46 protein-coding genes and 1 pseudogene (1 of these 47 running past the window's edge) are annotated in these 57,671 nt (G+C 63.7%); 21 read left to right on the top strand and 26 right to left on the bottom strand.

Annotated elements, in window-relative coordinates; genetic code table 11:
- Together C9F12_RS19170 and C9F12_RS19165 are read right to left on the bottom strand one after the other, a co-directional pair.
- Window positions 1–220: the 5' end (the start) of a GMC family oxidoreductase N-terminal domain-containing protein gene (locus tag C9F12_RS19170; protein ID WP_204249013.1), read on the bottom strand. 1,472 nt of this gene lie to the left of the window's left edge; only the first 220 of its 1,692 coding nucleotides appear in the window; it begins with the start codon at window positions 218–220; its stop codon lies off the left edge, out of view.
- Window positions 217–918 (bottom strand): FCD domain-containing protein, encoded by a 702-nt coding sequence (locus C9F12_RS19165; RefSeq protein WP_045995135.1) that lies wholly within the window; start codon window positions 916–918, stop codon window positions 217–219. The genes C9F12_RS19170 and C9F12_RS19165 overlap by 4 nt, the downstream gene beginning before the upstream one ends.
- Before the next feature lie 291 nt (window positions 919–1,209).
- Here C9F12_RS19165 and C9F12_RS19160 point away from each other — a divergent pair, with 291 nt between their 5' ends.
- The 9 genes from C9F12_RS19160 to C9F12_RS19120 all read left to right on the top strand — a co-directional run bounded on the left by C9F12_RS19160 (window position 1,210) and on the right by C9F12_RS19120 (window position 11,362).
- Entirely contained in the window at window positions 1,210–2,679 is a 1,470-nt protein-coding gene (locus C9F12_RS19160; RefSeq protein ID WP_205254734.1) for an aldehyde dehydrogenase family protein, read from the top strand.
- A gap of 78 nt (window positions 2,680–2,757) precedes the next feature.
- Window positions 2,758–3,771 (top strand): ABC transporter substrate-binding protein, encoded by a 1,014-nt coding sequence (locus C9F12_RS19155; RefSeq protein WP_108131710.1) that lies wholly within the window; start codon window positions 2,758–2,760, stop codon window positions 3,769–3,771.
- 52 nt (window positions 3,772–3,823) lie between these two features.
- Window positions 3,824–5,410, top strand: a complete 1,587-nt coding sequence (locus C9F12_RS19150; RefSeq protein ID WP_205254733.1) for a sugar ABC transporter ATP-binding protein — start codon at window positions 3,824–3,826, stop codon at window positions 5,408–5,410.
- On the top strand, window positions 5,407–6,420 hold the full coding sequence (locus C9F12_RS19145; protein WP_205254732.1) for an ABC transporter permease: 1,014 nt from the start codon (window positions 5,407–5,409) through the stop codon (window positions 6,418–6,420). The genes C9F12_RS19150 and C9F12_RS19145 overlap by 4 nt, the downstream gene beginning before the upstream one ends.
- A 1-nt stretch (window position 6,421) precedes the next feature.
- Window positions 6,422–7,402, top strand: a complete 981-nt coding sequence (locus C9F12_RS19140) for an ABC transporter permease (RefSeq protein WP_108449890.1) — start codon at window positions 6,422–6,424, stop codon at window positions 7,400–7,402.
- A 7-nt stretch (window positions 7,403–7,409) separates the two neighbouring features.
- Complete coding sequence (locus C9F12_RS19135) at window positions 7,410–8,552, top strand: mandelate racemase/muconate lactonizing enzyme family protein (protein ID WP_108449889.1); 1,143 nt, start codon at window positions 7,410–7,412, stop codon at window positions 8,550–8,552.
- 42 nt (window positions 8,553–8,594) lie between these two features.
- Window positions 8,595–9,614, top strand: coding sequence for an alcohol dehydrogenase catalytic domain-containing protein (locus tag C9F12_RS19130; RefSeq protein ID WP_108131708.1), 1,020 nt, complete (start codon window positions 8,595–8,597; stop codon window positions 9,612–9,614).
- Entirely contained in the window at window positions 9,611–10,387 is a 777-nt protein-coding gene (locus C9F12_RS19125) for an SDR family NAD(P)-dependent oxidoreductase (protein ID WP_108449888.1), read from the top strand. The genes C9F12_RS19130 and C9F12_RS19125 overlap by 4 nt, the downstream gene beginning before the upstream one ends.
- Window positions 10,388–10,399: 12 nt before the next feature.
- On the top strand, window positions 10,400–11,362 hold the full coding sequence (locus tag C9F12_RS19120; RefSeq protein WP_108449887.1) for a C-terminal binding protein: 963 nt from the start codon (window positions 10,400–10,402) through the stop codon (window positions 11,360–11,362).
- Between the two features lie 248 nt (window positions 11,363–11,610).
- On the opposite strand, the gene C9F12_RS19115 is transcribed toward C9F12_RS19120, so the two are convergent.
- From C9F12_RS19115 to C9F12_RS19060, 11 genes are all read right to left on the bottom strand, one after another.
- Window positions 11,611–12,240, bottom strand: coding sequence for an XRE family transcriptional regulator (locus C9F12_RS19115; RefSeq protein WP_162816533.1), 630 nt, complete (start codon window positions 12,238–12,240; stop codon window positions 11,611–11,613).
- A gap of 82 nt (window positions 12,241–12,322) precedes the next feature.
- Window positions 12,323–12,754 (bottom strand): nuclear transport factor 2 family protein, encoded by a 432-nt coding sequence (locus C9F12_RS19110; RefSeq protein ID WP_108131704.1) that lies wholly within the window; start codon window positions 12,752–12,754, stop codon window positions 12,323–12,325.
- A 138-nt stretch (window positions 12,755–12,892) separates the two neighbouring features.
- Window positions 12,893–14,269: an FAD-dependent oxidoreductase gene (locus tag C9F12_RS19105; protein WP_108131703.1), complete on the bottom strand. Its 1,377-nt coding sequence runs from the start codon at window positions 14,267–14,269 to the stop codon at window positions 12,893–12,895.
- Between the two features lie 48 nt (window positions 14,270–14,317).
- A complete protein-coding gene (locus C9F12_RS19100; RefSeq protein WP_052704185.1) occupies window positions 14,318–15,991 on the bottom strand; it encodes a BCCT family transporter in 1,674 nt (557 codons plus the stop codon).
- Between the two features lie 414 nt (window positions 15,992–16,405).
- Window positions 16,406–18,598 carry an OsmC domain/YcaO domain-containing protein gene (locus tag C9F12_RS19095; RefSeq protein WP_108449885.1) on the bottom strand — a complete coding sequence of 731 codons (2,193 nt, stop codon included), beginning with the start codon at window positions 18,596–18,598 and terminating at the stop codon, window positions 16,406–16,408.
- 160 nt (window positions 18,599–18,758) lie between these two features.
- The gene (locus C9F12_RS19090; protein ID WP_108449884.1) at window positions 18,759–20,477 is read right to left on the bottom strand and encodes a hypothetical protein; all 1,719 of its coding nucleotides are present in this window, start codon (window positions 20,475–20,477) and stop codon (window positions 18,759–18,761) included.
- A gap of 188 nt (window positions 20,478–20,665) precedes the next feature.
- Window positions 20,666–21,373, bottom strand: a complete 708-nt coding sequence (locus tag C9F12_RS19085) for an oligogalacturonate-specific porin KdgM family protein (protein ID WP_162816532.1) — start codon at window positions 21,371–21,373, stop codon at window positions 20,666–20,668.
- A gap of 316 nt (window positions 21,374–21,689) precedes the next feature.
- Window positions 21,690–23,462 carry a transporter gene (locus C9F12_RS19075; protein ID WP_108449881.1) on the bottom strand — a complete coding sequence of 591 codons (1,773 nt, stop codon included), beginning with the start codon at window positions 23,460–23,462 and terminating at the stop codon, window positions 21,690–21,692.
- A 198-nt stretch (window positions 23,463–23,660) separates the two neighbouring features.
- The gene (locus C9F12_RS19070; protein ID WP_162816531.1) at window positions 23,661–25,754 is read right to left on the bottom strand and encodes a heparinase II/III family protein; all 2,094 of its coding nucleotides are present in this window, start codon (window positions 25,752–25,754) and stop codon (window positions 23,661–23,663) included.
- 65 nt (window positions 25,755–25,819) lie between these two features.
- Complete coding sequence (locus tag C9F12_RS19065; RefSeq protein WP_108449879.1) at window positions 25,820–27,997, bottom strand: heparinase II/III family protein; 2,178 nt, start codon at window positions 27,995–27,997, stop codon at window positions 25,820–25,822.
- Window positions 27,998–28,109: 112 nt separating this feature from the next.
- Window positions 28,110–28,883 carry an SDR family oxidoreductase gene (locus C9F12_RS19060; protein WP_108449878.1) on the bottom strand — a complete coding sequence of 258 codons (774 nt, stop codon included), beginning with the start codon at window positions 28,881–28,883 and terminating at the stop codon, window positions 28,110–28,112.
- A gap of 357 nt (window positions 28,884–29,240) precedes the next feature.
- On the opposite strand from C9F12_RS19060, the gene kdgR reads away from it, so the two are divergent.
- Window positions 29,241–30,026: a DNA-binding transcriptional regulator KdgR gene (gene kdgR / locus C9F12_RS19055; RefSeq protein ID WP_108449877.1), complete on the top strand. Its 786-nt coding sequence runs from the start codon at window positions 29,241–29,243 to the stop codon at window positions 30,024–30,026.
- Between the two features lie 124 nt (window positions 30,027–30,150).
- On the opposite strand, the gene C9F12_RS22975 is transcribed toward kdgR, so the two are convergent.
- Both C9F12_RS22975 and C9F12_RS19050 read right to left on the bottom strand, forming a co-directional pair.
- On the bottom strand, window positions 30,151–30,279 hold the full coding sequence (locus C9F12_RS22975; protein WP_213228344.1) for a putative transporter small subunit: 129 nt from the start codon (window positions 30,277–30,279) through the stop codon (window positions 30,151–30,153).
- A 54-nt stretch (window positions 30,280–30,333) separates the two neighbouring features.
- Complete coding sequence (locus C9F12_RS19050) at window positions 30,334–32,034, bottom strand: sodium:solute symporter family protein (RefSeq protein WP_108449876.1); 1,701 nt, start codon at window positions 32,032–32,034, stop codon at window positions 30,334–30,336.
- Between the two features lie 1,123 nt (window positions 32,035–33,157).
- Here C9F12_RS19050 and C9F12_RS19045 point away from each other — a divergent pair.
- The 8 genes from C9F12_RS19045 to C9F12_RS19010 all read left to right on the top strand — a co-directional run bounded on the left by C9F12_RS19045 (window position 33,158) and on the right by C9F12_RS19010 (window position 43,250).
- Window positions 33,158–34,504 carry an MFS transporter gene (locus tag C9F12_RS19045; protein WP_240184299.1) on the top strand — a complete coding sequence of 449 codons (1,347 nt, stop codon included), beginning with the start codon at window positions 33,158–33,160 and terminating at the stop codon, window positions 34,502–34,504.
- A 422-nt stretch (window positions 34,505–34,926) separates the two neighbouring features.
- Window positions 34,927–37,149, top strand: coding sequence for a TonB-dependent siderophore receptor (locus C9F12_RS19040; protein WP_108449875.1), 2,223 nt, complete (start codon window positions 34,927–34,929; stop codon window positions 37,147–37,149).
- A gap of 124 nt (window positions 37,150–37,273) precedes the next feature.
- Window positions 37,274–38,269 (top strand): iron-siderophore ABC transporter substrate-binding protein, encoded by a 996-nt coding sequence (locus C9F12_RS19035; RefSeq protein WP_045990933.1) that lies wholly within the window; start codon window positions 37,274–37,276, stop codon window positions 38,267–38,269.
- 73 nt (window positions 38,270–38,342) lie between these two features.
- Entirely contained in the window at window positions 38,343–39,365 is a 1,023-nt protein-coding gene (locus C9F12_RS19030) for an iron ABC transporter permease (RefSeq protein ID WP_108449874.1), read from the top strand.
- Window positions 39,366–39,439: 74 nt separating this feature from the next.
- Entirely contained in the window at window positions 39,440–40,495 is a 1,056-nt protein-coding gene (locus C9F12_RS19025) for an iron ABC transporter permease (RefSeq protein ID WP_162816530.1), read from the top strand.
- Window positions 40,495–41,364, top strand: a complete 870-nt coding sequence (locus tag C9F12_RS19020; RefSeq protein WP_108449872.1) for an ABC transporter ATP-binding protein — start codon at window positions 40,495–40,497, stop codon at window positions 41,362–41,364. Before C9F12_RS19025 ends, C9F12_RS19020 begins: the two co-directional genes overlap by 1 nt.
- Before the next feature lie 253 nt (window positions 41,365–41,617).
- A complete protein-coding gene (locus tag C9F12_RS19015; RefSeq protein WP_108449871.1) occupies window positions 41,618–42,418 on the top strand; it encodes an SDR family oxidoreductase in 801 nt (266 codons plus the stop codon).
- 142 nt (window positions 42,419–42,560) lie between these two features.
- On the top strand, window positions 42,561–43,250 hold the full coding sequence (locus tag C9F12_RS19010; protein WP_108449870.1) for a DsbA family oxidoreductase: 690 nt from the start codon (window positions 42,561–42,563) through the stop codon (window positions 43,248–43,250).
- Window positions 43,251–43,346: 96 nt separating this feature from the next.
- Here the strand turns inward: C9F12_RS19010 and C9F12_RS19005 are convergent, their stop codons facing one another.
- Together C9F12_RS19005 and C9F12_RS19000 are read right to left on the bottom strand one after the other, a co-directional pair.
- Complete coding sequence (locus C9F12_RS19005) at window positions 43,347–44,285, bottom strand: acetamidase/formamidase family protein (RefSeq protein ID WP_045990938.1); 939 nt, start codon at window positions 44,283–44,285, stop codon at window positions 43,347–43,349.
- 118 nt (window positions 44,286–44,403) lie between these two features.
- Window positions 44,404–45,750 carry an APC family permease gene (locus C9F12_RS19000; protein ID WP_108449869.1) on the bottom strand — a complete coding sequence of 449 codons (1,347 nt, stop codon included), beginning with the start codon at window positions 45,748–45,750 and terminating at the stop codon, window positions 44,404–44,406.
- A 290-nt stretch (window positions 45,751–46,040) separates the two neighbouring features.
- Here C9F12_RS19000 and C9F12_RS18995 point away from each other — a divergent pair, with 290 nt between their 5' ends.
- Window positions 46,041–46,775 carry an FCD domain-containing protein gene (locus C9F12_RS18995; protein ID WP_108449868.1) on the top strand — a complete coding sequence of 245 codons (735 nt, stop codon included), beginning with the start codon at window positions 46,041–46,043 and terminating at the stop codon, window positions 46,773–46,775.
- 219 nt (window positions 46,776–46,994) lie between these two features.
- Here C9F12_RS18995 and C9F12_RS18990 read toward each other — a convergent pair whose 3' ends face one another.
- From C9F12_RS18990 to C9F12_RS18975, 5 genes are all read right to left on the bottom strand, one after another.
- The gene (locus tag C9F12_RS18990; RefSeq protein WP_045990948.1) at window positions 46,995–47,363 is read right to left on the bottom strand and encodes a tautomerase family protein; all 369 of its coding nucleotides are present in this window, start codon (window positions 47,361–47,363) and stop codon (window positions 46,995–46,997) included.
- 81 nt (window positions 47,364–47,444) lie between these two features.
- Window positions 47,445–48,206: an enoyl-CoA hydratase-related protein gene (locus C9F12_RS18985; protein ID WP_108449920.1), complete on the bottom strand. Its 762-nt coding sequence runs from the start codon at window positions 48,204–48,206 to the stop codon at window positions 47,445–47,447.
- 252 nt (window positions 48,207–48,458) lie between these two features.
- Entirely contained in the window at window positions 48,459–49,880 is a 1,422-nt protein-coding gene (locus tag C9F12_RS18980; RefSeq protein WP_240184298.1) for a CoA transferase, read from the bottom strand.
- Window positions 49,880–50,026, bottom strand: coding sequence for a hypothetical protein (locus C9F12_RS22660; protein WP_162816529.1), 147 nt, complete (start codon window positions 50,024–50,026; stop codon window positions 49,880–49,882). Before C9F12_RS22660 ends, C9F12_RS18980 begins: the two co-directional genes overlap by 1 nt.
- Before the next feature lie 515 nt (window positions 50,027–50,541).
- Window positions 50,542–52,236: a hypothetical protein gene (locus tag C9F12_RS18975; RefSeq protein WP_108449867.1), complete on the bottom strand. Its 1,695-nt coding sequence runs from the start codon at window positions 52,234–52,236 to the stop codon at window positions 50,542–50,544.
- Between the two features lie 381 nt (window positions 52,237–52,617).
- Here C9F12_RS18975 and C9F12_RS18970 point away from each other — a divergent pair, with 381 nt between their 5' ends.
- The gene (locus C9F12_RS18970) at window positions 52,618–53,538 is read left to right on the top strand and encodes a LysR substrate-binding domain-containing protein (RefSeq protein ID WP_108449866.1); all 921 of its coding nucleotides are present in this window, start codon (window positions 52,618–52,620) and stop codon (window positions 53,536–53,538) included.
- Between the two features lie 260 nt (window positions 53,539–53,798).
- On the top strand, window positions 53,799–54,233 hold the full coding sequence (locus tag C9F12_RS18965) for a hypothetical protein (protein ID WP_240184297.1): 435 nt from the start codon (window positions 53,799–53,801) through the stop codon (window positions 54,231–54,233).
- A gap of 275 nt (window positions 54,234–54,508) precedes the next feature.
- Here the strand turns inward: C9F12_RS18965 and C9F12_RS18960 are convergent, their stop codons facing one another.
- From C9F12_RS18960 to C9F12_RS18945, 4 genes and pseudogenes are all read right to left on the bottom strand, one after another.
- The gene (locus C9F12_RS18960; protein ID WP_108449865.1) at window positions 54,509–55,714 is read right to left on the bottom strand and encodes an NAD(P)-binding domain-containing protein; all 1,206 of its coding nucleotides are present in this window, start codon (window positions 55,712–55,714) and stop codon (window positions 54,509–54,511) included.
- 88 nt (window positions 55,715–55,802) lie between these two features.
- Window positions 55,803–56,348: a MarR family transcriptional regulator gene (locus C9F12_RS18955; protein ID WP_108449864.1), complete on the bottom strand. Its 546-nt coding sequence runs from the start codon at window positions 56,346–56,348 to the stop codon at window positions 55,803–55,805.
- 145 nt (window positions 56,349–56,493) lie between these two features.
- Entirely contained in the window at window positions 56,494–56,670 is a 177-nt protein-coding gene (locus C9F12_RS18950) for a hypothetical protein (protein ID WP_162816528.1), read from the bottom strand.
- A gap of 179 nt (window positions 56,671–56,849) precedes the next feature.
- Window positions 56,850–57,542 (bottom strand): annotated as a pseudogene (locus C9F12_RS18945) (4Fe-4S dicluster domain-containing protein); the annotation flags it as partial.
- Window positions 57,543–57,671 lie beyond the last annotated feature (129 nt).

Here is a 57,671-nt window from a genome sequence, read left to right as displayed (position 1 = left end):
GTCCCCCCAGATGAGCCTGCGGCTCGGTCTGGTGATAGCGCATGAACTTCGAGCCATTGATCATCTTGAAGATGCCCGGGGGCATGTCGAGCAGCGGGTGGTGGTGGGACGAGCCCGCCTCCAGCAGCAGCACCCTGGCACCCTGCTCGCGCACCAGGCGGGCGGCTACCACGCACCCGGCGGCCCCGCCCCCGACAACAATATGATCGACGTCGCTCACTCGTTCTCTCCTGCAAAGAAAGTGCTGCGCACGAACTCCCATGAGGCCTCGAGGTGATCGACCAGGGCGCGCTCCGCCGCGTCGGGATCACGCATCAGGATGGCCTCGTAGATCGCCTGGTGGGCCAGGAAGTTGTCGTGATTGCGCTGCTCGCTGCGTGGCATCCGGCTCCACTGGGGCGCCAGCCACTCGACAAAGCCGGCGTGAATGGCCGGATAGGCCGGGTTGCCCGAGATGGTGTAAAGCACCCGGTGAAAGGCCACATCGGTGGCGTAGAAGCGCTCGGAATCGCAGATCGCCGCCTGGTTGTCGTCCAGTGCATCCTTCAGCCGCTTGAGGTCGTCCTTGCCCGCCCCGGTGGCGGCGTCCCGCACCAGCACCCGCTCGAACAACACCCGTATCTGGTAGAGGTCATGTACGCCCCGGGAGTTGTCGAGCAGGTGCTTGATTACGCCTCCTGCCGCCTGCATCGCCGAACTCGCATCCGGGCGACAGACGATCGGGCGATAGCGCGGACGACTCTTCAAGAATCCCTTGGCGGTGAGCGCGGTGATCGCCTCGCGAATCACCGTGCGACTGGCGCCGTACTGCTCCATCAGCGCCCGCTCAGCGGGCAACGGACGTCCTTCCTCCAGCTCGCCGGCAACGATGGAGCGCTCAATATCCAGAGTGATCGAGTCCGCACTGCGTCCGCTCATACAACACCTCGTTTATCGTCGTACCAAACTAATCATTAAATTCTCGACCAACAACTACAACCAATGGCTAATATCGCCATAACAAACCGCAAAATCTCTATATTTCATAAACTTGAAGAAAATATAGACAATGGTCGTAGCGCCTTACGCTTGCCAGCCACCTCGACCATCAACAGTATATGGTCGTACCAAACGTCATTTCAGCGTTATCTAACAGACGTTCTGACCACCCCAACGTTGTTCTGGCGTTATCCAATCATCGTTCTGGCCTTACCCAACAGAGGACGCCCCATGGATTTCCAACAGTTCGGTGCCACCCCCCTGGAAGGCCGCATGTGGGTCGATGGTAGCTGGTTTGAGCATGCCGGCTCCCACGCCATCGAGGTGGACAACCCGGCCAGCGAGGCGCTGCTTGGCCAGGTCCCCGCCGGTGACGCCGCCGCCGTGGACGCCGCCGTCGCCGCAGCCACCAGGGCTCAGTCCGACTGGGCCAGGCGACCGGCCAACGAGCGTGGCAAGCTGCTGACCCGCTGGGCCGAGGAGATCGATCGCCATCTCGACCCCTTCGCCCGGCTGATTGCCCTGGAGCAGGGCAAACCCCTGTCCCAGGCTCGCGGCGAGGTCGGCGCCTGCAGCGAATTTCTGCGCTACAGCGCCCAGTGGGCCAGACGCATCGAAGGCGACATTCTGCCCTCGGACAATCGCCACGAGGAAATTCAGATTCGCTCGCTGCCGCTCGGGGTGGTCGCCGGACTGACCGCCTGGAACTATCCGGCGGCCCTGGCCACGCGCAAGGCCGGCCCCGCCCTGGTGGCGGGCAACACCTTTATCCTGCTGGGTCACGAGATCACCCCCTTCGCCGGACTTTATCTGGCGGCGCTGTCCGAGCGCGCCGGGTTTCCGCCCGGCGTCTTCAACGTGGTGACCGGCCAGGGGCCGGTGGTGGGCCAGGCGCTGGTGGAGCATCCCGACACCGATCTGATCACCATGACCGGCAGTACCCGGGCGGGGCGCCAGATCTTTCGCAGCGCCGCCGAGGAACTCAAGATCGTGCGGCTGGAGCTCGGCGGCAAGGCGCCCTTCATCGTGATGGAAGACGCCGACGTCGACGCCGCGGTGAAGGCCGCCGTCACCGCGCGCTATACCAACTGCGGCCAGATCTGCACCTGCAGCGAGCGTATCTACCTGCATCGCCAGATCGCCGACGAGTTCATCGACAAGTTCATCGCCGCCTCGCGCGCACTGAGCATCGGCAATCCGCTGGATGACCCCGACATGGGCCCCAAGGTCAGCCGTGGCGAACGCGACAAGGTCGCCGCCATGGTCCAGCGCGGTATCGCCCAGGGCGACAGCGTGCTGCTCGAAGGCGGCCCGCTCGACTCAGGCGACTACGCCAAGGGCTACTGGATCGCCCCGACCATCGTCGAGACCCGGGACAATCGCTCACCGCTGATCGACGACGAGGTGTTCGGACCGGTGGTGCCGATCCAGCGAGTCGACGACTTCGAGCAGGCCCTGGCCTTCGCCAACGACACCTCCTACGGCCTTTCGGCCTATGTCTTCACCCGCGACCTCAAGCGGCTGATGCGGCTGCCCTCGGAGCTGCGCTTCGGCGAGATCTACTTCAATCGCGCCAACGGCGAGCAGGTCCACGCCTATCACTCGGGCTGGGGCCACTCCGGCGTCGGCGGCGAGGACGGCAAGTACGGTTTTTCCGCCTACTTCAAGAAGCAGACGATGTACGTCAACTGGGGCGATTGAACGCCCCCTCCCTGCAGCACGGAGCACTGCCGACGCGGTGCTCTTTTGACAACAAGCACAATAGCCCAGGAGAACACGATGCCTTCGACCCACCACTCCCCGACTGCCCGTCACCCCCGCGCCCGCCGCCTGGCAGGGCTTGCCACCGCCGCCCTGCTGGGACTTTCCGCCATGCCCGGCTGGGCCCAGCAGTTGCCGCCGCTGGAACAGAAGGACAGCTATCGGGTGGGCTTCGCCCAGATGGAAAGCAACAACCCCTGGCGCATCGCCGAGACCCAGTCGTTTCGTGATATCGCCCCCGAGTGCAACTGGCAGCTGACGGTGACTGACGCGGCCGGTTCCGCCGCCAAGCAGGTCGCCGACGTGGACAGCATGATCGCCCAGGGCGTCGATGCGATCTTCCTGCCCCCGCGCGAGGAAAAGGCGCTGATCCCGGCGGTGATGAAGGCCCGTGCGGCAGGCATCCCGGTGTTCCTGGTCGACCGTATCGTCGATGACGAGGTCGCCAAGGCCGGTGAGCACTATGTCAGCTTCCTCGGCTCCGACTTCATCGAGCAGGGGCGCATCGCCGCCCAGTGGCTGGTCGACAACTTCGAAGGCGAACAGGCCCACATCATCGAGCTCGAGGGCACCACCGGCGCCTCCTCGGCCAATGACCGCAAGGAAGGCTTCGATGCGGTCATCGCCGAACAGGACAACATGGAGATCATCGCCTCCCAGTCCGGCGACTTCGCCCGCGATACCGGCCGCCAGGTGATGGAGACGCTGCTTCAGGCCCACCCTGAGGTCAACGTGGTCTACGCCCACAACGACGAGATGATCATCGGTGCCATCCAGGCGCTGGAACTGGCCGGACGCACCCCAGGCGAGGACGTGCTGCTGGTCTCCATCGACGGCACCCGCGACGCCCTGCAGGCGATCCTCGACGGCAAGCTCGGGGTCAGCGTCGAGTCGTCGCCGCGCTTTGGTCCGATGGCCTGCGACGTGCTCAACCGCTACGCCGCCGGCGAGACCATCGAGCCCTGGGTGCGCGTCGAGGACCGTGTCTTCACCCAAGACAACGCCGCCGAGCATATCGACGACGCCTATTGAGCTGAGCCACGCCGGTTGATCCCGACCTGACATTCCAACCAGGTACCACGTCATGACAGCGCTTATCGACATGCGCGACATCCACAAGCGGTTTGGAGGTACCGTCGCCCTCGACGGCGCCTCACTCACGATCGCGCCGGGTGAGGTGCACGCCCTGATCGGCCAGAACGGGGCGGGCAAGTCCACCCTGATCAAGGTTCTGACCGGGGTCTACACACCGACCAGCGGCCAGATCCTGCTCGACGGCAAGCCTGTGGCCTTCTCCGGCCCGCGCCGGGCGCAGCAGGCGGGCGTTGCCACCATCTACCAGGAGCTCAACCTGGTGCCGCTGCGCTCGGTCACCGAGAACATGATGATGGGCTTCGAGCCGCTTCACTGGTGGGGCGGGATCGACTGGCCCCAGGCCCATCGACGGGCCCGCACGGTGCTCGAGGAGCTGGGGCTGGACATCGACGTCCGCCGTCCGCTCAGCGAGTACTCCACCGCCATCCAGCAGCTGGTGGCCATCGGCCGAGCGGTGTCCCAGCAGGTCAGGCTGGTGATTATGGACGAACCGACCAGTTCGCTGGACGAACGCGAGGTCCAGCGGCTGTTCGAGGTCATCCGGCTGCTCAAGTCCCAGGGCACCTCGGTGCTGTTCGTCTCGCACTTCCTCGAGGAGCTCTACGCGGTGTGCGACTGCGCCACCATCATGCGCAACGGCGCCACGGTGGAGCAGCGTACCCTCAGCGAGACACCACGCCTGGAGCTGGTGGCCTCCATGCTTGGCCGCAAGGCCTCGGACATCCAGGCAAGCGGCACCACCAGCTTTCGTGAGATGGAACTCGACACCGACGAGACGCTGCTCGAGGTCGAGTCTCTGGCCACCGACAAGGGCCTGCGCGGCGCCTCGCTGGAGGTGCATCAGGGCGAGATGGTGGGCCTCGGTGGTCTGCTCGGGGCCGGTCGCAGCGAGCTTGCCCGCGCCCTGTTCGGGCTCGATCGCAGCACCCGGGGCAGCATGCGACTTGCCGGCCAGCGCTACGCCCCCCGCCACAGCCGCGACGCCATCGCCGCGGGGGTGGCGCTGCTCAGCGAAGACCGCAAGGTCGAGGGCATCATCCCCGAGATGAGCGTGCGCGAGAACATGACCCTGCCCCTGCTCGGCACGCTGAGCCGTCGCGGCGTCATCCAAAGGCGGCGCGAGCGCGAACTCGCCGCGCACTATATCGAGGCGCTCAAGATCAAGACCGCCTCCATGGAACAACCCATCGGCCAGCTGTCCGGTGGCAACCAGCAGAAGGTACTGCTGGCGCGGTGGCTGGCGACCCAGCCGCGACTGCTGATCCTCGACGAGCCGACCCGTGGCGTCGATATCGGCGCCAAGCGCGAGATCCAGCGCATCGTGCAGGACTATCAGGCCCAGGGCGGCGCGGTGCTGATGATCAGCTCGGAATTCGAGGAACTCGCCGAGGGCGCCCAGCGGGTGGTGATCATGCACGAAGGCCACTCGACCCGGGTGCTCGACAACCCCGGGCTCAGCGAAGACGCCCTGGTCACCGCCATCGCCACCGCCCAGCACGACCGAGCCGACGGCGCGGCCCGTGACGACGAGAGTTCCCCCGCTACCGCCACCGACCACCAGGAGACCGCACCATGACGTCGCTCCACTCCTCCCGTCAGGCGACGCCCCGGTCGGCCAGCCCGCGATGGCGCCAGGCCATGCCGGTGAATCCCCGCAGCCTGGCGCTACTCGTCGCCCTGCTGGCACTGATCCTGTTCAATGTCGCGATCACCCCCAACTTTCTCGAGTGGCAGACGCTGTCGGTCAACGTCTCCCAGGTGTCGACCATCGCCATCGTCGCCATCGGCATGACCCTGGTCATCGCCACCGGTGGCATCGATCTGTCGGTGGGCGCGGTGATGGCCCTGGCCGGCGCCCTGGCGCCGCTGATCTTTCTGTCGGAGTTCGGCCAGCAGGCGCCGCTGGCGATGACCCTGGTGGCCATCATCGTGGCCCTGGCGGTCGCCGTGGCCTGCGGGCTGTTCAACGGCGTGCTGGTCAGTCGCTTCGGCGTGCAGCCGATCATCGCCACCCTGGTGCTGTTCATTTCCGGCCGCGGTCTGGCCCAGGTGCTGACCAACGGCAACCTGCAGACCTTCGACAATCCCGCCTTCGAGTTCCTCGGCGCCGGTCGGCTACTCGGCCTGCCCTTCCAGGGCTGGCTGGTGGTGGTCATCGCCCTGGTGGTGGCCTGGGTCATCGCCCGCACCCGCTACGGCCGCTACCTGCTGGCCACCGGCGGCAACCCCCAGGCGGCACGCATGGCCGGGGTCCCGGTGACCCGCGTCAAGCTCGCAGCCTACACCAGCTGTGCCCTGCTCGCCGGCCTCGCCGGGCTGATCACCGTGGCCATCAATTCCGCCTCGGACGCGGCCAAGAACGGCAACCTGATGGAGCTCGACGCCATCGCCGCGGCGGTGGTCGGCGGCGCCCTGCTCAAGGGCGGCAAGGCCCCCATCGCCGGGGTCATCCTCGGTGCCGCGATCATTCAGCTGGTGCGCTACACCCTGCTCGCCAACGGCGTCGCCGACGAGGTGGCGCTGGTGGTGAAGGCCGCCATCATCGTGCTGGCGGTGTATCTCCAGACGCCCAGAGGAGCCCACTGACATGACCACCGTCTCCTGGCGCCAGCGCCTTGCCGACAATGGCCAGGCCACCGGGGTCTGCGTGATCCTGCTGGCACTGGTCTGCCTCGGCCTGATCCGCTACGACAATTTCGGCAGCGCCTACAATCTTTCGTCCTTTCTCAACTACAACGCCATGTTCGTGCTGATCAGCCTGGGCATGTGCCTGGTGATCATCACCGGTGGCATCGACCTGTCGGTGGGCACGGTGGCGGCGCTGTCCTCGGTCACCGCCGCCTACGTCAGCCCCTACGGCCTGGTCCCGGCGCTCCTGGCGGGGTTCGCCACCGGACTGGCGGCGGGTCTGGTCAATGCCGTGATGATCACGCGTCTGCATATCCCTCCCTTTATCGCCACCCTGGCGAGCCTGCTGGCGGCCAAGGGCACCGCCCTGATCATCAGTGGCAACCAGACGGTGCCGGTGGACTGGGCCAGCGGCTTTACCCGACTGGGGATGGAGTCGATCGGCGGCCTGCTGCCCTGGAGCTTCGCTATCACCCTGGTGGTCGGCGCCGGTCTCTGGTGGCTGCTGGAACAACGCCCCATCGGCCGCACCATGCTCGCGGTGGGCGACAACGAGGAAGCCGCCCACCTGATGGGCCTGCCCGCGCGCAAGGCCAAGACCCTGGCCTACCTGATCAGCGGCGGTTGTGCCGGGCTCGCCGGGGTCTTTCTGGCCTCGGGCTTTGGCGCCGGCCAGCCGCTGGAGGGACTAGGCTGGGAGTTGACCGCCATCGCCGCCGTCGTCGTCGGCGGCACCCTGCTGACCGGCGGCAAGGGGTCGCTGGTGGCGACGCTGATCGGCGCCTTGATGCTCGGTCTGATCTTCAACCTTTTGAACTTCGAAAACGGACTCGGCACCTTCAACCTCAGCGCCTACTGGCAGATGGTCATCCGCGGCGCCTTTCTCTTCGTCGTGATCGCGATCCAGGTGCAGATCACGCGCACACGCAACACAGGATAATCCTCCCATGTCGACGATCACCTCCATCGAGCTCGACCTCTACCGACTGCCGCTGAGCGAGCCCATGGGCGATGCCAAGCATGGCGTGCACACCGACTTCGAGGTCGTGACCGCCACCGTCACCACCGCGGATGGCCACAGCGGTACCGGCTACACCTATACCGGCGGGCGCGGCGGACACGCCATCCTGGCACTGCTCGAGCACGACCTGGCGCCGATGCTGCTGGGGCGTGACGCCGGTGACATCGCCGGCTGCTACGACGACATGCTATGGCATATCCACTACGTGGGCCGCGGCGGCATCGCCGCCTTCGCCATCTCGGCGCTGGATATCGCGCTGTGGGACCTCAAGGGCCGCCGCCTCGGCCAGCCGCTATGGCAGATGGCCGGCGGCCAGGGCCACCAGTGCCAGGCCTACTTCGGCGGCATCGACCTCAACTTCTCCCTCGAGCGGCTGCTTGCCAACGTTCAGGGCTACCTCGACCAGGGCGCCGAGGCCATCAAGATCAAGGTCGGCCGCCCGACCCTTGCCGAGGATGTCGAGCGGGTGGCGCGGGTACGCGAGCTGATCGGCCCCGAGCGTCCCTTCATGGTGGACGCCAACTACGCGCTGAGCGTCGATGGCGCCATCGAGGCCGCCAGGGCCTTCGCGCCCTACGACATCACCTGGTTCGAGGAACCCACCCTTCCCGATGACTACCAGGGCTATGCCCGTATCTCCGAGGCGACCGGCATGCCCCTGGCCATGGGCGAGAACCTGCACACCTCTCACGAATTCGGCTACGCCTTCGAGCAGGCGCGGCTATCCTTCATCCAGCCCGACGCCTCCAACTGCGGCGGTATCAGCGGCTGGCTCGATGTCGCCCGCCAGAGCCGCCACTACGGCCTGCCCATCTGCAGCCACGGCATGCAGGAATTGCACGTAAGCCTGGTGTCGGCCCAGCCCAACGCCGGCTGGATGGAGATCCACTCCTTCCCCATCGATCACTACACCCGACGTCCGCTGGTCCTCGACCAGGGTCGCGCGGTGGCCCCGGACAGCCCCGGCATCGGGGTCGAGTTCGACCGCGACCGGATGGCCCCCCATCGCACCGGCGGTGCACGGCTCGGCAGCGACAGCGGTGCCGAGCGCCAGCAGCACAGCGCCTGAATTCTCCCTCTTCACAACGCCCCGACGACACGAGGAACCCCCATGGAAGCACTGGTCTATACCGGCCCCCGCCAGGTCGAGGTCACCGAGGTGCCGGAGCCCGCCGAGCGGGCCGGCGCCGTCAAGGTTCGCATGCTCTACTGCGGTGTCTGCGGCACCGACATCGGCATCTACTCGGGCAAGCACCCGCGCGCCCAGGCGCCCCTGGTGCTGGGCCACGAATTCGTCGGCCGAGTGGAGCAGACGCCGCCGGACTCGCGCTTCGCGGTGGGCGACCGAGTGGTGGCCTACCCGCTGATCTCCTGCGGCGACTGCCACCCCTGTCGCAACGGCACCCCGCATGTCTGCGCCAACCTGCGCCTGATCGGCATCGATCGTGACGGAGGCATGACCGACCATCAGTGGATCGACGAAAGCGTGCTGTTCAAGGTGCCGGACAGCCTGTCCGATGAGGTGGCGGCGCTGGTGGAGCCCCTGGCGGTGGTGGTCAGGACGCTGCACCAGGCACGCTTTGCGCTGCTCGACAGCGCAGTGGTGATGGGCGCCGGCCCAATCGGCCTGTTGACCGCCATCGTGCTGCGCCACTCAGGCGCCTCCCGGGTGATCGTCTCCGACGTCGACGAAGGCCGCCTGGGACTTTGTCGCCAGCTCGGCTTCGATACCGTGGACGTGCGCAGCGAGAGCCTGGTCGAGCGGGTGGCCAGCGCCACCGGCGGCGACGGCGCCGACGCCGTGTTCGAGTGCTCCGGTGTCGAGAGCGCGGCGCTGGAGATGACCAAGGTAGTACGCGTCGGCGGTACCATCTGCCTGACCGCCACCCACAAGGCGGCCCACGCGGTCAATCTGATCGACGTGAATTTCAAGGAGCTGACCCTGATCGGCTCCCGGGTCTACACCCACAAGCAGTTCGGCGACGCCCTGACTCTGGCCGACACCCTGGCCGATGAACTGCGCCAGACCATCACCCAGGTGGTGCCGCTGTCCGACGCGGCCGGTGTCTTCGAGATGATCGCCACGCCCTCCCTCAACACCGTCAAGGTTCTGGTGGACTGCCAATCATGAAGCTGTTCGATCTACACGGCCGCAAGGCCATCGTCACCGGCGGAACCCGGGGCCTCGGCCTCGGCATGGCCGAAGCCCTGCTCGAGGCAGGCGCTGAGGTCGTCATCCTGGGCTCGTCGGACAAGGTCCATGAGGTCGCCTCGGGCCTGTCCACGTCGACCAGCGCCTGTCATGGCGTGGTCGTCGATCTGGCTAGACGCCAGCAGCGCAGCGAGGGCTTCGACGCTGCCCTTGCCAAGCTCGGCGGTCGCCTCGACATCCTGGTCAACGCCGCCGGCGTCCAGCGCCGCCACCCTTCCGAGCACTTCCCCGCCGATGACTGGGAGGCGGTGCTCGAGGTCAACCTGACGGCGGTGTTCGAGCTGTGTCAGCTCGCCGCCCGGCATATGCTTAAGCGTAACGTCGAAGGGCCCGACGGCCAGGGCAAGATCATCAATATCGCCTCGCTGCTGTCGTTCTTCGGTGGCATGACGGTGCCGGCCTACGCCGCCAGCAAGGGCGGCGTGATGCAGCTGACCAAGGCCCTGGCCAACGAATGGGCGGCCAAGGGCATCAACGTCAACGCCATCGCCCCGGGCTACATGGCCACCGACATGAATAGCGCACTGCTGGCCGACGAGGGCCGCAACGCCGAGATCACCGCACGCATTCCCGCCGGGCGCTGGGGCAATGGCGACGACATGAAAGGACCGCTGCTGTTTCTGGCCTCCCCTGCCTCGGACTATGTCCACGGTGTCACCCTGCCCGTCGATGGCGGCTACCTCGGCCGCTGACAGGAGACTTGCATGAAGATCGTCTTTACCGACCTCGACCACGCCAACCACGACGTGGAAACCGAGATCTTCAAGCGCGCGGGCTTCGATGTCCCGCTGCTTGAATGCCAAAGCGAAGATGCGCTGATCGAACAGCTCCAGGGCGTCGATATCGCCCTGAACCAGTACGCCCCCTTCACCCGCCGGGTATTCGAGGCCCTGCCCGATCTCAAGCAGATCGTGCGCTACGGGGTCGGCGTCAACAACGTCGACCTCGAGGCCGCCAGCGCCGCCGGGGTCCAGGTCTGCAACGTCCCGGACTACGGCATGCACGAGGTATCCGATCACGCCCTGGCCCTGAGCCTGGCGCTGATTCGCAAGCTGGTGCCGATGAACGCCGGCTGCCAGGCCGGACGCTGGGAGTACGCCGATGCCATGCCGATCCGACGCCAGACCCGGATGACCGCCGGGGTGGTCGGCCTGGGTCGCATCGGCCGGCTCTACGCCCGCAAGATGGCGGCGCTGGGCTTCAATGTCATCGCCCACGACCGCTACCATCAGCCCAACGCCGAAGACGGCACCGACCAGCTTCGCTGCCTGGAACTCGATGAGTTGTTCCGGGAGGCCGACGTGATCGGGCTGTTCTGCCCCTTGACCGAGGAAACCCGCCATCTGGTGGACGCCGCGGCACTGGAGCGGATGAAGGACTCGGCCTATCTGATCAACACCTCCCGTGGCGGCATCATCGACGAGACGGCCCTGGCCCAGGCCTTGAAGGAAGGCAGGCTTGCCGGCGCCGCCCTGGACACCACCGAGCAGGAACCCTTGCCCGCCGACAGCCCGCTCAGGGGCATCGACAACTGCCTGATCACCCCGCACATGGCCTGGTATTCAGAAGACGCCGCGCAAGAGCTCAAGCGCAAGGTGGCCGAAGAAGCGGTGCGCTTCGCCAGCGGCGAGAAGGTGCTGTGGCCAGTGAACCGACTGCCTGCCTGAAGGCCTCGCCGGCCACCGAAAAGCCTGCCTGGAGAGAACGCGTGGAGAGAACACGTGGAGTGAACGCCCGGAGACCGCTCCGGGCGCCTTCGGCGTCGTCCGAAAAGTCGACGAGCGAAGGTTAGACAAGGCAAAAATCGGTGCGACAGCGCAGTTTACGGGGTGTAAACGAGCATGTTGACCGGACTGACGCACCAGCCGATTTTTAACGCCGTGTTACCGAGCGCAGGCACTTTCTCAGACAAGCCCTAGTAGTCGACCCCGGTCATCACCCATACCACCCGCGTCTCGATATCGCCGGGGTTGCGGATAAGGTGGGGCTGGTCGCCGGTGATGGAGAAGCTGTCGCCCGCCTCCAGCAGATGGCATTGATCACCGATGGTGAGTTCGAGCTGCCCGGCTTCGACGTAGCCGGCCTCTTCGCCCTTACGCTGCCTGGGCACCTCACCGCCACTGCCGCCCGGTTCCAGCCGCGTCATGATCAGAATCAACTGGCCGCTGAGACGCGGTGACAGCAGCTCTTCACGGACGCCGATGCCTGAAAATTCCATGGCCCGGCGGCCGGAGGCGCGCACGATCGCGTCCCGCTCGTGCTCGGGCACGTCACTGTCGGCCTCGAAGAACCAGCTCACCCGCACCCCCAGCGCCTCGCTGATCGCCTGCAGCACGCCGATGGGCAGCGACGACGCGCCCCGCTCGACCTGGCTCAGATAGCCCACCGAGCGGTTGACCCGTTCGGCAAGCTCGGCCAGCGTCATCTGACGCGCCTTGCGCAGATCGCGGATCTGCTGACCGAGCCGCAGGGCGTCCTGACCCTCGCGGGTATCCCGGGTGGCCTCCTTGCTGGCGTCCTTGCTGGCGTCCTTCGTCCTGGCCATCGCTTTTCCCATCATTATTGGCGTGGACCTAGACTACCAGAGGCTCGACCGGGGGCTAAGGCATCGCACGGCGACTAAGGCGTCAACTGGGGTCAAAGGCGGGACGCTGCTTGCGAAACGCCTGCTTGCGGGTGATCTTGCCATCTCGCACGCTGAACAGATCGACCCCGTCCGCCTCGACTCGCTTGCCGTCTGGCTGGGTGGCGACGAAGGTCGACTCGGAGACGATACGCTCGCCGCCAGCGCCTGGCCCATCGCTGCCACCGTCGGCGACGCCGGCCATGACAAAGTAGTGCCTGCCGTTGATCCACTGCACGTCAGGCATGGTGCCCCAGGTGTTCTCGAAGGCCGCCTTGACGGCCTCCCAGCCCTCTATGCGGGTGCCATGGGCCTGGTCCCCGGCGACGGTATCGAAGACGATATCGTCGGCAAAATAGCTCATCACCGCGTCGATATCGTGGGCGTTGAAGGCCGCGAAGAGGCGATTGAGCGTCTCGTTTGTCATTGTCGTCATGGGGTGTGTCTCCTGTCGGGACATGTTGGCCGCTGTGTGTAGCGGTCGTTGCGAGTCACGGTTGTGCGTAGCAGTTGTCGTGAATCGTGGTGGTGAGAAGAGGACGCCCGGCCTAGGCGGCGCCCGCCATTGCCATGGCTATCGCAGGCTGTCGAGCACCTGGAAGTACCGGTAAAGGGCACGCTGGCCCAGACGACGCACCGGCCTCAGCGGGTGCCCGGGCAAGGGCGAATTGAAGATCGGCAGGTCGGCCTCCTTGAGCGATTCGCCGGCGATCAGCGCCGCCATCTTTTTTGAGGCGTAGGCAGAAAATGCCACGCCATTGCCGCTGTATCCCTGGGCGTAGAAGATGCTGCTGCCGGGGTCCGGCTGCACGATCCTCGGCATCATGTCGTGGGAGATATCCATCCAGCCGTGGGAAAACCAGGGCGTCTCGATACCGGCGATGGCCGGGAACTTTCGTGCGATGGCATCGTGGACCACCTTGAGGTGTCGCGGGTTCTGGGCGTCGGCACCGCTGATCGCGCTACGGGTGCCGATCTGCAGGCGCCTTTCCGGCAGAAAGCGATAGTAGTAGCGCAGCTTGCGGGTATCGGTGGTCAGCACAGTGGAACGAAAGCCGCAGGCCTCGACCTCGTCGTCGGTCAAGGTCCGGGTCCACACCGAGTTGGCCATGATCGGCATATTGCGGTAGGCCGTGACTCGGTGCAGCTGGGGGCTGGTATAACCCGCGGTGGCGATGCCCACGGCACGCGCCCGCACCACACCCCCCGGGGTCCTGAGGTGATGCACCCCACCCTCGGTGGTCCAGCCCTGGACGGGGCTTGCGGTGTGAATCCTGGCTCCGAGCCGCCGTGCCACCCGGGCGTAGCCGTAGGCCAGCTTGAGCGGCTGAACGGCGATTCCCACCGGCTCCAGCATGGCGCCCTGGGCCTCCTGGTCGCCGATGTAACCCTCGAGCACATCATCGCGGCCGAGCACTCGAGTCGGGTAGCCCAGCAGCCGATTGCACAGCCGTGACTCCTCCTTGAGTCCATCGAGTGCCTTGGCGCTGTGAGCGATCAACAGGTTGCCGTGGTTCTGCGGCTCGCAGTCGATCTCGGGGTCCTCGGCCATCGACTGGAACACCTCGAAGCCCTCGAGGCTATTGGCGTGAAGACGCCGGGCGACGTCCTGGCCCCAGCGCTTCACCCACTGGCTGCGACTCAGGCGGCCCCAGGCGAGATGCCCCTGGCCGCCATTGCGGCTGGTGCAACCCCAGCCGATCTGGTTGGCCTCCAGCACGGTCGCCTTGATGCCGTACTCACGCGCCAGAAAGAGCGCAGTGGCAAGGCCTGTAAAACCAGCGCCGATCAGCACCACGTCGACGTCCATGTCGCGATCCACCGGGCCGTCGTCCTGCGGTGGAGGCCCGGCGTGATGGCGCCAGTAGCTCGGCGCGTAGTCCCGCCCGACACCGGGAGTGGCGTCTTTCAACGGGTCATAGCTGGGGTCGAACGGCGTGAGTACTGACATCAGACACTCCTCCTCGATGGTTGGCGGCAAAGGACGACGACACGGGGTTCAAGCTCGATCATCACTATGCCTCTCGCCATTGGCTCCCTGGCGGCCGATCTTGTAAGGCACCATGCCTCGGTAGAAGACGCCGATCCTGTCGTTGTGCACACCGCCTTTCTTGGCGGACTTGAGCATCCGGTAGACCGACACCATGTAGGCGATACCCACCACGAAGAAGGGAGCGCCGACCACGATGGCGAGGCTTCTGATCGCGTCGAAGCCACCGGTCAACTGGAACATGATGCCGGTAAACCCGATCACCACGCCCCACAGCAGACGCATCGACACCTTGGGGTTTTCATCGCCATTGGAGACCTGCATGGCGGCAAAGAAGGACGCCGAATCGGAGGTCGTCACCGCGAAGATGACGATATTGAAAAGCACCCCCAGACTCAGCCACCAGCCACCCGGCATGCTCTCGAGCAGGGCATAGATCCCCGACTCGGGCTTTTGCTGCACGCCTTCCCATAGAGGCGCGATACCGGTGACCTCGACGTAGCCGGCGGAGCCTCCCCAGATGCTGAACCAGCCGATTGCCAGCAGCATGGGCACCAGGATCACGCCGACGATGAACTCGCGCAGGGTCCGGCCGCGGGAAATCCGCGCGATGAAGCCGCCGCAGAAAGGGATGTAGGAGATGTACCAGAGCCAGTAGAACACGACCCACCAACCGAGCCATTCACGCTGCTCGAAGTTGCCGGCATCGCTCCAGAACTGCAGCGCAAAGACCTCGCCGAAGTAGTCGCCGACCTGCTGGGTGGCAAGGTTCAGCAGATATTGAGTGGGCGCATGGCCGAAGAACAGCAGCGCCAGCAGAATCGCCCCAGCCATCACCATATTGGCCTGGCTCAGTACCTTGATGCCGCGCTCCACACCGGTGGCTGCGGAAATCACGTAGGCCACGATCACCACGATCATCACCAGGGCCTGGCCGACGGGACCAAGGTCCCATCCGAACAAGGTCGCCAGACCGTAGTTGATGGAGGCCACCCCGAGCCCGATCATGGTGGCATTGCCGCCGATCGTGCCGATGATCCCCAGGGCATTGGCCAGGCGCCCCCAGACACTGGTGTTGCAGCGCTCTCCCAGGATGCCATAGAGACCGGTGGCCACCGTCAGCGGCAGGCCCAGGCGGTAGGCCGGAAAGGCGATCGCCCAGGCGGCGATGGCAAATACCGCCCAGCCATGCATGCCCCAGTCCAGCAAGGTCAGCTGGACGGCCTTGGCGACCCCGGCGGCTTCTCCCGTCGCCCCCATGTCGATGACGTGGGAGGACTGATAGAGGTGGGTCAACGGCTCGGCCACGCTGAAGAACACAAAGCCGATGCCAAAGCCGCAGCTGAACAGCATCGAGATCCAGGCGCCGTAGGAGAACTCCGGCACCTCATCGTCGGCGCCAAGCTTCAGATCACCATAGGGGCTGATCACCAGGTAGAGACAGAACAGCAGCGCGCCCCCCATCCCCAGCAGAAAGCCCCAGCCGAAGTTGAAGATCAGAAAGTCGCGGGTCGAGGACAACACCTGACCGGTCAGGGTCGGAAAGAACAGCGCGCAAGCCATGATCAAGCCGTAGATCAGCAGCACAGGCCAGAACAGCGAGCGATCATACTGGCCGAAGATGCGGCTGACCGGTCCCGCTGGCGGATGGCTTTCGACATTCGTTATCGATTGTTGGGTCATCGAAAACTCCTTGGTGGATGACACCCGAAGGCGGTGACACGCCGCCAAGCCGCAACCCCGGCCCCCGCGACAACGCCGCCGACTTCGAGCAATAGCTGGCGTAAAACGCTTTGACTTCACGAAAATGAAAAATAGCAGCTATTTTTTCACCAACAAGAAACGACGCGGATTTATTTCAAGATTCTAGACCAAAGTTCTAGCCTGGTATCCATCGCTCAGATGCCGTCCAGCGCGCCAGGAAAGCGGCCCATATGCCGGAACATCAGCACCTTGGCGAGACAGGGGCGTCTGTCCCCGAGCGTTGTACGAAGCGCAGACGAAAACGCCCCCGACGAAGTCCGTCGGGGGCGTTGGTATTGAAGGCCGTCACAGGGCCTGGCCGTTACACCGGCGCCGGTGGCTGGGCTGGGCTGATCAGCTCTGGGCTTTGGCCAGCTGAGCCCTGCGCGCGTGCAGTTTCTTGTAGCTCTCGATCAGGCGCTGGTGCTTTTCCAGCCCTTCGAGCGCCATGCTGGTCGGGGTAAGGCCGGGGAAGCGCAACTCGCCGCTGACCACACCGACCACGCTGTCCATGGTCTCGTCCCCGAACATGCGGCGCAGGTTGTAGAGGAAGTCGTCGAGCTCTAGCTCGTCGTCCAGGGTGATCTCCAGCACCGCCCGCACCGCCTGGTAGTAAAGGCCACGCTCGACGGTGTTGTCGTTGTACTGCAGGAACATCTCGACCCGATCCAGCGCCTCCTCGTGCTGGCCGAGCGCCAGGTGGAGCATCAGCTTGAGCTCGAGGATGGTCAGCTGGCCCCAAACGGTGTTCTCGTCGAACTCGATACCGATCAGGGTGATGATGTCCATGTGCTCGTCGATCTGGCTCTCTTCCAGCCGCTCGAGCAGATCCGCGAGCTGGTCGTCGTCGAGACGATGCAGATTGAGGATGTCCTCGCGGTAGTCCAGCGCCATGTTGGTGTTGTCCCACACCAGGTCCTCGACCGGATAGACCTCGGAATAGCCCGGCACCAGGATGCGGCAGACCGGCGCGCCCAGGTCCTCGTGGACCATCATGTAGGCTTCCTTGCCCATCTCCTCGAGGATACCGAACAGGGTCGCCGCCTCCTCGTCGTTGCTGCCGGAGAAGTCCCACTCGACAAACTCGACGTCGGGCCTGGCGCTGAAGAAGCGCCAGGACACCAGCCCAGAGGAGTCGATGAAGTGCTCGACAAAGTTGTTGGGCTCGGTCACCGCCAGCGAGTTGAAGGTGGGCGGCATGAAGTCATTGAGCCCCTCGAAACTGCGCCCCTGCATCAGCTCGGTCAGGCTGCGCTCGATGGCGACCTCGAAGCTCGGGTGGGCGCCGAAGGAGGCGAACACGCCGCCGGTCTTGGGGTTCATCAGGGTCACGCAGGCCACCGGGAACTGGCCTCCGAGGGAGGCATCCTTGACCAGCACCGGGAAGCCCTGGGCCTCCAGCGCCTTCACCCCTTCGACGATGTCCGGATACTTCGCCAGCACCTCCTCGGGCACGTCGGGCAGGGCCAGCTCCTGCTCGAGGATTTGGCGCTTCACACCGCGCTCGAAGATCTCCGACAGGCACTGCACCTGGGCCTCGGCCAGGGTGTTGCCGGCGCTCATGCCGTTGGACAGGTAGAGGTTCTCGATCAGGTTGGAGGGGAAGTAGATCACCTCGCCATCGGACTGGCGCACGAAGGGCAGCGCGACGATGCCGCGCTCGACATTGCCGGAGTTGGTGTCGATCAGGTGGGAGCCCTGAAGCTCGCCGTCGGGATCGAAGATCTCCAGGCAGTAATCGTCGAGGATGCCCTTGGGCAGCTCGTCGTTGGGCCCGGGCTTGAACCACTTTTCACAGGGATAGTGGACGAACTCGCTCGAGGCGATCTCCTCGCCGAAGAACTGGTCGTTGTAGAAGAAGTTGCAGCTCAGCCGCTCGATGAACTCGCCCAGCGCCGAGCACAGTGCGCTCTCCTTGGTCGAGCCCTTGCCGTTGGTGAAGCACATGGGCGAGGCGGCGTCGCGGATGTGCAGTGACCAGACGTGGGGCACGATGTTGCGCCAGGAGGCGATCTCGACCTTCATGCCGAGCTCGGCCAGCATGGCAGTCATGTTGGCGATGGTCTGCTCCAGCGGCAGATCCTTGCCCTCGATCCAGGTGCTCTGGCCCTCTTCCGGCTCCGCCATCAGCAGCGCCTGGGCGTCCTCGTCGAGGTTCTCCACCGTCTCGATCTGGAACTCGGGGCCTGTCTGCACCACCTTCTTCACGGTGCAGCGCTCGATAGAGCGCAGGATGCCCTGGCGGTCCTTGTCGGACAGGTCTTCGGGCAGCTCTACCTGGATCTTGAAGATCTGGTTGTAGCGGTTTTCCGGGTCGACGATGTTGTTCTGCGACAGCCGGATATTTTCGGTGGGGATATCCCGGGCGACGCAGTAGACCTTGACGAAGTAGGCGGCACACAGGGCAGACGACGCCAGGAAATAGTCGAAGGGGCTCGGCGCCGAGCCGTCACCCTTGTAGCGGATGGGCTGGTCGGTGACGACGGTGAAGTCGTCGAACTTGGCCTCGAGCCTCAGGTTGTCGAGAAAATTGACCTTGATTTCCATGGAGTCAGCACCGGAGTAATGGGTTTGGGTCGTCGGACACTCGCCACCGACAACGCCTTTGGAGCGCATTATCCAGTTTTCCCCCGGCGACGTCTTGGCCCGCCGGATGAAATTTGCTCGTGATGACCTGGCGAGTCGACCTCCTGCCGCCCCCTGCCCCTCAACGCCTGAGGAGTCGCGAGATTATCAACTGACACACGGCCACGACCAAAAAGAAGCCGGTGCCGAGCCAGGTATCGGCGAGTACCGCCAACAGCAGCGATACCAGCGCGACGTACCGCACCAGTCTCGGCGCCAGCTTGCGCGACGGCCCGCCGCTGTCCGGCGTGGTGTCCGCGGCCACCGGGCGCTCCAGCCGGGCAAACAACTCGTCGACCTCTGCCTGGCGGGCGGTGCTTCTGGGCGGTGCATGGACGAAACGCGCCAGGTAGACGAAACCCACCACGCTGACGACCTGCAGCATTAGCGAGACCGCGAGCTTGATATCGACCAGTTGGGAGGGATGGATCGACGGCAGGCCGAGCCATTGGCTGAACGCCTCGACGTCGAGCCACAGATAGCTCGTGGTGGTCACCAGGATACCCACCAGTACCCCGCCCCAACCGGCCCAGTCAGGGGCGCCGGTCCTGGCGATGGACAGCATGGCCGGCAGCGCCAGCGGCATCTGGAAGATCACCCCGAACATCACCATGATGTCGAACAGGCTGAGGTGGTGGACCTGGCCCAGGGCGATGGCCAGCGTCACGATGATGCTGCCCTGAAGCACCCCGAAACTACGCCCGATGGCCACCAGGCGCTGGCCGAGCCGTTCGCTTACCCCCAGCAGCGGCGTCAGCAGGCTGATGATCACCCCGGCGTCGCGGTTGAGCGAGGTGGTGATCGGCGCCACCGTGACCGCCAGCATCGCCGCCACCACCAGCCCCAGCACCCCCGGCGGCAGAAAGTCACGGATGAAGTGGACGTAGGCGGCGTTGGCGGCGTCCTCGCCAAGCGCCGGATAGAGCGCAGCCAGATCTATGCCCGCCTGCCCGATCAGCCAGGGCGGGATAAACCAGCTTACCGGCCCCACCACGAACAGGATCGAGGCCAGGAAGGCGGCCTTGCGCGCATCGCGATCACCATTGGTGGTAAGGAAGCGATAGCTGGAGGTGGCGTTGTTGATGCTGATGCACTGCTTGACCAGCATCGCCCCCGACCACACGACCATGATGCCCAGGCTGTAGTCGTCGCCGCCGATCCAGAAGTCACGGCCGTCGCCGATCACCCTCATGTCGGTATCGGCGGCAAGCCACAGGCCGAAGCCACCGATGACGAAGGTCAGCACCGCCAGCTGGACCATCTGGATGAAGTTGTTGGCGGACACCACCCAGACCCCGCCGATCAGCGTCACGCAGATGATGACAGCACCGATCACCAGGGTGACGAAGGCCACCCGAACATCGAACACCGCGCCGAGAAACAGCGACACGCCATAGAGCGCGATGGAGGCGGTCATCAGGGTGAGAAGGATCTGGCTCGCCACATAGAAGAGCTGGGTGAACCTGCCGTAGCGCATCCGAATGATCTCGGAGTAGGTGGACACCCGCAGACGCCGAAATCGTGGTGCAAAATAGAGCGCCGCCAGCAGAAACCCAAGCGCGTTGCCCCAGAAGATCATCAGCACCGAAAAGCCATCCTCGTAGGCCTTCTGGGCGGCGCCGGTAAAGGTCCAGGCGGAGAACTGGGTCATGAAGGCAGTACTGCCCGCCATCCACCAGGGTACCCGACCTCCTCCACGGACAAAGCCGTCCGGCGTCTCGGTACGGCGGCGATAGGCGATCACCGTGCCGACGATGACCATCAAGGCGAGCAACAGTGCGACCCTGTCGAGGGTAGGCATCGGGTAATTCTCCGCTAAAAAAAAGGCCGCCCTAGCCAAAACTTCCTCGAGATGTCGGTTCCCGGAAGATAGGCTCCTCTACAGGGTCGGCCCAGGACGGCAAGCGGCCTTGTGAGGTCAAGGCCGCCTTGTTGTCGGTCATGATCGAGGACTGGTCGAAGCGAGTGCTCACTTCGCCCGACAGCGTTTCAGTAGTAGTACTTGAGGCCCACCCGAGTGCGTAGCTGACGCGTATCGGAATCGGAGCTGACGCCGACATCGGACAGATCGAAATACGGCATCCAGGAGCCGAAGCGCCGTCCGGCGCCGAAGATCGCATCGTAGGCCTCCCGGCCGTTGTCGAAGATGTCCCGGTCCTCGTTGTGGTTGTAGTTCAACTCCAGCCAGTAGCGATAATCCCCGGGACTATAGCTCATCACAAAGGTGATCTTGTTCTGCACATAGTCTTCGCGATCGTCGTCACTGTAGCTGGTGTACTGACGGCGATAACGCAGCGTGGTGGTCAGCGGCAGGCTGCTGGCACGATAGCCGATGCGAAACTGCGGCTTGAGGCTGTTGTTGCCGTCACCGAAGGTGATCGGCATGCCGGGCTGGATGTACCAGTTTTCATCGAGGGGGTACTTGATGCCCCAGTCGATCTCGCTGTCGCCACGGCCGAGGTCGGAAAAGGCGCCCTGGGTGCCATCATCTTCGCTTTGCCCAGCGAACTTGGCCTCAAGTCCGTAGTAGAAGATGCCCATGGAATCGCTGACCTTGACCCGGTTGGCGTGCTGTTCGGTGTGATGCTTGTACTCGTGTCGATAGTCGAGGGTGATCGCTTCAACGCTGGTAGAAATGACACTGGTGGACATGAACGCAGCGGAAGACAGAACACCGAGGATAAATTTCTTGCTCATTGGTTCACTCATTGTACTTGTTGCTTTGACGTCGGCTTTTTCGGCAGAGATGGCCCATCGGTCCTGAACGTATCTGGCGCCCCGCAGGGGCCGATGTTCAGACGATCGATACAAGGCCCGCTGGATAACGGCCTACCCTCTTGAGGGAAGCGAAAGCGGCCATGGTCCAGCGTCTCGAGAAAGTGATGGGCGGGGTACCGAGCCTCGCAGAGGCTCGGGTCCAGGACCGCCGACAGCAGAAGTCCGGTCTTCCTGCTGTGGTCAATATTGAGTGGCATGATGGATCTCCTTGTTGCTTGTTGTGTCTTCAAGGGTGCTAGGCGTATTCCTCCTTCTTGCTGCTGTTGGTGGTTTTCTGAATGGAGCCGATCAGTACCAGACCGATCGCCAGGATGATGCCGCCGCACACCACAAAGGTGACGCGTCCCCACAACGGATTGGGCAGCAGGAACATCAGGGTCACGCCGAGGCCGGCGACGATGATCAGGTAGCCAAGGATGTTGCGCTGACGGTTGTCCACCTCGACCTGTTCGTCCTTTCCGGTGACCACCGGGGTGTCGCGGTTGGTAAAGAAGGTGTCGACCTCGACCTGACGCTCGGAGCTGTGGCCGCGGTAGAACAGGCAGGTCGAGACGAAGAAGCCACCGGTGATCACGACGTGGGAGATGATGCCCACCGCGACCTTGAGATCGGCCCATTCACGTCCGGTCAGAGCGGTGTCGAGCTGGAAGGTGTTCTGGATGAATTCCGCCGTCATCACCACGCCGACCAGGTAGGACACGATGCCGCCGACGATCAGGGTGGCCCAGGCCGACCAGTCCGGGGTCTTGCGGATAAAGAAGCCGAGCAGTGCAGGAATCGTCATCGGCAGGCCGATCAGGGCGCCGACGTACATCATGGCGTCGAACAGGCTGAGTCCCTTGAGCGAATTGATGAACAAGGCAAAACCGATGATGGCCAGACCGAACACCGTGGACGAGATCTTGGAGACCAGTACCAGCTCCTTCTCGCTGGCGTTGGGACGCAGGATGACTTCATAGAAGTTCTTGACGAAGATGCCGGAGTTGCGATTCAGACCGGAGTCCATGGAGGACATGGTGGCGGCGAACATCGCCGAGATCAGAAGCCCGAGCATACCCGCCGGCATGTACAGCTCGACGAAGCTCATGTAGGCGAAGTCGGCCGCCTTGGCGCCGGCTTCGGGATACAGCGCCCCCAGATCGACGCCTTCACTGGCCATGAACCAGCTCGGCATGAACCAGATGAAGGGCCCCATGGTCATCAGCACGCAGGCCAGCAGGCCAGCCTTCCTGGCGTTCTTCGAGTCCTTGGCAGCCAGGTAGCGATAGGAGTTCAGCATATTGTTGGTGATGCTGAACTGCTTGATGAAGATACAGAAACCCCAGATGGCGAAGATCGACAGATAGTTGATGTTGTCGCCGACAAAGAAGTCGACCGGGAAGTTTTCGACGATATTGGTGGCACCACCGGCTTGATAGACGGCGACGATGGCGCAGGTGATGGTCACCGACATGATGATCACCATCTGCATGTAGTCCGAGGCGATAACCGCCCAGGACCCACCCGTCACCGACATGAACAGCACCACCAGACCGGTGATGATGATGGTGGTCTCCATGTCATAGCCGAACAGGCCCGACGCCACGATCGCCAGACCGTTGAGCCAGATACCCGCCGAGATGACGCTGTTGGGCATGCCTGACCAGGTGAACACCTGCTCGTTGACCTTGCCGAACCTGAGACGAATGGCCTGAATCACGGTGATCACGCGCAGTTGACGGAAGCGCGGTGCGAAATACAGATAATTCATCAGATAGCCAAAGGCATTGGCCATGAAGATGATGGCGACCGCAAAGCCATCGTCATAGGCCTTGCCGGCAGCACCGGTAAAGGTCCAGGCGCTGAACTGGGTCATGAAGGAGGTGGCGCCGACCATCCACCACAGCATCTTGCCGCCGCCGCGAAAGTAATCACTGGTATTCGAGGTAAAGGTCCTGAACATCCAGCCAATCGCAATCAGAAAGAGGAAATAGACCCCTATGATGACCGTATCGATATCTAGACTCATGTTGGCGAACTCGTGTTGTCGTTGTACTTCCACTCGGAAAACTGGAGCCAATCACTTCCGGGACATGGCGCAGCCTGAATTTCGGGCATAAGGGGGCCATGCCCGGAGAGCCGAAATTTCAGCTTTCCGAACCATTAACGCTTTTATTTCGAGGTATTACTGAACGGAGTGAGGCGTTATTGCCTCAACATAGAACGATCATTTCATATATCCCCCTCCCTTCAGACTGACGTAGTCGGAGCCGGAGGCAGCGTTCGGGTCGATGACCAGCGTCTCGCGCCTCCAGGGGAAGGTAAGCCTTACCTCGATCCGCTCATCGGCCCGGCGGTCGAACTCCACCGACTTGAGGGTCGGCCTGGCATTCAGACAGGCTTCATGGGCTTCATCAAAGTGACCGTGCTGCTCGAAGACATTGACGAACACGGTCGCCTCGGCGTGGCTTCTCGCCATGACCTTCTTCTCGTGGCGCAGATTGCGCTCAGGATCGTTGGCGCCGACCAATAGCTGCATGGCGCTCGATGGGTGCTGCGAGCGCTGGTGCCAGGTGATGAAACGATCGCCATCCAGCCAGGTCATCGCGTGGCTGCTGGGGCCTTCCTGGGAGCCCCGCTGCTCGCCCACCACCCACAGGTGCTGATAGCCATCGGCCTCTCCCAGCACCTCGAGGGTGTCGCGGGCGGCGTAGCCCCCCCACCACTTGATGACCTGGCCGGTGAAGTTGAACACGTAGTCGTAGCAGTGACGCTCATGGCCGCTGGTCTCGACGATATCGACCAGCAGCGGATGCTCGCTCAGCTCGGTCGTCAGCAGCAGGCAGTGGCGACGCAGGCTGACTCCCGGATAGGCGTCATCGGTCGAGCAGCACACCGCGGTGACACCATCCACGTCGCTGCGATCGACGAACTGCTCGATGCGCCCGGCGCTCTGATCGGCCAGGCGATGGTCGCCCCGGTGCTGACTGGCCTGGTCCACCACTACCAGGTTGTGGGCGACCGACTGCTTGGCGTAGCCCTCGTTCTCGGCCAGGTAGCGCCCGCCGAACTTGGGCTCCACGTTGACCCAGCGGCAATAGCCATACTCGTTGAGGCGCTCGCGCCCAGCGCTGAACAAGGACAGGCCCAGCAGATCGAAGTGCCCATGCCCCATGCCGTGCTGGCCCGCCGCCACCACCAGATGGTGGCGCTGCGCCCCCTCCCCCTGCTTGAGGTGAGCCTGTCCCCCTGCGCCATCACTCAGAAGTGCGCTGGGGATCGTGGCAGAGGCCGACGACCGAGCGACGGCCTCGGCCAGATCCACGCCGAAACCATGGGCCCAGGTGCCACGCTGCTGGGCCGCCATGGCGACGAGTTCCGGGTCGGCACCGTGGCGGCCAATGTGCACCGCCAGCGCGATCCGCACGCCTTCGTCGTCGATGTCCATGGTGCGCGAGGCGTCATTGAGGGCGGGAAAGGTCCCGTCCGGGTAGGCAGTCGCCAGCAGCGCCCGGATGGACTTGCTGATTCGTCCGTCAGAACATTCATGGATCGCCAGTTCGGGCCGATGCAGCGCCAGCGCCTCGGCGAACAGACACAGCGGGTGGATGGCAAAGCGGTGGTAGTAGGGCCCTTCCACGTAGTAGCCATCGGCCGAGAACAGAGTGTCGATCTGGGCCAGAAAGCCGCCGGTTTCTCCACTGCCATCATTGCCGAGGATCGCCTTGTCGACGACGTCCTGGCGGCCGATGACCAGCGCGCAGATACCCGCCGCGGCCACCGCCCACAGGCCGTGGTTGTGGATGCGATCGAAGTCGTGCTCGTAGGTGACGGTGAACATCTCGAGCATGGGCTCGAAAAGCCCTTGCTCGATGCGTGTGCGCTGGTCGTCGCTCAGGTCGTCGCGCAGCAATGAATAGCCGAGCGAGGCCCCCAGCAGCCACATCTGCTCGTTGAGAATCTGGTGGAACAGCTTGCCCGGCGGGTTGGTGTTCCTGGCCACCTGATAGGGCATGCCCCGATAGATCTCGGCGTAGGCCAGCAGCAGGTCCCGGGCAACGTCCAGACAGGCGGAATCTTCCCTCACCCGCCCCACCAGCGCGGCCTGCTCGATCAGCTTGCCGTTGTGCTTGTGGGTGTTGTGCTCGAAACTGCCCGCTTCGCCCTGCCCGGGCACCACGATCCCTGCGGCCAGGGCGTCATCGACCCGCTCGCCAAGCTCGTCCAGGGTCACGCCGAGCCGGCTCGTGCTACCGATGTGCTCGGCCATCCGCGCCAGATCGTTCCGTGTCCACAGTAGTCCCATCATCGTCTTCGACATCTTCTGACTTCTCACTGATTGTTGCCGCGGCGATGCGTCTCGCCGGTCAGACTTCCTGACGCACATCAGGGGGCGTTCTCGACGGCGCTGAGGCTGACCCAGCCATCCCAGGCCAGGCTGTTCCCGTCGATGCTGACCTGGTGATGACCACCCTGCTGTCGCGCCCAGGCCAGGTAATAGGCCTTGCCCGAGTCCAGCGTCAGGGTCACGACCAGGTGAGTCTCGTCGGCGGCCGCGATGGCCACCCGCGCAAGGCTCGGCCGCGCTCCGCGCGAGATCTCGCGCGCCTCGTTGAAGTAGCCGTGGGTCTCGATGACCGTGGCGAAGATATGCCCACGCCCCGAGGAACGCGCCATCAGGTAGGGTTCGTTGCGCAGGTTATTGTCGGGGTCGGCCGCGCCGATCAGCCCGTATCCCACGCTGAAGCGGTTGCTGGCCGCCAGGTGGGCGGTGGAGAAGGTGTCACCGTCAAGCCAGGTGACATGTGCACATTGGTCGGGCTCGATCGTCGCGCTCTCGGACAGCTTCCACAGGTGCTGGTAGCCGTTGGCGCTGCCCAGCGCCGCCGGCGCCGGGACCGGCTCGAGTGTCGGGCGTGTGGTCATCAGCTGGCCATTGATGTGCAGCGGGCTGTCGTAGCGATGCGTCTGGTCACTGTCGGCGCACTGGATGTCGACCAGCAGCGGTTCAGCGATCTCGGGCAGGCTCACCAGCGCCACGCTGCGCTGCAGCTCGACGCCTTCGTAGTAGCCGCTCAAGCGCGCGCTGACGGCCTGAACCTCCGGCCGGGAGGTCTCGAAAAACACCAGCTCGCCGTGGTTGTCACAGGCCCTGGAGGTGCTGAAGCCGTGCTGGGAGCGCTCATCAACAACCAGTGTGTTGTGGGCCACCGTCTGCTTGGCGTAGCTCTTGTTCTCGGCGGTATAGCGCCCGCCGAACTTGGGCTCGATATTGACCCAACGACAGAAGCCGTAGTCGGTGAGGGTCTCGCGGCGTCCGTTGTAGAAGCCCAGATGCAGGCCGTCGAAGTGGCCGTGATCGAGGGCGCTGTGCAAGTTGGGGTCGCTGCCGTGCTGACCGAAGGTCAGATAGGCCATGGCCTCGTGCCCCGACTCGGTGGCGGCGCGCAGCACCCCGATGCCGCCCAGGCCGCCGTCGCTGCCATCGGTGATGAACAGGCTGTCGCGCGGGGCATGCGCCTGGCCGCCGCTCTCCAGGTAGCTCGCGAGTTGCGGCAGCGTGGCGAGGTAAGAAAGCGGTGTCGACTGGTCGAGCAGGATCTCGCGCAGGGCCAGCGGCAGATCGCTCTGACGGTAGCGACCGACCAGGGTCATCGCTCCGAGGATGGCGCCCTCGTCGGCAAGCCCCATCGTCCTGGAGCTGTCGTTGATGGCGATGAATCGTCCGTCCTCGAAGGTCAGCTCATTGAGACAGGCGATCGCCTTGCCGATGATACCGTCGCGATAGCCGAAGATGCCGGTGTCGTTGCCGCTCTGATAGAGCGCCTCGGCCAGCAGGATCATCGGGCGCAGGGCAAAGCGGTGGTAGTAGGGCCCTTCCAGGTAGTAGCCGTCCGGCGAGAACAGCCGGTCGAGCTGGGCGTAGAAGCCGCCCGACACTCCGTCACCGGCGTTACCGTACAAGGAGCGATTGACCAGCTCCTTGTCGCCCAGCACCAGACCGGCGAAGGCGCCTGCGGCCACCGACCAGATGCCATGATTGTGGATGACGTCGAAGTCGTCGGCGTTGTGATCGGCGATCAACTGGACCATGGGCACCAGCAGGCGCTGTTCGATATGCCGTCGTTCCTCTTCGCTCAGCGCGTCGCGCACGTTGCTGTAGGCATCACTGCCGTACAGCAGCCACATGCTCTCGTTCAAACACTGATGAAACAGCCGACCGGGCGGATTGCTGTCCTTCGACACATGGGACGGCAGCGACTCGTAGATGTCGGCATAGCCCAGCAGCATCGACCTGACAAAGGCCAGATAGTCGGGATGTTCGGTCAACAGCCACAACTGCGAGGCAAGATGCAGCTGCTGGTAGTTCTGCTTGTGCCGGGTGTGCTCGGCGCCCCCCGCCTCCCCCTGCCCGGGGATCTGGGGGGGCTCGCCAAGACATGGACGCAGTCTTACCTGATCCAGAATGATCTGCTCCTGATACAGCGCAGGCAGGCGCTTGCTTTCGAGCGCTTCGCGCAGTTCCTGAATCTCGCTTGTGGTAAACAGCAAGGCGTTATCCATGTTCTCGACTCACTTCATCTATTCGCAGGGTGACGGTGTAACGCGGGGGCAAAGGGTCGCCGAGTCGCTACGCCGTCTGACGAAGGCGACTCGGCCTGGATGGCGGCTGCCGTCAGGGGCACATCTGGCCGCCATTGACGTCGAGCACCTGACCGGTGACGTAGCCGCTCGCCGTGTGGGAGGCCAGGAAGACATAGGCCGGGGCCAGCTCCGCCGAGGAGCCGAAGCGCCCCATGGCGATGGTGCTGCTGATCTTGTCCCGCGTGCCCTGGTCCTTGTCCTCGTGGAAGGCGGTATCGATGGTCCCGGGCGCCACCGTGTTGAAGCGGATGTTGTCCTTGGTGAACTCCTTGACCCAGTTGCGATGCAGGTTGTGGACCATGGCCTTGCTGCCACCGTACAGCGATGCTCCTGGACCGCCGCCTTCACGCGCGGCGATGGAGCCGGTGCTGATCACGCTGCTGGTTTCCCCGCTCTGCTCGGCGGACCGGCGCAGGTAGGGAATGGCGTACTTGGTCACCATCACCACCGAGCGAATATTGAGATCCAGCACCTGATCGAAGAAGGCATCGTCGATGCTCTCGAGTCCGTTGCGTCCCCCGAGGCCACCGGCATTGTTGATCAGTACATCGATGCCTCCGAGGTGCTCCGCTGCAGACTCGACCAGCGACTTGCACGCATCGCTTGAGCGCACATCGGCCTGAAAATAGGCCACATCGGCGCCTGCCTCGAACTGCTCCAGCACCGCCTGGGCGGTATCGGCAGAGCGGCTGCCATGGATCGCCACCCTGGCGCCGGCGCTGGCCAGCGACTTGGCGGCTTCCAGTCCGATGCCAGCGGTCGAGCCGGTTACCAGAATCTTCTTGCCTTTCAGATCGTCAAACATGGACTTGCCTCATGGGTTGTCATGGGAGGACGGTCGGCCGCCATTGCCAATATTTGTCATCAAGTGTCGTGCAAAAATCGCCAAACCCGCCAAGATCGTCTGTAAATAAGCATTTAGCGGCAGTCGCCAGAAGCTCGATTTGTAAATATTTGGATAGCGTTTCAGCAACGCTAGCAACGATGCATATTTTTTAAAACGCTATTTCAGATACTATTTGACTATAAGCTTATTCGAAAAACGAATTTGTAGATTTTGCGCGGGTTCCCGTTGTAGGAGATTGCAGACATACGACAAAAGACGTATAACTCGAAACCAAGAGATAAAACCCTATTTCACAATTTCTGGAATCTTGGCCCTATGGCTACTGAAGCGAAGGTCGACAACGTCACAGCGGTACTCAAGGTCATGGCGATCCTGGAGGCTCTGGATGAGGGCGGAGAATCCAGCCTGGCGGTGCTGTCCCAACGCGCCGTGATGTCAAAGAGCACCGCCTATCGCTTTGTGCAGACGCTCAAGAACCTGGGCTACGTCGCCCAGAATCCGGAAAGCGAGAAATACCGGCTGACGATGAAGGTCTTTGCGCTTGGCAGTTCGGCGCTCGGCAAGGCCGACCTGATCAAGATGGCCGATCCCGACATGGCGGCACTGTCCGAGCTGACCCGCGAAGCCGTGCACCTGGGCACCCTGGACACCTCCACCGCCGAAGTGATCTACGTGCACAAGTACAACTCTCACTTCAACCTGTGCATGCACACCCGCATCGGCGACCGTAGCCCGGCCTACACCAATTCCATCGGCAAGGCCCTGCTGGCCCACCTGCCCCCAGCACAGCTCGACGCCCTGCTCGCGAACGTCAAGTTCGAACCACGCACCCAGAACACCGTGACCACCGAAGCGGCACTGCGCGAAGAGCTGGCCGAGATCGCCGAGAGCGAGCTGTCCGAGGATCTCGAAGAGATGGATGAAGGCGTCTGCTGCTTCGCCACCCCGATCTTCGATCACACCGGGCGCGCCATCGCCGCCCTGAGCATGTCGATCCCGAGCATCCGCTACCACCAAGACAAGACCTCGGAGTACAAGCGCATTCTGGTCGAGGCCGGTCGCAACATTTCGGGCAACCTGGGCTACCTGGCGCGGCGCTGACGCGACCTCCCTGCCCTGCCGCCTGCCATGACGAAAGAAGCCGCCCCTTGGGGCGGCTTCTTTGGTTGCGGCCTGTCCCTCGCATCGAGGGCAGGTATCGCAACGGGTCAGTGCGAGTTGCGTCTCACACCAGGGTGCGGTGGCCCTTTTTCGCCTCACGACGATCGCGGGCAACGGCGCGGCAGATCAGCAGCAGCACGCCCAGGGTGAGCGCAGGCCAGATCAATACGTAAAAGCCAAAAAGCAGGGTCATGGGGAATCTCCGTCGGTGGGCGCCACCAGCCTGCGGCGCCCGTCAAACAAGGGTTCAGCGCTGGGTCGCAAGTCCTGCCGGGGCGGGCTTGGACGGGCGCTCGTCGGCTACCGTCACGGCCTCGGCGGCATCATAGTTGCCGACCCGCTCGGCGATGGTGTCGAAGTCGAACCGCTCGCGGCTGGCGAGGCTCATCACCACGCACACCAGGGTGCTGGTGCCGTAGGCGGTCAGCGACGCCAGCAGCACCGTGTACTCCCTGAGGAAACCAGTGGCGAACACCAGCATGGCGACAAAGGCAGCGAGCCCGGCGACGGCACCGGCCACGCGACCGAGGAAGCCGAACACCATCAGCGCGATGATGATGCCGCCACCGATGCTGGCCAGGAACTCGAAGCCAAGACCGGCCACACCGGTCATCGGCAGCCATTCAAAACGCGCCACGCAGAAGGTCACCATGGCCACCAGCACCGAGGTGGTGAAGGCCGCGTTGGTGACCCGGCTCCAGAAGCAGCTGGCGATCACCGGGAAAACGATGGCCCCCCACAGTGCCCCGACGAAGACCAGCATCACCAGGATATCCAGCGAGAAGCTGGCGAAGACGATACCGATGGCGGTGGCCACGATCATGGTGATGCGCCCTACCAGCAGCATGCGGCGGGGGTCGGCCTTGCCTCGAGCGATGTTCTTGCCGTAGACGTCGGCCATCATGATCGCCGACAGCGCCGACAGGTCGGAATCGGCGGTCGAGGACAGGGAGCCGATCACCAGAATAAAGAAGGCAGCGATGAACACCGGCGGCAGGTAGCTGGACACCATCTGTGGGATCAGGTTGTTCATGTCACCGTTGAGCGGCTCGACCCCCAGGGTCAGCGCCATCAGGCCGATCATGCCAAGGCCGATGACGATGGCACCGTAGCCCACGGTGGCGGTGAGGAAGGTCGGCTTGATGTGGTCCTCGTTCACCGCGAACAGACGCTGGGAGATGGTCTGGTTACCGATGGCATAGGCCAGTACCGCAACGAAGAAGGGTGCGCCCTGATTGAGGATGGCGTCCATCGAGAAGAAGTTGGCCTGCTCGGCGGTGAGGCTGTCGAGCCCGGCCACCAGTTCAGTGGGCCCGCCCATGGCGAAGAACACCGCCGGGATGATCACCACGGCGATCGCCATCAGCGCCACCAGTTGGGCGAAGTCCGTCAACACCGAGGCGCGGAAGCCCGACCACAGCGTGTACAGCAGCACCCCGACACCGGCGATGATGACGCCGGCCTGGAACGACAGCGGCGAAAGCACCGATACCAGCGCCCCGGCGGCAGTGAAGTTGACCATCAGGCTGATGATGCTGCCCAGCAGGTTCGATAGCGCCAGGATCAGCTGGCTGGAGGAGCCATGGCGCGCGTGGATCAGCTCGCCCAGGGTGTGGGCGTTGGGCGCCAGCCGCCGGAAGCGGCGGCCGAACGGATAGATGAACAGGATCATCAGCGCGCCCCACAGCCCGTAGTGGATCGGGCCGGACACACCATAGGTATAGCCGGAGGTGGCAGCGGCGTAGAAAGAAGCGGCCCAGATCCAGGTGGCCGTCATGCTGGCGGCACCAATGCCGAAGCCGACCCGGTGGTTCGAGACCATGAAGGCGTCGGCGTCTTCCTTCTTCTTGCGGATGCTCAGGGTCAGCAGGTAGGTGCCGCCATAAAAAGCGATCATCAACAGGATGACCGTCAGGGTCGAAAACTGGTGGAGGGAGGCGCTATTCAAGGGCAATTCTCTTGTTGGTGGAACACAGGCGAGCGACGGTTCATGCGAACGCATGCCGGCACTTCACCGCGAAAAACTCACTAGACGAGCACGACAACGCCAAAGGAATACCGCCCACGAAAAGGACGAAACTTCCTCGGGATCATCGAAGTCTCAAGGGCCGAAATAAAACGGATTACTGCCGCTTTTTCGGTACAGAAAGGCGTCGGGACGCGCCGCAGCACATGGCCAGCCATTGCAGCAGGGGCAGGCGGGCCGATATTGCGACAACCGGCGGGGCGTATCGAAGACGCCAGCAGACCACTGGTGGGTCAGGGAGGCGGGCGGCGCGGCATGCAGCGGCCCTGGTCGGTGTAGTGGGGCGACATCTCGGTCCTCTCCAGCGACAACGCAGGAACAGCATTAGACAAGACAAACAGGTCCCCGCCGGGCCATTGGCCCCGGGGTAATCCAGTCGGGAAGGTGCCATATCCATCCAGCGATGGCACTTCTCCTGGCGGTATAACGCCAGCTTGGCATCGGATCGCGAGCCAGGATAAGGGCTCGGCGTCCAGAGCGACGTGAGGCCTGTAAAAAACGGGATAAAACCATCGCTGCGGCGCACATACCCTACTGTGCTGTGCAGAAAATGTCCAACCTGACGGACGAAGGATAATTTACCCATTTTCGACCAGACGTCAAGATAGCGAAATTCCCGCGGCTCGCGGCGTAACCTTTCCTGCATTAAACCCAGTAACGCCCCCCCTGAATCTGCTTCGGCAATAGACGGATACACCAGAAAAAATCAAGCGAACGATAGCGTTGAATTCGATGCTCCCAGAACGATTTCTCGCACGCGACAGAATACCCGCTTGGACCTGGTACGCGTCGGTTACGGCCGCGAGTTCGACCAACTACGATGCTATGGAGTCGTCGTCGGGTCAGCGTGCTGGACGGCCAAGATGAGTTCGGGCGTTCGTGGCAGAGCGTCAAACGATGCCTTGCCGGCAACAACATGGCGCCCCTTGCCGATCAGCGGTACGCCGGACACACTGACGATTAGCGGCGGCGATGGACTGGCGCCGCGGTACCCCATCCGACAACAGACTTCCGTCGCCCCCTCCCCCGGACAAGCGAGGCCGCCGTGACCACATCGACTCCCACTTCCACCCTGTCGGCGGCCTGGAGCCTCTGGGCGCTGCTGCTCGGCGTAGGCCTGCTGATGCTCGGCAATGGCCTGCAGGGCAGCCTGCTCGGGGTGCGCGCCGCCGAGGAATCCTTCGGCAACACGGTCACCGGTCTAGTGATGTCGGCCTACTTCGTCGGCTTTCTGGCCGGCTCCACCCTGACCCCACGCAAGCTTCGCGACGTCGGCCATATCCGGGTGTTCGCCGCCCTGGCCTCGATCACCTCCATCGCCATCCTGGTCCACGTCATGTTCATCGACCCCTGGGTGTGGGCGGCGATGCGGTTAATGACCGGCTTCGCCTACGCCGGGCTCTACGTGGTGACCGAAAGCTGGCTCAACGGCCACGCCAGCAACCACCTGCGCGGGCGTCTGCTGGCGTTCTACATGGTCATCAGCTATCTCGGCATGGGCGGCGGCCAGTTGCTGCTGAACGTGGCGGACCCCAGCGGCATCCTGCTGTTCTTGATCGTCTCGATACTGATGTCGCTGGCGCTGGTGCCGATCCTGTTGAGCTACACCCCGCAGCCGGACACCAGCCAGCCCGAGGCGATGAACCTGCTGCGCCTGTATCGACTGTCGCCGCTGGGCACCCTCGGCTGCCTGCTGACCGGGATCGCCAACGGTACTGTGTTTGGCATGGGCGCGGTGTTTGCCGCCAACCATGGGCTGGAAACCCACCAGATCGCCGCCTTCATGGGGGCGTTCATCCTCGGTGGGGCGCTGTTTCAATGGCCCCTGGGCAAGCTCTCCGACAAGACCGATCGCCAGTGGGTGATCCTCATCGTCGCCGCCCTGGCCACCGCCTTCTCGCTGGCCGGGCTGCTGTTCGACCAGGGCGCAAGCCATGCGCTGACGCTGCTCGGCGTGCTGCTGGGCGGCACCACCCTGACGCTCTATTCGCTGTTTCTCGCCTGCGCCAATGACGTCCTGACACCGCAGCAGACGGTGTCCGCCAGCAGCAGTCTGGTGCTGGCGCTCGGCATCGGCGCCATCCTCGGCCCGCTAAGCACGGGGCTGTTGATGGACCTGCTGGGCTCTGCCGGCTTTCTGTGGGACCTGGCGCTGATCCACGCGCTTATCGTGGTCTTCGGCGGCTACTGCCTGTGGCGCTATCCGAACCAGCCGTCGGACACCCACGGCCACTATGTCGCGGTCCCCGCCGGCACCGCCTCCCTGGGGGCGACCTGGGTCGAGGAAGCGGCCGACGATCCGGTGCAGCTCGACCTGGAACTCATGGACGCGGACGAGGAGTCCTCCCTGGAGGAAGGCCCGGCGAGCGCCGCCGAACCCGGGCGCAGCTGACAGGCCCCTGCCGAACGCGCCCGCCAGAACACGCCTACCGTCGTCTTTCCCCGCCAGCGCCTTGCGCTGGCGGGCCTCGCATCACCGCCAATGTCCCTTCCCACCTCCAGCGGCGTCTTCTACCGCCGGCCGCCTTCTGCCAGATCGTCGTCTTGCCTGGTCGTCGCCGCGCCTGGTCGTTAGCCATCAGCTGCTTGCCTGCCTCTCTGCCTCTCTGCTTCTTGCCTGGCCTGCTCTTGGTTCCTGACCTTCTCCGCTTGCTCGGCCCCAGCACCAGGCCAATGGTGCCACTTCGCCAAAAAGTTCTGCCGTTTTGTGCATTTGTGGCATCTCGCATAGACAACTTGGCAGCGCTCATAAACACCCGCCAATAGAAACGTGAATAATTTGCATTCTTAAAACATAAACAGGGAACCCCTTTCGTGCCGTACCATTCCGCTCCCCTCACCTGCCTTGTTCCAAGCCGTCTCGTTCCTGGCCACCTCGTTCCTGGCCGCCTGGCTATCGCCATTGCCCTGGCCTCCGGTGCCGCCCTGTCGACCCCGGTGCTGGCCCAGGACGCCGAGCAACTCGCCAGCATGACCGTGGTCGGTGACGATCTGCGTGCCACCACCGAATCGACCGAGAGCTACCAGGTGGCCTCCAGCACCAGCGCCAACGGCCTGACGCTGACGCCGCGCCAGACGCCACAGTCGGTCAGCTTCCTGACCCGCCAGCAGATGGACGACGAGGCCATCACCAGCACCACCGAGGCGGTGGAACGGCTGCCCGGCGTCTCGGCGATCCGTCTGGACGGCACTCGCACCAGCTTCCAGTCCCGCGGCTACACCATTCGCAACTTCCAGTTCGATGGCCTGCAGAGCAATACCAGCGCGTTCTGGCCGTTCGGCGACGCCGAGTGGGACACCGCCATCTACGACCGGGTCGAGGTCGTGCGCGGCGCCACCGGCCTGATGACCGGGGTCGGCGATCCTTCCGCCACCGTCAACTTTGTGCGCAAGAAGCCGCTGGACGAGGCGGCAGGTAGCGTGACTGCCGCGGTGGGCCGCTGGGACCGGGGGCGCGGCGTGGTCGATGTCAGCACTCCGCTGGACAGCGAAGGGCGCGTCGGCGTGCGCTTCGTGGCGGCCAAGGACAGCTCGGACAGCTTCATGGACGGCGTCGAGAACGACCGCGAGACCCTTTACGGGGTGATCGCCGCCGAGCTGACCGACAACACCGAGCTCAGTGTGGGCATCGAGTACCAGCACTACGACCAGGACGGCGCCTACATTGGCGTGCCGCAGTACTACCTGGACGGTGGCCGTACCGACTTCGACCGCTCCACCGCCAACAACACCGACTGGGCCAACTTCTTCACCGAGAACACCCGCGCCTTCGTCGACCTGACCCACCACTTCGACAATGGCTGGTCCGCCCGCGCCGCCTACAGCTACGGCGACGCCAACTATGGCCTGACCTACAACTACCGCGGCGGCTATCCGGATCGCGAGACCGGTGTGCTCTACTACACGCCCAGCTACGCCACCGAATCCTACCTGGTCGACTATCGCGGCGATCGCACCCAGAAGAATCTGCATGTCAGCGCCGAAGGTCCCTTCACCCTGTTCGGCCGCGAGCATCAGCTCGGCTTCGGCTACATGGACCTGCACGAGGACTACCAGATCAACAGTCGCGGCCCGGCCGGCGACGTGCCGGCGCTGGGCAGCTTCAGCGACCGCAACGACCCGGCCCTGGCAGAACCGGTCTGGGACGAGTGGGGCCTGACCGATGACACCGTGACCGAACAGCAGGGCTACTACGCGGTATCCCGCTTCTCGCTGGCAGACCCGGTGCACTTTATCGTCGGCGCGCGCATGACCGACTGGAAGATCGACCAGGACTATCGCGGCGAGCGTGAGTACGAATACGACAACGAGTTCACCCCCTACGCGGGTCTGATCGTCGACATCACCGACGACCTCAGCGCCTACGCCAGCTACACCGAGATCTTCAACACCCAGAGCGAGCGCTCGCCCAGCGGCGCCCTGCTGGATCCGCTGGAAGGCATCAACTACGAGGCCGGTCTCAAGGCCGAGCTGTTCGACGACCGTGCCGACGTGTCCTTCGCGGTGTTCCACAGCCAGCAGGACAATCTGGCGGTGGAAATCCCCGGGGTCTTCGTGGCGGGCACCACCGACCAGGCCTACACCACCACCGACGGCGCCGAGGTCGAAGGCTTTGAGCTCGAGATCGCAGGCGAGGTGGCCGACGGCGTCAACCTGTCCGCCAGCTACGCCCTGGTGGACGCCGAGGACGCCGACGGTGAGCAGCTCAACACCAGCTATGCCCGCCAGCAGGCCAAGCTGTTCGCCAGCTGGCAGCTGCCTGGCCGCTGGTCGAACCTGACCCTCGGCGGCGGTGCGCGCTGGCAGGGTGACACCTACCGCGACAACGACACCCCCAACGGCACCGAGAAGATCGGTCAGGGTGACGTCTTTGTCGCCGATGCCATGGCCCGCTATCGCATCAACGACAGCATGAGCGCCCAGCTCAACGTCACCAACCTGTTCGACGAGGAGTACTACTCGCAGCTCGGCTTCTATAGCCAGGGTATCTATGGCGAGCCGCGCAGCGCGCTGCTGAGCCTGACCTACGACTTCTAGTGCCCTGGAACGCCGAAACCTCGACATCCGCGTCGGGCGCTGTGCGCCCGACTGGCACTCGCGACACCACTGTCAAACCGGCTCTCCTGCGAGAGCCGGTCATCGCCTCTACAAGGAAGATCCCATGCCCCTGATCCACCCACGCTGGCCGCTCGGCCTTGTGTTACTCGCCGCCGTCCAGCCTGTCCTCGCCGCTGGCGACGATGGCTATCCGATCGAAATCGAGCACGCGCTCGGCGTCACCGTGATCGAGGAAAAGCCCGAACGGGTCGCCACGGTGGCCTGGGCCAACCACGAGGTGCCGCTGGCGCTCGGAGTGGTGCCGGTGGGGTTTCCCGCCACCACCTTCGGCGATGACGATGGCGATGGCCTCTGGCCCTGGGTGGAGCAGCGCCTTGACGAGCTCGACGCCGGCCCTCCCAACCTGTTCGACGAAGGCGATGGCATCGACTTCGAGGCGGTGGCCGCGAGCCAGCCCGACGTTATCCTGGCGGCCTATTCCGCCCTCAGCCGCTCCGACTACGACACCCTTAGCAAGATCGCCCCGGTGGTGGCCTACCCCGAAGCGCCCTGGTCGTCGGGCTGGCGTGACATGATCCGGCTCAACAGCGCCGGCATGGGCATGGCCGAGGAAGGCGAGGCCTTGATCGCACGCCTGGAGGCCCAGGTGGAGCAGCAGATCACCGAGCACCCGGAACTCGCCGGCAAGAGCGCCATGCTGATCAGCCATATCAAGCCCACCGACCTCAGTCAGATCAACTTCTACAACGACAACGACGCCCGGGTGCGCTTCTTGCACGAGATCGGCCTGACCTCGCCCCAGTTCGTCACCGACAGCTCCGTTGACGGCCGTTTCGCCGGCTCCATCAGCGCCGAGCGTATCGACGAGATCGCCGATGTCGACATCATCATCACCTATGGTGGCGAGCCGCTGGTGGAGCGACTCAACGAGCATATGCTGACCTCGCGCCTGCCCGCGGTGGAACAGGGCTCGCTGGTGCTGCTCGGCAACAATCCCACCGGAACCGCGGCCAACCCGACGCCGCTGTCGATCCCCTGGGTACTCGACGACTACGTCGAACGACTGGCCGAAGCCGCTCGCAAGCGTCAGCAACCCTGAATCAAGCGTCAGCAACCCTGAATGGAGCGTCTGGACGGGATGGATACGCACAAATGAGCAGGAAGGGAAGGATATGAAGGCAAGGCCGCTGGCGCCTGGCAGGCCACGCCATTCGCGCCCGACCGGCGTCTATCTGCTGCTGGCGGCGCTGGCCGCCAGCGTCATGATGTCGGTGGTCATCGGCGCCAGGCCGACGGATCTGACCGCGCTCATGGGTCTGCTGGATGGGCGTATCGACTCCATCGACGAAGCGGCGATCGCCAGCCGTCTGCCCCGCACCCTGCTGGCGTTGCTGGCAGGGGCCGCGCTGGCCGTGGCCGGGGCGACCATGCAAGGCCTGACCCGCAATCCTCTGGCCGATCCAGGCCTGCTCGGGGTCAACGCCGGCGCCGCGCTGGCAGTCGTCATCGGCATCGCCTGGTTCGATATGCAGCAGGCCTCTGGTTACATCTGGGTGGCCATCGCCGGCGCCGGCGCCAGTGCACTGCTGGTCTATCTGGTGGCCAACCTCGGACGAGGCGGCGCCACCCCTCTCAGGCTGGCGCTGAGCGGAGCGGTGGTGACCGCCGCCCTGACCTCGCTGACCTCCGCGGTGATTCTGCCCCGCGCCGACATCGCCGGGCTGATCCATTCCTGGCTGATCGGCGGCGTCGGCGGCGCTACCCTCGATCGCATCATCCCAGTGCTGCCCTTCCTGGCCCTGGGCCTTGCCGCGTCGCTGCTGGCGGCGCGCAAGCTCAACCTGATGGCGCTGGGCGATGAGGCGGCGACCGGCCTCGGCGAGCGCGTGGCCCTGGCCCGAGCACTGGCCGCGGTGGGGGCCATCCTGCTGTGCGGGGCGACCACCGCGGCCTGTGGTCCCATCGGATTCGTCGGCCTGGTCGTGCCCCACGCGCTGCGCCTGCTGGTCGGTGCCGACTACCGACGCCTGCTGCCGCTGTGTGCCCTCGGTGGCGCCCTGCTGGTCATACTGGCCGACACCCTGGGCCGGGTGCTGGTCCGTCCGGCCGAACTCGACGTCGGTATCGTCACTGCCCTGCTCGGCGGTCCGGTCTTCATCTGGATCGTCCGCCGCCATACGCTGAGGTCACTGTGACGACGACACCGACCACCTCCCCGCGAGCGACTGACACTCAAGCCATGTCCTGCCGAGCGATGTCCTCTCAAGCCATGTCCCCCCGAGCGACGTCCTCTCAAGCAAGGTCCACACCGTCGACCGTCAGGCAACTGCGACGGCAACGCCAACGCCAGCGCCGGCGGATCATTGCGCTGCTGCTGTGTGCGCTGCTTGCCGGGGTCTGCCTCACCCTGATGCTGGGCCAGTCATGGATCGACCCTGCCACGGTGATCGCGGTGCTGTCCGGCGAGCAGGTGCCCGGCGCCTCCTTCACCCTGATGGAGCTGAGGCTGCCCCGGGCGCTGATCGCCGTACTGGCCGGGGCCTGCTTCGGCCTCGGCGGCGCCGCCTTCCAGACCATGCTGCGCAATCCGCTGGCCAGTCCCGACGTGATCGGTATCAGCGCCGGCGCCAGCGCAGCGGCGGTCTTCGCCATCGTCATGCTGTCGCTGCGTGGCGCTCCGGTGGCACTGGTGGCCATCGTCGGCGGTCTTGGCGTCGCGCTGCTGATCTATGCCCTGTCGTGGCGCCGCGGCGTCGCCGATACCCGCCTGATTCTGACCGGCATCGGCCTCGCCGCCATGCTCCAGAGCGCCATCGCCTACCTGCTGACCCAGGCCCCGGCCTGGCCACTGCAGGAGGCCATGCGCTGGATGACCGGCAGCCTCAACAGCGTGCACCTGGATCAGAGCCTGCCCCTGCTGCTGGCGCTGGTCGTGCTTGGCCTGCCGCTACTTCACTTCGCCAGGGACCTGGAGGCGATGCGCCTGGGCGATGACATGGCCCGGGGGCTCGGTGTCAGGCTGTCGCTCACCCGCCTGGGCATCGTGGTCGCGGCGGTGGGGCTGGTCGCCTTTGCCACCGCGGTGACCGGGCCGATCGCTTTCGTCGCCTTCCTCAGCGGCCCGGTCGCCGCCTGGTTGATCCGTCACAATGGCTCGGTGCTGATCCCCGCTGCCATGGTCGGCGCCCTGTTCGTGCTGCTGGGTGACTTTATCGGCCAGCATCTGCTGCCGGCCCGCTATCCCGTGGGGGTGGTCACCGGCGTGATCGGCGCCCCCTACCTGATTACCCTCGTCATGCGCGACAACGCCCGAGGATCCACCTGATGACGCCTACCCGACTCAGTGCCCGAGGCCTGACCGCCGGCTACCGTGACCGTGCGGTCCTCGACAACATCGATCTGGAGGTCAAGCCAGCGGGTATCACCGCCATCGTCGGCGCCAACGCCTGCGGCAAGTCGACCCTGCTGCGTTCGCTGTCACGCCTGCTGGCGCCGCAGCGCGGCCAGGTATTGCTCGACGGCCACGACCTGCACCGGCTGCCCGCCCGGCGCCTGGCCCAGCGCCTGGGACTGCTGCCCCAGGCGCCACTCGCCCCTGAAGGCATCACCGTGCTGGAGCTGGTCAGCCGTGGCCGCCACCCTCACCAGGGCATGTTTCAACGCTGGAGCCGCGACGACGATGACGCCGTCAGCGAGGCGCTGGAAGCCACCGACACCACCGGCCTCGCCGAGCGTGTGCTGGAGGAACTGTCGGGCGGCCAGCGCCAGCGGGTATGGATCGCCATGGCCCTGGCCCAGCGCACCGAGGTGCTGCTGCTCGACGAACCCACCACCTATCTCGATATCCATCACCAGGTCGAGGTGCTCGATCTGCTCGAGGACCTCAACCGCCAGCGCGGCACCACCATCGTCATGGTGCTGCATGAGCTCAACCTTGCCGCGCGCTATGCCGATGAGTTGATCGCCATGGCCGCCGGCAAGGTCTACTCAAGCGGCCCAGCCAGTGAGGTGATGACCACCACCATGGTCAGGGAGGTATTCGGACTGGACAGCCACGTCTTCGCAGACCCCGTCAGCGGCCGTCCGATGATGGTCCCGCTGGGTCGACAGGACCGCAGGCCACACTCGCAGGCAAGGGCAGTGCACAAGGATCGTCGATCGACGGTCCCCGACACCGAAGCGTCATCATCGTGACATGACCTCGGCAGCACGCTGGGACTCGCGGTGGCGACGGTCGGCCGCCCTGATCACGATGCTGGCCAGGATACGGGCCAGGGTGCCGACGCGATGCTGGCGCGATGGTTGAGCAGCGCCGTCGCGGCACGTTAGGGTCCCGGATTGTCAAACGCCCAGAGGCAAGCACCCAGAGGCAAGCGCCCAGAGGCCTTGTCAGGCGCTATGCCCAGGCGTGCCGCGACCGTTCCTTTTCCCAGACAGGAGCACGATGATGAAGACCATTCTGATCACCGGCGCCGGCAGCGGACTCGGCGAGGGTACGGCACTGGCCCTGGCCAGGGCGGGACACAAGGTCATCGCCACCACGGAGATCTGGCCCCAGGTCACCTCGCTCAAGGAAAAGGCCCGGCAGCAGGAACTGACGCTCACCGTCGAAAAGCTCGATATCACCGACAAGCGCGACCGCGACGCGGTGTTTTCTAGCTACGGACACCAGGTCGATATCGTGGTGGCCAACGCCGCCATCGGCGAGACCGGCCCGCTGGCCGAGATCCCGGTGGACCGGGTACGCCGAGTGTTCGAGACCAACGTCTTCTCGACCCTGGAATTCGTGCAGCCCTACGCCCGCGAGTTCGTCGAGCGAGGCAGGGGCAAGATCGTACTGACCTCCTCCATCGCTGGTTTCACCACCTTCCCCTACCTCGGTCCCTACGTCGCCTCGAAGCACGCCCTCGAAGGCATGGCGCAACTGCTCTACGAAGAGCTCGCCCCGCTGGGCGTCAAGGTGGCCACCATCAACCCCGGCCCCTTCCGCACCGGCTTCAACGACCGCATGTACAACACCCTGGACCAGTGGTACGACCCCGACGCCTGCTTCACCCCTGAAAAACCGATTCGCTCTGTGCAGCAGCAGTTTGCCGGCGACGACCTGCAGCAGGACCCGGCGGCGATGATCGACGAGATGGCACGACTGATCCCGCTGGACGAGCACCGCTTCCGCAATGTCTACCCGGACAGCTTCGAGGCCAGTGCCAAGGAATATCAGGATGGGCTGTGGGATCGACTCATCTGAGGCTTGTCCGAAAAGTGCCTGCGCTCGCCGACTTTTCGAATAAAGCCTGGGCTCCCCTGTTGATCGTGTCCCGGGGCCTGTAAGGTTGGTTGCCCTGCTAACGACCAACCCGGGACACCTTTCTTCAGGAGTAGAGGCTGACATGCCCACACCCCAAGATAGCCGCGACAGCGACACCACCATCACCGTCGACATCGTCTCCGACGTCGTCTGTCCCTGGTGCATCATCGGCTACCGCCAGCTCGCCGAGGCGGCGCGCCAGAGCGGGATCGACATCGAGGTGCACTGGCACCCCTTCGAGCTCAATCCGCAGATGGGCGAGGAAGGCGAAAACCTGCGCGAGCATATCGCCGCCAAGTACGGCACCAGCGATGAGGACTCGCGCAGCGCACGGGAACGGCTCACCCGGATGGGCGCCGACCTCGGCTTCACCTTCAACTACGCCGATGACATGCGCATGGTGAACACCTTCCGCGCCCACCAGTTGATCGACTGGGCAGAGCAGCGCTCTCCAGACGAAGGCCACCGCATGAAGCAGGCCCTGTTCAGCGCCTTCTTCACCGAGCGCCGCGACCTCCACCGGATCGATGTGCTGGCCGATGTGTCGGAGAGTCTCGGCCATGACCGCGACGAGGTCGTGGCGACGCTCGAGTCGGGCGAGCGCAGCGAATCGGTGCGACAGCGCCAGGCCTTCTGGCAACAGCAGGGCATCAGCGGGGTACCCGCCATGGTGTTCAACCGCCGCTACCTGGTCACCGGCGCCCAGGGCGTTGAGAACTACCAGGAAGTCCTTGCGCAGGTGGCCGCCGAGCGAGCCGAAGTGACGTCATGACGACAACGCCGGGTGCCACAGCACCCGGCGTTATTGGTCAGGCCCGCGGGCCTGACCCTACGTTCTGACGAACGGAAAGGTCAGTTCAGCTCAGCCCTAGATGGCTCTGAGACTCTTCGAGCGGAAGATCGACCGAGGCATGTAGAAGGACACCACCCAGTTGGGCTGATCGACGATCTCGCTGACCCGTAGCCGCCCTGCCACGCTGCAAAGCGCGTAGGCCAGCTGCTCATCCATGCCGGCCTGACGGTGCAACCGATCGATCATGAAGCGCACCGCGTCACGGGCGCCCTGCATCAGGTCCGGCCCCACCCCGGTGGTGACCAGAAAGCCCGCATCTTCCTCGCTCGACGCTCCCGGCGGCACGTCGAACATCGGCGCAGGAATATTGCCTGCCTTGTGCAGACGCAAGGTTGCCGTGGCGGCCATGCGGGTCTCTACCGCCGTTCCGCAGACCTCACCGTCGCCCTGGCAGGCGTGGGTGTCGCCGATGCTCAGAAGCCCTCCCTTGACCTGCACCGGCAGGTACAGCCGAGCTCCCTTTACCAGGTCACGGATGTCGAGATTGCCGCCGCAGATGCGCGGCGGCACGATGGAGTGCTGCCCCGGCTCAGCAGGCGCGAGCCCGATGGTACCGGCGAAGGGCCGAAACGGAATCACGATGTCCTCGTCGAAGTACACCGACTCGCTGTCGTACTCCGACACCTTGAGCCAGGGCGAGGTGAAATCGTCGGCCAGCAGCCCGAAACCCGGGATCAGCCCCGTCCAGCCCCACTGCCCCGGCTCGAAGTCGACCAGCTCCACCTCGATCACATCGCCGGGTTCGGCATCCTCCATATAGAGGGGGCCACACACCGGATTGAGCTCCCCTGCCGGCAGTCGGGTCAGCGCGTCGGCCTGGCTGTGTCGGGTAATCAAGCCACCGCTGGCATCGAGAATATCGAAGCGCCGAGTATCACCGGAACTGATCGTTTCCTGCGGCTCGAGGGCGTGGTCAAAACAGTGATGAACGTCGTGTATCGTCTTGATCTTCATTCTTGCGTCTCCACCTCGAGGCGCCGATCGTCTTCGCCGACCGGCGCCTCGAGTGTTTTCAATTGGCCCTGGGCGCTGTTCTCAACATCGACGAGCGCAGGCACTTTTCAGGCAAGCCTTAGATTTCCATCTGCACGGCACGTCCACCGCGCTTGGCAAAGGCGTAGACGCCGACACCGACAACCGCCCAGGCCAACCCGATCAGCACGGTATAGGACTCGAACCCGCTCCAGATGTAGCCGACCACGGCCAGGCCGAGCAGCGGACACAGGATATGCAGGAAGGGATTGGCGGCCTTCTTCTTGAACACGAAGTAGTAGAGCGTGGTGATGTTCAGAATGATGAAGGCGGTCAGGGCGCCGATGGTCACGATGGAGGTCAACAACGCCAGCTGCTGCATGAAGGCGATCCCCGCGACGATGGACACGGCACCGACCAGCAGCGCACTGACGTAGGGCGTCTTGAAGCGCGGGTGAACCCGAGCCAGCGGCGCCGGCAGCAGCCGATCACGGCCCATGCTGTAGAGGATTCGCGCGGTCGCGATCTGGGCCACCAGGGAGTCAGCGACACCCCAGGCGATAGCGGTGGTCGCGGCGGTCAGCACCGCCAGCCAGCCGCCCCCGGCGATACGCGCGGTTTCATAGAAGGCGGTGTCGAGATTGTTGAACGAGGCGGGATCGGGCTGGATCAGCGCCGCCACCCAGGTCTGGGCGATGAACAGGCCACCGATGATCAACAGCACCAGGAAGATCGCCTTGCTGACCGCCTTGCCACCGCCCTTGGCCTCTTCCGCCAGGGTGGAGATGCCATCGAAACCGAGAAAACTGAGCACCGCGATCGGCACCGCAGAGATGATCAGCCCCAGCGAGAAGTCATCTGCATCGTAGACCGGGGCCATCGAGAAGACGGCACCGTTGACGTTGTTGCTGATGGCCACCACCCCCACCACCAGAAACACCGCCAGCACCAGCAGTTCGGCCACCAGCATCCAGCGGTTGAAGGCGGCGGTGAAGCTGATGCCGCGAATATTGATGTAGGTGTTGAATACGACGAAGGCCACCACCAGCAGGATCGGTGACAGTGACGGGAAGATGTCGTGAATCGCCAGCGCCCCCACCACGTACAGCAGCGCCGGAATCAGGATGTAGTCCAGCAGCATGATCCAGCCCGCGACGAAGCCGGCAAAGCTGCCCGCCCCGCGGGACACGTAGGAGTACACCGAGCCTGCTACCGGGAATTCCTTGGCCATCTGGGAGTAGCAGATGGCGGTAAACAGCATCCCAACAAGGCCGATGACATAGGCGGTGACGATCATGCCACCGCTGGCGCTCATGACGTGGCCGAAGATACCGAAGGGAGCGATCGGCACGATGAAGATCAGGCCGTAGATCACAAGATCTCTCAGCTTGAGCGTTCGTGAGAGTTCCTGGGTGTAGCCCAGACTCTCCAGGGTATTGTCACTCATCGGTGATTTCCTCTTGTTCTAGTTGGCAAGGCGGGGATCTCCCGCCATCGAGCGGTCGAAGACGTCCACCGGGGGCGAGGCTGCCTGCGTGGCGACACTGGGCGGCCTCTTGCTGTGCATTCCCTTGGCCGGTCAAGAATCTGACGGCGCCGTGTATACTCGAACCCGCCAGCAGACCCGGACGCGGTTCGCGACCTGCGACAGTGCGCCGGACACAGCGACGTTGGCCGCTTCATTTTTAGAAAATCACACTTAAAGGTATTGTGACAATACCTTTTGGAGAGAACCCTATGCTTGAACCGTCTCGAACCGACCTGCCAGGCGCCGGCGGCGCCCGCTCGGCCACCCAGGAGCTGGCGGACCGGATCGTGACGGCGATCGCCATTGGCGCCTACTCCCCCGGGGATCGCCTGCCGCCGGAGCGCGACCTGGCGGAGCGCCAGGGGGTCAGTCGCGTCACCGTCCGCGGCGCCTTGAAGATCGTGGGCGAGCTTGGCCTGATCGAATCCCGCCGTGGTCGTGATGGCGGTACCTTTGTCACCTTCAAACGGGTCGACGAGGCCTCGCCCAACACCGCCCAGCGTATCCTCGGACAGGAGCTGCCCCAGCTCAGGGACTTCTTCGACTATCGCTGTCTGGTGGAGGGGCTGGTGGCCAGAACCGCCGCCGAGCGTCACGACGAGGCCCAGGCCAAAACATTGCAGGCGCTGCTGGACCGCTTCTGCGACACCGACGACGCCTCCGTCGCCCGCCAACTCGATGAGCGCCTTCACGACTGCATCATGGCGATGGCCGACAATCACCATCTGGTCGCCCAGTCACGTCAACTGACGGCGCGCGCTACTCTGGGATTCGGCTCCGAACCCTACCCCGCCGAATCATTGCCAAGGGCAAGACGGGAACATCGTGAACTGGTCCAAGCCATCCTCGAGCGACGCGCAGACGACGCCTTCAGCGTCGCCCAGCATCACTTCACACTGACGCTTGCGATCATGGAACATTCACTGGATGGGCGACCGCTCTAGCCCGACTCCCGGGAAAGCGGCTTTGGTGAGGGGTTTGATGAAGGGCTTTGCAAGCGGCTTTGGCGAGGGGTTTGATGAGGGGCTTTGCTGAAGTGCCTTGGCAAAGAGTTCAGAAATCAAGGAAGAGAACCGGTGGACGAACGAGCCGGGCAGGCCCTCTGATTCGCCTAAAAAATGGCCCGCTATTCGCGGGCCATGGTCGTCTCGGTGCATCCGTTTTCAGGTTTCACAGAACTGCGCCACACCATCCCTGAACGACCAGTCGATGTCCTGGTTCTCGGTGATGGTGATCATGACGTTATGCGGGGGGATGCCGGGGTTTTCGGCAAGTGACTCGACGACCCTGGCGTAGAACGCCTTCTTGTCGGCGTCCGGGCGACCACTTCGCATCACCAGGTGCATCATGACGCGATCCGAATCACGCCTTTGCAACTGCAGGTTCTCCGGCTCGCACTCATTGATCACCTGATAGCGATCGTCGTCGGGGAAGCCCATGGTATCGATGACGGCGGCGTTAACCTGATCCGCCACGGCCCTGACGTAGTCTCTCGACTTCCCTTTCACTAGATTGATCGTCACAAACGGCATCCACCCCTCCTGTCCCGGTCAATGATTGACGCTCTGTATTCGACGCTGTTGGTTGTCTTTCGTCGCGAGCTCGGCCGACGTCTAGCGATGGCGGAAGACCGGCGCACGCTTCTTGACGAAGGCATTCATGCCTTCCTTCTGCCCCTCGGTGGCAAAGGCCGCCTGGAACAGTAGACGCTCCTGGCGCAGGCCTTCTGCCAGCGGGGTCTCGAAGGCCGCGTTGACCGCTCGCTTGGCCATCTTGACGGCTGGCGCGTTGTAGCCTGCGATGGTGTGCGCTGCCTCGAGGGCGTTTTGCATCAGCTCATCCTTCGGCACGACTCGCGCCACCAGCCCGATCTCCTTGGCCTCCTGGGCACCGATGTTGCGACCGGTCAGCACCAGGTCCATCGCCATCGCCTTGCCGACCGAACGTGCCAGACGCTGGGAACCGCCGATGCCGGGCAGGATCCCCAGCTTGATCTCGGGTTGCCCGAACTGGGCATCGTCTGAGGCGATGATCATGTCGCACAGCAGGGCCAGCTCGCAGCCGCCGCCCAGCGCAAAGCCGGCCACCGCAGCGATGATGGGCTTGGAAATCTGGCGCACCTCGTCCCAGGGGGCCAGGAAGTCATCCATGTAGAAATCGGTGAACGACTTCTCGGCCATCTCCTCGATATCGGCGCCGGCCGCAAAGGCTCTCGGGTTGCCGGCAATCACGATGGCACCGATGCCGGGGTCGGCGTCCAGCTCGCGCAGTACCGCTAGCGTTTCTTCCGCCAGTTGGCGATTGAGTGCGTTCAAGCTTTTCGGGCGATTCAGGATGATCAGCCCGACCCGTTCGCGGCGTTCCACCACGATCATCTCTGGCTCACCGTTACCTGCCTCAAACGAAGCCTCGGAGGCGACATTCTGTGTTTGTCCTTCGACCTTCTTGTTCATCTCTTGTCTCCTGACGTTACCCGTAAACCAGCTGAGTATCGGTTCGATACGCTCCCACCTGCGGCCGTCATCTCGCCTGGTCGTGATGCGACCTGACAGCGCCGCGCCACACCGGATATTCACGACCCGGTATCGCCAAGCGGCGTACATCTGATGAAAAAACGCGTCTGACGACTATGGTTTTCCGACCCGCTTGCCCAGATCTCGAGCGGGCTCTTGACCCTGTTTGTCGGAGGCCGACTGGCCACCCTTTATCCGGGTGGCGGCGCTGCCACTCGCCTTGCGCGAGTCTTGCCTGGCCATCGCTGCTTGATCGCTCTGGGCTCCTTGACGTTGCCCCGAGGATGTCGCGCCGGCCTTGGCCGACCGCGCCTTGCCGGCTTGCCCTGGCGTGGAAGGCAGGCAATAGGAACCGTGACGCGCCATCAACTCATCGAGAATGGCCTGTCGATGTTGTCCCAGGCCTGGCGCCACCAGCGGTGTGTCGCTGCCAAGGTCCACCCTGCCGGTCATCTTTATCGGGTTGCCCGCCGTCCTGAAGGGCTTCCCGGCGCTTCCCTGGACCTGGAGGATCATGTTTCTCGCCTTCAACTGGGGATGATCGAGCAGTTTGTCGATGGTGTTGATCGGCGAGCAGGGAACGCCTTCCTCGTTGAGCAGGTCGACCCAGTGCTGCACGGGCCTGGTCGTCAGGATGCGCTCCATCTCCTCCACCAGCGCCGGGCGATTCTGGCAGCGAAGATCATTGGTGATGAACCGGGGATCGAAGGCCAGTCGCGAGGCGCCGATGGCATCGGCCATCAGCAGAAACAGGGTGTCGTTGCCGGCGGCGATGACCAGCTTGCCATCCTCGGCCTTGAAGCTTTCGAAGGGCGCCAGCGACGGATGGCAATCACCGGTTCTATTCGGCACGACGCCTTCGATGTCGTAGCGTGCCAGCGCCGTTTCCATCATCGCCGCCTGGCAGTCCAGCATGCCGATATCGACACGGGTCCCCTGAGCGTCCTTGGTTCGGCTATACAGCGAAGAGATGATGCCCACCGCCGCAAACAGGGCCGCGCTCAGGTCGCCAAAGCTGGTACCGACTCGGGCCGGTTCACCGTCCGGCCAACCGGTCAGACTCATCACGCCGCCCATGGCCTGCACCACCATGTCGTAGCCTGGCAACTCGCTGAACGGGCCGGTGTGACCGAAGCCTGAAATCGAGGAATAGATCAGGTGAGGATGGGTCTGGGCGAGACGCTCCGGCCCATAGCCAAGACGCTCCATGACCCCGGGCCTGAAGTTCTCCACCAGCACATCGGACTCGTCCAGCAGGCGCTCCAGCAACTCGCGATCACGCGGCGACTTGATGTCCAGTACGATGCTTTCCTTGTTTCGGTTGAAGCAACTGAAGTAGGCACTTTCGTTTTCGACAAAGGGGCCGAATTCTCGTGTGTCGTCACCGGTGCCGATCTTCTCGACCTTGATGACGCGGGCGCCAAGGTCCGCCAGGACCATGGTGCAGTAGGGCCCTGCAAGCACCCGCGAGAAGTCCAGTACCGTCACGCCGTCCAGAGGCCCTTTCTTTGGTTCGTCCAGTGGTGTGTTGGCCATCAACTTGTCTCCTGTGTTGTTGTATCGAGCGCCAGCGTCAGCTGGCGACTGGCCACACCGGAGGCACGGTGGCAGACGTGCTGATGGCCCGGAGAGGCACGTTCACCGATCTGGCCAGCGACGAGATGGGAAGCGATAGCGGTCATGGGGATCGGCCCTTTATAAAATTTTTTTAATCTGCACCGAGGGGAATCGACCCTTGGTGGGGCTCCTTCTTGGTTATGCCTCAGAATATGGGGACCACAGACCAGTACAATTCAGTTATTCGCAATCCAGATATAAGTTTTGAAAATATCAAAACCCACTAAGTGAGAACCCGATACGGTACTCACCGCCCGAAGCGCGCCAGCATCACGATGGTGTGCCCAGCCGATCGACATCACGGCGGCATCCTCAGCAGCCGATCACGTCCTGGCGTTGCATCTAAAGTTGAAGCCACAAACAACGACGCCCGGGGGACCGGACGGTATTGGGCGTGCACGGGTTGGGGATGGTGTTCGAGCGCCGTTGCCTGGCCATCGGCGTGCAGGGGGCGGGCAACTACCGCAAGGGGCTTGCCGTGGGGGCTGTCGAGCAGGCCGATGTGTCTTCATGGCCTGAAAACGGACGCGGACGGTCTGAGGAATCGCTTTCAGGCCCCAGCCGCGCCCTGTTGCAGATCTTAAATCGCCTGCCATGCCTCCGGCAGTTCCACATACCCACTCACTGCCGATCCGACAAAGGAGGCGGCAGCCTCGAGTCCGGCCAGCGCCATGGCGCCACCATGCCAGCCGAAGATGCCGTCGCCCGAGTCCCGAGAAGATTCAGCGCTGAAGGAAGCCTCGTCATCGAACAGGTCACCAAGGTGAAGGGCGTCATCACGGGCCCCGGCCGAGAAGACGCTATCGCCGGCATCGGCAAGCGAGACCTCTTCCCTCGACCACTCGACGCCTTGGCCTTCCTGAGGTGCATCGACGAAGGTAATATCGCGATCGAACCAATCGAATCGAAACTCGTCTTCCAGACGATCGTCTTCGATAACGTAGCGCAGGCCGGGACCGGCACCGCGAAAGCCGCCACCGTACTCGAACTCGATGCGCTCGATGCCGCTCGCCAGGGTCAGGGAATCATTGCCGGACACGCCAATCCGCCCATCATCCAGCCGGTAGACCTCGTAGTCGTCCGCCTCTCCCTCGAATAACAGGGTGTCGGTGCCCTGCCCCCCTTCGACCTGGTTGGTGCCGGTCGAGACCCGGATCTGGTCGTCTCCGGCAAAGCCTTCGATGTAATCATCGGACGTGCCGTCACGCAGCAGGTCGTCAAAGACACTGCCGACAATAAAGGCCGGCTCGCCCGCGTGATTGGATGTCGGCGAGTCGACGTCGCCCACCCAGTGTATCGCGCGCCCAGCAGCACCAAGCGAGGACACCACCACTACGCTGTCCTGACTCATCAACTCATAAAACGATGAGGAGACAATGCGCGCGACCGCGTCCGACGTGATGCCACCGAGATGCGCGCCCCAGGCGAAGGGATTCAGCCCGCTATCACTGGCCAACAGCCAGGGCGACTTGCTGTAGACAGCATCGAACAGCACCAGATTGTCCACGGAGCTTGAGTAGTTCTCATCGCTGTTCTCCAGAAAGCCATCGAAGCCCTCGAGCGCCGACTTCAGATCCTCGTGGTCACCGACGAAACGATGGATGACGTCGTTCTCGAAACCGATATTGAGCACATTGTCGGCTTCGAAAATCAGCGGTGACGCATGGCCAAGATAGTGACTGTCAGCGAAGAACCCACCCGCCAACTGATCCGAGAAGCGCGCCTGGATATTGGCCAGCGCCCCGCCCAGGCTGTAGCCGGTAATGATGGCGTCATCACCCTCAAGCCCATGCTGGTCCATGAACGACGCCACCCCGGACAGCACGGGCGCCATGGTCTTCGCGATCTCCTTGCCGGAATTCAGAAAGGAGTAGTCGACGATATCTACCGGGGCATTGGTACCGGCATAGGACACGCTGACGCGGCTGATGTTGCCCAGGGCGTCCTGCTCGGCCAGGACCTTGAGCTGGGGGCCACGGGAGACATTGCCGAGCAAGGGGCTCTGAAGCGTGATGTAGCCATCGACGTCCACCAGAGAGGATGGCAACCCCAGTTCGCTGGCCGAGACTTCTCGCCAGCCTCCCGATAGGCCACAGGTGACCTGATTGGCTGAAAAGGTCCCCGGTCCTGCGATGTTGTCCAGGGTCACCAGCATCTGTCCAAGGGGAAGCCCGAGCGCACGGTCTGTCTGCGAGTAGGTCGCCAGCGCATGCGAGGTGACAGCGAGCTCGGCAGAGGCCGACGAGTCAAGCCCAGAGATCGTAAAAAGTGGCATAGAACACCCTCACCTGTGAACTTCAGCACAAGAAAAGACAACAGCCTAGCCCAGTTTCTACGCTTTCCGACCCCATCATTGCTTCACCGACTCTTCAGGCAAAGCTGCTGCGATAAAGCGTCGAAAAAAGAAGCGATATGGAAAGAAGATTCCTCCCATCCTTCTTGTATTTTACGAGCTATCAAGACGGTGAGTTTTACCGAACCTCCATGCCGGAACCAGTGTCGATCGCTGCGTAGATGTGCCCGAACGGTGCCCTGGCAATGTCCTGAAAAACATCTGCCCGGCCATTGCTGGCGTATATCTGCAGACGGTATCGGCCTCAACGGTAGTGCCTCGACTGCGGTAGAATGGCGTTTTTTACGCTGGAGTCAGCGTTCGATGAAGGCCCGTCATCTCCCCTCGACCACCACGCTTCAGTGTTTCGAAGCCGCTGCCCGGCACCTGAGTTTCACCCGGGCTGCGGATGAGCTGAGCATCACCCAGAGCGCCATCAGCAAGCAGGTGGCCCAGCTCGAGGACTACCTGCAGCACAAGCTCTTCCGTCGACTCAGGCGCACCCTGGTGCTGACGCCGGAAGGCTCGCTGTACCTGACCGAGGTGCGCAAGATCCTGGCCCACCTCGAGATGTCGGCCAACGCCATCATGACCTACAGCGGCCACGGTGACGTGCTCAAGGTGGCCACGCTTCCCACCTTCGGCACACGCTGGCTGTCGCTGCAGCTACCGGCCTTCTTCGAGGCTCACCCCGGTATCACCCTGCACCTGTCCGACCGCGTGGAGACCTTCGATCTGGAAAACGAAGGCATCGACATAGCGATCTTCCACGGCCACGGCAGCTGGCCCAACCTCGAATGTCACAAGCTGTTCGAGGAAGAGGTGATGGCGGTCGGCGCACCCGGCTATCTGGCGCGCCAGCGCATCGTCAGCCCCGCCGATCTGGCCAACTGCCGGCTGCTGCACCTGTCGACCCGCCCCGACGCGTGGCACCGCTGGTTCGACGAACAGGGCATTCGCACCGATCGCAGCTACCACGGTATCCGCTTCGAAACCTTTCAGACGCTGATTCGCACGGTCATGGCCGGCGGCGGCCTTGCCCTGATTCCACGCTTCATGATCGACCATGAACTGGAAGCCGGCGCCCTGGTCCCCGCCTGGCCCACCCTGTTGCGCGGTCCCAACGCCTACTACCTGGTCTATCCCGAGCACCTGGGAGAGCTCGCCAAGGTGCGCCAGTTCGTCGACCACCTCAAAGGCTGCGCCGCGCCACAGGCCCCGTCCGAGCAGGCCCGGTCAAAGTAGCCCCCCGCGAGTAGTCCCCGTCCGAGCTAGCTCCGCCCGAGTAAGCCCCATCCGAGTAAGCCCCGTCCGAGCAGCTACCAGGGGCGTCGCCGGCTGAGACCCTCCGTTTTCGGTGGCTCGGCACATGGCCTGGCCCCTTCCCTGCTCCCGCACGAAAAGTTTTCTTCTGGTTGTAAGGTCCCGCTTTCAGATGCGACACAGCCTCCCACGGCGCTCGCCCATCGAGCGCCATCCCCTAGAAGACGACCAAGGAAGCTCAGATGCACACTGAAGGAAACGAGATGGCGGGCCTCAAGGGCGGGCTGCTGGCGATGCGTATCGGCATCTTTCTGGTACTGCTGGTCTGGACCCTGAGCAAGTTCATCAATCCAAGCCAGGGCAGCGGGATCATGGACAAGTACTTCGGCATCACCGGCGTCGGCACCGCCGTCGTGGTGGCGCTAGGTGTGCTCGAACTGGTGCTGATCCTGGCCTTCGTCAGCGGCAGCTTCAAGCGCATAAGCTATGGTGGCGTGCTGCTGGTACACGGCGTCTCGACACTGGTGACTATCCCGGCGATGGTGACCGATCCCTTCGGCCATATGCTGTTCTTCGCCGCCCTGCCGATGCTGGCCGCCTGCTACACCCTCTATCGACTGCGCGACCACGACACCCTGCTAACCCTGGAACGCCCGTCGCCCCTCGCCACCGTCTGAGGCGACGTCGCCAGAACAGAAGCACCCCTGGTAAGGGATGCCTCACCTACCGGGGGCCGTCTATGTCAGGCAGGTTGATTCGTTCGGGCACGCCCCCCTAGGCGCTGTCCGAAAAGTCGACGAGCGAAGGTTAGACAAGGCAAAAATCGGTGAGAAAGCGCAGTTTACGGGGTGTAAATGAGCATTTTGATCCAATTTTTTACCCCGTATTACCGAGCGCAGGCACTTTTCAGACAAGCCCTAGCCCCGCCATCCTTGCAGGTACCGTCTTTCCATCAATGGCTGAGGCTACCTCGTGCCGCCCTTTCCGCCAGCGTTGCCACCACCGAGCGCACCTGTTCGTAACCGGTCCTCAACAGGAAGGTGGGGGCACGGCCGTAGCTCTTGATGCCCAGGATATACAGCCCCTGCTCCGGATGGCGGAGCTCCTCGGCGCCGTGGGAGGGTACCGAGCCACAGCTGTGTACGTTGGGATCGATCAACGGAGCCAGACGAACCGGACTCTGGGTGGCCGGATCCAGCTCGAGGCGAAGCTCGGTCAACAGCGACAGATCCGGCCGGAAGCCGGTAGCGACGATGACCTCGTCTACCGGCGGCAGGCTCTGACCTTCCCCGTGGATGAGCAGACCATCGGCCCCCTCCTCAAGTCGCTCGATCCTGACCCCGGGATAGACCTCGATCCTGCCATCGCTCACCAGGCGCTGAACCTCCAGCCCGAGCCGACCACGTTCCTCGAGAGGATCGTCGGTGCACCCGCAGAACATCCTGGCCAGTGAATCACCACGGATCGCCCACAGCACCCTGGTATCCGGGGCTGCCTCGCCAAGCTCGGCCAGATCGCGGAGTAGATTGAAGGCCGAATGCCCGGCGCCGACCACCAGCACACGCCGGTTGGCGTAGCGATCGCGCCCTTCCTTCAGCACCGCCGGCAGACCGTAGGTCACTCGCTGTGGCCGTCGCGCTTCCCCCAGCGCGGGCATGCCGTGGGCTCCCATCCAGTTGGGCTGGCCGAAGGTACCGGAGGCATCTATGACAGCATCGGCCAAAAGGTCGCGCTCGCCATCGGGGTCTTCGATCCTCAGGATGAACTGCGCCTCGAAGCGCCCCTTGTCCTTCAGCACATCGATCCCGGACCGACTCACGCCCACAACTCTACTTTGCAGGCGCACGCGGTCTCGGAGCTCAGGCAGGTTCGCCAGCGGCTCCAGATAGTGCTCCACAAGCTCCTGCCCGGTCGGGCAAGCATTGCCGCCTGGTGGCTGCCATCCCCAAGCCTTCAACAGTGCGGCAGCGTGATCGTCGAGGTTGCATTCCCAGGGCGTGAACATTCGCACATGCCCCCACTGCCGCAGATGTTCACCGACGCCCGTACCCGCTTCGATGACTACCGGATCGAGTCCATGCGCTAGCGCATGGGCGCAGGCGGCGAGCCCCATGGGGCCGCCTCCGATAATCGCGACCCTGCCGCTTGTCTGATTCATCTATCGCTCCTTCAGTGACTGGCATTGTTACGGGAGTGCCCACGTACCATTCTTTAGTTGTCACTATCAACGATATAGGCAAAAAAACTCAGGTCTCGTCCTCGACAGCACTCAGGGCCCCAGGCCCCGAACCACAGCGCCGTTGCGCGGCCTGGGTCAACTGCCGTATCAGGGTCAGCGCCGCCTGACGCATATCCGGGGTGAGACCTTCGAGCATCGCCCGCTCTTCAGCGATCAGGTCGGCGCGTATCTTCTGGTACAGCGCTTCTCCCTGCACCGTGGGGCGAATCAGTGCGGCACGTCGATCTACTGGATCGGCAACCCGGTCGACATGTCCCTTGCGCACCAGGGCGTCCACCACGCGACTCGCCGTGCTCTTGTCCAGGTACATTTCGCTTGCCAGCCCCTGCAGGCGCAACGGCCCTTGATGGACCAGGGTCTCCAGGGCATAGCACTGGGCCACCGAGAGGTCATAGCCGCAGATGCGATCGCGATCTCGAAACTGGTGGACCCGAATCAGCTGATTGAGTGCGTCATAGAGCGCTCGGGCATCCCGGTCGAGGTTCTCGCCGCTCGGGAGGTCGCGAGGGTTGTTGCTATCGCTTTGATTGTCGCTATCGCTTTGGAGAGGCATGGGGTCTTTGGCAATTTAGTTGGCACTTGCAACGTAAATGACGGCCCTGCCCGGGTCAAGCCGTACCCTTCGGGCCACCTTTGCTGAAATTGACAGGCAACATGGCCATCTGAGAGAAGCACTCGCCCTCGTCCCATTGCGTTGCTTACTGATCGCTCGCCGCCCGCACCACCTGCTCTGCCAAGATCAGTACCCTATCCACCACCGCAACAGGGGCATCGAGCGCACCACCGATCTCCGACAATTCGGTGCAGGCCAGCACCAGCACTTCGGCCCCGCGCTCGGCGAGTTTGTCGGCTGCTCCCGCCAAGACGGGAAACACGCCAGGAAACACACCGCCGCGCCATAGAGCATGAGCCCCTGGCTGCGGCGGCAAAGCGCCTGGCGGACGCCGGTGAATGCACGGATCCTTTTGCACGGGACTATACGGGCTTACACGAGCCTATACGGGCTTACGCGGGCCAAAGAGCCCGCATCCTGCAATGCGGAGACTCCGCTGAGTTACATATTCGGGTAGTTGGGCCCTCCACCTTGAGGTGCCACCCAGGTGATATTCTGAGCCGGATCCTTGATATCGCACGTCTTGCAGTGAACACAGTTCTGAAAATTGATCTGAAACCGCGGTTGCCCATCGGCATCTTCGAGCACCTCATAGACTCCCGCCGGACAATAGCGCTGGGCCGGCTCCGCGAAATCGGGCAGGTTCTCGCGGATCGGTAGTTCAGGATCCTTCAGTCGAAGATGGCAAGGCTGGTTCTCCTCATGGTTGGTATTTGATAAAAACACCGAGGAGAGCTTGTCGAAGGACAACACGCCGTCCGGCCTGGGATAGTCGATCTTCTCGCACTCCTCAGCTTTCAACAGGCGAGCATGGTCCGGCCTGGTATCGTGAACACGCGGCAACTTGCCACCGACAAGCTGGTCAAGAAAGTTGTATGCCCCCCCTGCCACCGTGCCGTACTTATGAATCGCCGGACCAAAGTTACGGCTCTTGTCGAGTTCAGCGTAGGCCCAGCTGGCCTGCCACTTGTCCTCGAACGCGGCAAGCTCACTCCCCCCTGGATCCCCCTTGCTCAAGGCCTCGAAGACCGTTTCTGCGGCGACCAGCCCTGACTTCATGGCTGTGTGCAGCCCTTTGATCTTGGCAAAATTGAGGGTGCCAGCGTCGCAGCCAATCAATAACCCACCAGGGAAGGGGCGGTCTCAACCTACAAGCGCAACACTATTGGAGTGCCGGAGATCCGGGCACTGACTTCTGGAGAACCTCCGCGTATACCTCCAGAGGCGTCTTGGCGTTCAACGTCTCTCTAGGCCTGGTATTGA

It is taken from the genome of Halomonas sp. BN3-1 (assembly GCF_003056325.1).
Taxonomy (GTDB): Bacteria; Pseudomonadota; Gammaproteobacteria; order Pseudomonadales; family Halomonadaceae; genus Halomonas; species Halomonas litopenaei.
The sequence above is the reverse complement of the archived record's forward strand: the minus strand, read 5'-3'. Positions and strand labels throughout refer to the sequence as shown.

Coding starts and splice junctions, on each gene's coding strand:
- C9F12_RS19165 (WP_045995135.1), bottom strand. CDS start 918: ATGAGCGGACGCAGTGCGGACTCGATCACTCTGGATATTGAGCGCTCC.
- C9F12_RS19160 (WP_205254734.1), top strand. CDS start 1,210: ATGGATTTCCAACAGTTCGGTGCCACCCCCCTGGAAGGCCGCATGTGG.
- C9F12_RS19155 (WP_108131710.1), top strand. CDS start 2,758: ATGCCTTCGACCCACCACTCCCCGACTGCCCGTCACCCCCGCGCCCGC.
- C9F12_RS19150 (WP_205254733.1), top strand. CDS start 3,824: ATGACAGCGCTTATCGACATGCGCGACATCCACAAGCGGTTTGGAGGT.
- C9F12_RS19145 (WP_205254732.1), top strand. CDS start 5,407: ATGACGTCGCTCCACTCCTCCCGTCAGGCGACGCCCCGGTCGGCCAGC.
- C9F12_RS19140 (WP_108449890.1), top strand. CDS start 6,422: ATGACCACCGTCTCCTGGCGCCAGCGCCTTGCCGACAATGGCCAGGCC.
- C9F12_RS19135 (WP_108449889.1), top strand. CDS start 7,410: ATGTCGACGATCACCTCCATCGAGCTCGACCTCTACCGACTGCCGCTG.
- C9F12_RS19130 (WP_108131708.1), top strand. CDS start 8,595: ATGGAAGCACTGGTCTATACCGGCCCCCGCCAGGTCGAGGTCACCGAG.
- C9F12_RS19125 (WP_108449888.1), top strand. CDS start 9,611: ATGAAGCTGTTCGATCTACACGGCCGCAAGGCCATCGTCACCGGCGGA.
- C9F12_RS19120 (WP_108449887.1), top strand. CDS start 10,400: ATGAAGATCGTCTTTACCGACCTCGACCACGCCAACCACGACGTGGAA.
- C9F12_RS19115 (WP_162816533.1), bottom strand. CDS start 12,240: ATGGCCAGGACGAAGGACGCCAGCAAGGACGCCAGCAAGGAGGCCACC.
- C9F12_RS19110 (WP_108131704.1), bottom strand. CDS start 12,754: ATGACGACAATGACAAACGAGACGCTCAATCGCCTCTTCGCGGCCTTC.
- C9F12_RS19105 (WP_108131703.1), bottom strand. CDS start 14,269: ATGTCAGTACTCACGCCGTTCGACCCCAGCTATGACCCGTTGAAAGAC.
- C9F12_RS19100 (WP_052704185.1), bottom strand. CDS start 15,991: ATGACCCAACAATCGATAACGAATGTCGAAAGCCATCCGCCAGCGGGA.
- C9F12_RS19095 (WP_108449885.1), bottom strand. CDS start 18,598: ATGGAAATCAAGGTCAATTTTCTCGACAACCTGAGGCTCGAGGCCAAG.
- C9F12_RS19090 (WP_108449884.1), bottom strand. CDS start 20,477: ATGCCTACCCTCGACAGGGTCGCACTGTTGCTCGCCTTGATGGTCATC.
- C9F12_RS19085 (WP_162816532.1), bottom strand. CDS start 21,373: ATGAGCAAGAAATTTATCCTCGGTGTTCTGTCTTCCGCTGCGTTCATG.
- C9F12_RS19075 (WP_108449881.1), bottom strand. CDS start 23,462: ATGAGTCTAGATATCGATACGGTCATCATAGGGGTCTATTTCCTCTTT.
- C9F12_RS19070 (WP_162816531.1), bottom strand. CDS start 25,754: ATGTCGAAGACGATGATGGGACTACTGTGGACACGGAACGATCTGGCG.
- C9F12_RS19065 (WP_108449879.1), bottom strand. CDS start 27,997: ATGGATAACGCCTTGCTGTTTACCACAAGCGAGATTCAGGAACTGCGC.
- C9F12_RS19060 (WP_108449878.1), bottom strand. CDS start 28,883: ATGTTTGACGATCTGAAAGGCAAGAAGATTCTGGTAACCGGCTCGACC.
- kdgR (WP_108449877.1), top strand. CDS start 29,241: ATGGCTACTGAAGCGAAGGTCGACAACGTCACAGCGGTACTCAAGGTC.
- C9F12_RS22975 (WP_213228344.1), bottom strand. CDS start 30,279: ATGACCCTGCTTTTTGGCTTTTACGTATTGATCTGGCCTGCGCTCACC.
- C9F12_RS19035 (WP_045990933.1), top strand. CDS start 37,274: ATGCCCCTGATCCACCCACGCTGGCCGCTCGGCCTTGTGTTACTCGCC.
- C9F12_RS19030 (WP_108449874.1), top strand. CDS start 38,343: ATGAAGGCAAGGCCGCTGGCGCCTGGCAGGCCACGCCATTCGCGCCCG.
- C9F12_RS19025 (WP_162816530.1), top strand. CDS start 39,440: ATGTCCCCCCGAGCGACGTCCTCTCAAGCAAGGTCCACACCGTCGACC.
- C9F12_RS19020 (WP_108449872.1), top strand. CDS start 40,495: ATGACGCCTACCCGACTCAGTGCCCGAGGCCTGACCGCCGGCTACCGT.
- C9F12_RS19015 (WP_108449871.1), top strand. CDS start 41,618: ATGAAGACCATTCTGATCACCGGCGCCGGCAGCGGACTCGGCGAGGGT.
- C9F12_RS19010 (WP_108449870.1), top strand. CDS start 42,561: ATGCCCACACCCCAAGATAGCCGCGACAGCGACACCACCATCACCGTC.
- C9F12_RS19005 (WP_045990938.1), bottom strand. CDS start 44,285: ATGAAGATCAAGACGATACACGACGTTCATCACTGTTTTGACCACGCC.
- C9F12_RS19000 (WP_108449869.1), bottom strand. CDS start 45,750: ATGAGTGACAATACCCTGGAGAGTCTGGGCTACACCCAGGAACTCTCA.
- C9F12_RS18995 (WP_108449868.1), top strand. CDS start 46,041: ATGCTTGAACCGTCTCGAACCGACCTGCCAGGCGCCGGCGGCGCCCGC.
- C9F12_RS18990 (WP_045990948.1), bottom strand. CDS start 47,363: ATGCCGTTTGTGACGATCAATCTAGTGAAAGGGAAGTCGAGAGACTAC.
- C9F12_RS18985 (WP_108449920.1), bottom strand. CDS start 48,206: ATGATCGTGGTGGAACGCCGCGAACGGGTCGGGCTGATCATCCTGAAT.
- C9F12_RS18980 (WP_240184298.1), bottom strand. CDS start 49,880: ATGGCCAACACACCACTGGACGAACCAAAGAAAGGGCCTCTGGACGGC.
- C9F12_RS22660 (WP_162816529.1), bottom strand. CDS start 50,026: ATGACCGCTATCGCTTCCCATCTCGTCGCTGGCCAGATCGGTGAACGT.
- C9F12_RS18975 (WP_108449867.1), bottom strand. CDS start 52,236: ATGCCACTTTTTACGATCTCTGGGCTTGACTCGTCGGCCTCTGCCGAG.
- C9F12_RS18970 (WP_108449866.1), top strand. CDS start 52,618: ATGAAGGCCCGTCATCTCCCCTCGACCACCACGCTTCAGTGTTTCGAA.
- C9F12_RS18965 (WP_240184297.1), top strand. CDS start 53,799: ATGCACACTGAAGGAAACGAGATGGCGGGCCTCAAGGGCGGGCTGCTG.
- C9F12_RS18960 (WP_108449865.1), bottom strand. CDS start 55,714: ATGAATCAGACAAGCGGCAGGGTCGCGATTATCGGAGGCGGCCCCATG.
- C9F12_RS18955 (WP_108449864.1), bottom strand. CDS start 56,348: ATGCCTCTCCAAAGCGATAGCGACAATCAAAGCGATAGCAACAACCCT.